Origin of the sequence: Kitasatospora sp. NPDC056181, assembly GCF_042266225.1 — a bacterium.
Lineage (GTDB): Bacteria > Actinomycetota > Actinomycetes > Streptomycetales > Streptomycetaceae > Kitasatospora.
In genome coordinates this window covers 1-51992 of sequence record NZ_JBHJUK010000056.1, presented here as the reverse complement: position 1 = coordinate 51992, position 51992 = coordinate 1, and the positions used below count along the sequence as shown (strand labels likewise).

63 protein-coding genes and 6 pseudogenes are annotated in these 51992 nt (G+C 71.5%); 31 read left to right on the top strand and 38 right to left on the bottom strand.

Going from position 1 to position 51992, the window contains the following annotated elements; translation table 11 throughout:
- From ACFC1F_RS21865 to ACFC1F_RS21840, 6 genes are all read right to left on the bottom strand, one after another.
- Window positions 1–1178 (bottom strand): trypsin-like serine protease (locus tag ACFC1F_RS21865; RefSeq protein ID WP_376160496.1); only part of this gene is annotated, 1178 nt, incomplete at its 3' end.
- A gap of 624 nt (window positions 1179–1802) precedes the next feature.
- Window positions 1803–2087 (bottom strand): hypothetical protein, encoded by a 285-nt coding sequence (locus ACFC1F_RS21860; RefSeq protein ID WP_376160494.1) that lies wholly within the window; start codon window positions 2085–2087, stop codon window positions 1803–1805.
- Between the two features lie 84 nt (window positions 2088–2171).
- Complete coding sequence (locus ACFC1F_RS21855; RefSeq protein ID WP_376160492.1) at window positions 2172–2309, bottom strand: hypothetical protein; 138 nt, start codon at window positions 2307–2309, stop codon at window positions 2172–2174.
- Between the two features lie 780 nt (window positions 2310–3089).
- Window positions 3090–3551, bottom strand: coding sequence for a hypothetical protein (locus tag ACFC1F_RS21850; RefSeq protein ID WP_376160490.1), 462 nt, complete (start codon window positions 3549–3551; stop codon window positions 3090–3092).
- Window positions 3552–3835: 284 nt separating this feature from the next.
- On the bottom strand, window positions 3836–3967 hold the full coding sequence (locus ACFC1F_RS21845; protein WP_376160488.1) for a hypothetical protein: 132 nt from the start codon (window positions 3965–3967) through the stop codon (window positions 3836–3838).
- Entirely contained in the window at window positions 3946–4386 is a 441-nt protein-coding gene (locus ACFC1F_RS21840; RefSeq protein WP_376160498.1) for a hypothetical protein, read from the bottom strand. The genes ACFC1F_RS21845 and ACFC1F_RS21840 overlap by 22 nt, the downstream gene beginning before the upstream one ends.
- A gap of 189 nt (window positions 4387–4575) precedes the next feature.
- On the opposite strand from ACFC1F_RS21840, the gene ACFC1F_RS21835 reads away from it, so the two are divergent.
- Window positions 4576–4782, top strand: coding sequence for a hypothetical protein (locus ACFC1F_RS21835; RefSeq protein WP_376160486.1), 207 nt, complete (start codon window positions 4576–4578; stop codon window positions 4780–4782).
- Between the two features lie 32 nt (window positions 4783–4814).
- Here the strand turns inward: ACFC1F_RS21835 and ACFC1F_RS21830 are convergent, their stop codons facing one another.
- Entirely contained in the window at window positions 4815–5021 is a 207-nt protein-coding gene (locus ACFC1F_RS21830; protein ID WP_376160484.1) for a hypothetical protein, read from the bottom strand.
- Between the two features lie 191 nt (window positions 5022–5212).
- Here ACFC1F_RS21830 and ACFC1F_RS21825 point away from each other — a divergent pair, with 191 nt between their 5' ends.
- On the top strand, window positions 5213–5698 hold the full coding sequence (locus ACFC1F_RS21825) for a ricin-type beta-trefoil lectin domain protein (RefSeq protein WP_376160482.1): 486 nt from the start codon (window positions 5213–5215) through the stop codon (window positions 5696–5698).
- A 464-nt stretch (window positions 5699–6162) separates the two neighbouring features.
- Here ACFC1F_RS21825 and ACFC1F_RS21820 read toward each other — a convergent pair whose 3' ends face one another.
- Together ACFC1F_RS21820 and ACFC1F_RS21815 are read right to left on the bottom strand one after the other, a co-directional pair.
- Window positions 6163–7116 carry a transposase family protein gene (locus ACFC1F_RS21820; protein ID WP_376160480.1) on the bottom strand — a complete coding sequence of 318 codons (954 nt, stop codon included), beginning with the start codon at window positions 7114–7116 and terminating at the stop codon, window positions 6163–6165.
- Between the two features lie 164 nt (window positions 7117–7280).
- Window positions 7281–7628 carry a VOC family protein gene (locus ACFC1F_RS21815; RefSeq protein ID WP_376160478.1) on the bottom strand — a complete coding sequence of 116 codons (348 nt, stop codon included), beginning with the start codon at window positions 7626–7628 and terminating at the stop codon, window positions 7281–7283.
- Window positions 7629–7964: 336 nt separating this feature from the next.
- On the opposite strand from ACFC1F_RS21815, the gene ACFC1F_RS21810 reads away from it, so the two are divergent.
- Together ACFC1F_RS21810 and ACFC1F_RS21805 are read left to right on the top strand one after the other, a co-directional pair.
- Window positions 7965–8108, top strand: a complete 144-nt coding sequence (locus tag ACFC1F_RS21810) for a hypothetical protein (protein ID WP_376160476.1) — start codon at window positions 7965–7967, stop codon at window positions 8106–8108.
- A 115-nt stretch (window positions 8109–8223) separates the two neighbouring features.
- Window positions 8224–8415: a hypothetical protein gene (locus tag ACFC1F_RS21805; RefSeq protein WP_376160474.1), complete on the top strand. Its 192-nt coding sequence runs from the start codon at window positions 8224–8226 to the stop codon at window positions 8413–8415.
- A gap of 115 nt (window positions 8416–8530) precedes the next feature.
- Here ACFC1F_RS21805 and ACFC1F_RS21800 read toward each other — a convergent pair whose 3' ends face one another.
- The 6 genes from ACFC1F_RS21800 to ACFC1F_RS21775 all read right to left on the bottom strand — a co-directional run bounded on the left by ACFC1F_RS21800 (window position 8531) and on the right by ACFC1F_RS21775 (window position 11082).
- Entirely contained in the window at window positions 8531–8764 is a 234-nt protein-coding gene (locus ACFC1F_RS21800; RefSeq protein WP_376160472.1) for a DUF6296 family protein, read from the bottom strand.
- Window positions 8765–8770: 6 nt separating this feature from the next.
- Window positions 8771–9166 (bottom strand): STAS domain-containing protein, encoded by a 396-nt coding sequence (locus ACFC1F_RS21795; RefSeq protein ID WP_376160470.1) that lies wholly within the window; start codon window positions 9164–9166, stop codon window positions 8771–8773.
- Between the two features lie 152 nt (window positions 9167–9318).
- On the bottom strand, window positions 9319–9717 hold the full coding sequence (locus ACFC1F_RS21790; protein ID WP_376160468.1) for a DUF2267 domain-containing protein: 399 nt from the start codon (window positions 9715–9717) through the stop codon (window positions 9319–9321).
- Window positions 9718–9770: 53 nt separating this feature from the next.
- Window positions 9771–10175, bottom strand: a complete 405-nt coding sequence (locus ACFC1F_RS21785) for a DUF2267 domain-containing protein (protein ID WP_376160466.1) — start codon at window positions 10173–10175, stop codon at window positions 9771–9773.
- Window positions 10176–10219: 44 nt separating this feature from the next.
- Entirely contained in the window at window positions 10220–10513 is a 294-nt protein-coding gene (locus tag ACFC1F_RS21780) for an STAS domain-containing protein (RefSeq protein WP_376160465.1), read from the bottom strand.
- Window positions 10514–10647: 134 nt separating this feature from the next.
- Window positions 10648–11082 carry an Hsp20/alpha crystallin family protein gene (locus tag ACFC1F_RS21775; protein ID WP_376160463.1) on the bottom strand — a complete coding sequence of 145 codons (435 nt, stop codon included), beginning with the start codon at window positions 11080–11082 and terminating at the stop codon, window positions 10648–10650.
- A gap of 110 nt (window positions 11083–11192) precedes the next feature.
- Here ACFC1F_RS21775 and ACFC1F_RS21770 point away from each other — a divergent pair, with 110 nt between their 5' ends.
- Entirely contained in the window at window positions 11193–11876 is a 684-nt protein-coding gene (locus tag ACFC1F_RS21770; RefSeq protein WP_376160461.1) for a type III effector protein, read from the top strand.
- On the top strand, window positions 11851–12135 hold the full coding sequence (locus tag ACFC1F_RS21765; protein WP_376160459.1) for a hypothetical protein: 285 nt from the start codon (window positions 11851–11853) through the stop codon (window positions 12133–12135). Before ACFC1F_RS21770 ends, ACFC1F_RS21765 begins: the two co-directional genes overlap by 26 nt.
- 10 nt (window positions 12136–12145) lie before the next feature.
- Here the strand turns inward: ACFC1F_RS21765 and ACFC1F_RS21760 are convergent, their stop codons facing one another.
- Complete coding sequence (locus tag ACFC1F_RS21760) at window positions 12146–12565, bottom strand: hypothetical protein (RefSeq protein ID WP_376160457.1); 420 nt, start codon at window positions 12563–12565, stop codon at window positions 12146–12148.
- Between the two features lie 207 nt (window positions 12566–12772).
- Between ACFC1F_RS21760 and ACFC1F_RS21755 the strand changes: the two genes are divergently transcribed.
- From ACFC1F_RS21755 to ACFC1F_RS21745, 3 genes are all read left to right on the top strand, one after another.
- The gene (locus ACFC1F_RS21755; RefSeq protein WP_376160455.1) at window positions 12773–13192 is read left to right on the top strand and encodes a hypothetical protein; all 420 of its coding nucleotides are present in this window, start codon (window positions 12773–12775) and stop codon (window positions 13190–13192) included.
- A 767-nt stretch (window positions 13193–13959) separates the two neighbouring features.
- The gene (locus ACFC1F_RS21750) at window positions 13960–14118 is read left to right on the top strand and encodes a hypothetical protein (protein ID WP_376160453.1); all 159 of its coding nucleotides are present in this window, start codon (window positions 13960–13962) and stop codon (window positions 14116–14118) included.
- A gap of 187 nt (window positions 14119–14305) precedes the next feature.
- Window positions 14306–14704 carry a hypothetical protein gene (locus ACFC1F_RS21745; RefSeq protein ID WP_376160452.1) on the top strand — a complete coding sequence of 133 codons (399 nt, stop codon included), beginning with the start codon at window positions 14306–14308 and terminating at the stop codon, window positions 14702–14704.
- 471 nt (window positions 14705–15175) lie between these two features.
- Here ACFC1F_RS21745 and ACFC1F_RS21740 read toward each other — a convergent pair whose 3' ends face one another.
- The 3 genes from ACFC1F_RS21740 to ACFC1F_RS21730 form a co-directional block, all read right to left on the bottom strand.
- On the bottom strand, window positions 15176–15676 hold the full coding sequence (locus ACFC1F_RS21740; protein ID WP_376160450.1) for a hemerythrin domain-containing protein: 501 nt from the start codon (window positions 15674–15676) through the stop codon (window positions 15176–15178).
- A gap of 84 nt (window positions 15677–15760) precedes the next feature.
- The gene (locus ACFC1F_RS21735; protein ID WP_376160448.1) at window positions 15761–16912 is read right to left on the bottom strand and encodes an SRPBCC family protein; all 1152 of its coding nucleotides are present in this window, start codon (window positions 16910–16912) and stop codon (window positions 15761–15763) included.
- Between the two features lie 209 nt (window positions 16913–17121).
- Window positions 17122–17913 (bottom strand): histone protein, encoded by a 792-nt coding sequence (locus ACFC1F_RS21730; protein ID WP_376160446.1) that lies wholly within the window; start codon window positions 17911–17913, stop codon window positions 17122–17124.
- 840 nt (window positions 17914–18753) lie between these two features.
- Between ACFC1F_RS21730 and gvpJ the strand changes: the two are divergent.
- From gvpJ to ACFC1F_RS21690, 8 genes and pseudogenes are all read left to right on the top strand, one after another.
- Window positions 18754–19224, top strand: a pseudogene (gene gvpJ / locus ACFC1F_RS21725) (gas vesicle protein GvpJ).
- A gap of 84 nt (window positions 19225–19308) precedes the next feature.
- Window positions 19309–19563 carry a GvpL/GvpF family gas vesicle protein gene (locus ACFC1F_RS21720; protein ID WP_346766444.1) on the top strand — a complete coding sequence of 85 codons (255 nt, stop codon included), beginning with the start codon at window positions 19309–19311 and terminating at the stop codon, window positions 19561–19563.
- A pseudogene (locus ACFC1F_RS21715) lies at window positions 19560–19688 on the top strand (gas vesicle protein); the annotation flags it as partial. The gene ACFC1F_RS21720 and the pseudogene ACFC1F_RS21715, both read left to right, overlap by 4 nt.
- 109 nt (window positions 19689–19797) lie before the next feature.
- Window positions 19798–19914 (top strand): GvpL/GvpF family gas vesicle protein, encoded by a 117-nt coding sequence (locus tag ACFC1F_RS21710; protein ID WP_376160444.1) that lies wholly within the window; start codon window positions 19798–19800, stop codon window positions 19912–19914.
- Between the two features lie 18 nt (window positions 19915–19932).
- Complete coding sequence (locus ACFC1F_RS21705) at window positions 19933–20184, top strand: gas vesicle protein GvpG (RefSeq protein ID WP_376160442.1); 252 nt, start codon at window positions 19933–19935, stop codon at window positions 20182–20184.
- 64 nt (window positions 20185–20248) lie between these two features.
- A pseudogene (locus ACFC1F_RS21700) lies at window positions 20249–20633 on the top strand (gas vesicle protein); the annotation flags it as partial.
- Window positions 20634–21189: 556 nt separating this feature from the next.
- Window positions 21190–21345 carry a hypothetical protein gene (locus tag ACFC1F_RS21695; RefSeq protein WP_174315813.1) on the top strand — a complete coding sequence of 52 codons (156 nt, stop codon included), beginning with the start codon at window positions 21190–21192 and terminating at the stop codon, window positions 21343–21345.
- A 690-nt stretch (window positions 21346–22035) separates the two neighbouring features.
- Entirely contained in the window at window positions 22036–22371 is a 336-nt protein-coding gene (locus ACFC1F_RS21690; protein WP_376160440.1) for a hypothetical protein, read from the top strand.
- A gap of 367 nt (window positions 22372–22738) precedes the next feature.
- On the opposite strand, the gene ACFC1F_RS21685 is transcribed toward ACFC1F_RS21690, so the two are convergent.
- Both ACFC1F_RS21685 and ACFC1F_RS21680 read right to left on the bottom strand, forming a co-directional pair.
- Entirely contained in the window at window positions 22739–22981 is a 243-nt protein-coding gene (locus ACFC1F_RS21685) for a DUF4235 domain-containing protein (protein ID WP_376160438.1), read from the bottom strand.
- 84 nt (window positions 22982–23065) lie between these two features.
- Window positions 23066–23449: a hypothetical protein gene (locus ACFC1F_RS21680; protein ID WP_241003045.1), complete on the bottom strand. Its 384-nt coding sequence runs from the start codon at window positions 23447–23449 to the stop codon at window positions 23066–23068.
- 410 nt (window positions 23450–23859) lie between these two features.
- Here ACFC1F_RS21680 and ACFC1F_RS21675 point away from each other — a divergent pair, with 410 nt between their 5' ends.
- On the top strand, window positions 23860–24015 hold the full coding sequence (locus ACFC1F_RS21675) for a DUF6131 family protein (protein WP_376160436.1): 156 nt from the start codon (window positions 23860–23862) through the stop codon (window positions 24013–24015).
- 223 nt (window positions 24016–24238) lie between these two features.
- A complete protein-coding gene (locus ACFC1F_RS21670) occupies window positions 24239–25132 on the top strand; it encodes an SDR family oxidoreductase (protein ID WP_376160434.1) in 894 nt (297 codons plus the stop codon).
- Between the two features lie 310 nt (window positions 25133–25442).
- On the opposite strand, the gene ACFC1F_RS21665 is transcribed toward ACFC1F_RS21670, so the two are convergent.
- Together ACFC1F_RS21665 and ACFC1F_RS21660 are read right to left on the bottom strand one after the other, a co-directional pair.
- Window positions 25443–25676, bottom strand: a complete 234-nt coding sequence (locus tag ACFC1F_RS21665; protein ID WP_376160432.1) for a DUF6296 family protein — start codon at window positions 25674–25676, stop codon at window positions 25443–25445.
- A 5-nt stretch (window positions 25677–25681) separates the two neighbouring features.
- Window positions 25682–26020: a hypothetical protein gene (locus tag ACFC1F_RS21660; RefSeq protein ID WP_376160430.1), complete on the bottom strand. Its 339-nt coding sequence runs from the start codon at window positions 26018–26020 to the stop codon at window positions 25682–25684.
- A 434-nt stretch (window positions 26021–26454) separates the two neighbouring features.
- Between ACFC1F_RS21660 and ACFC1F_RS21655 the strand changes: the two genes are divergently transcribed.
- The 7 genes and pseudogenes from ACFC1F_RS21655 (at window position 26455) to ACFC1F_RS21625 (ending at window position 32302) form a co-directional block, all read left to right on the top strand.
- On the top strand, window positions 26455–26799 hold the full coding sequence (locus ACFC1F_RS21655) for a hypothetical protein (protein ID WP_376160428.1): 345 nt from the start codon (window positions 26455–26457) through the stop codon (window positions 26797–26799).
- Window positions 26800–26945: 146 nt separating this feature from the next.
- On the top strand, window positions 26946–27524 hold the full coding sequence (locus ACFC1F_RS21650; RefSeq protein WP_376160426.1) for a diguanylate cyclase: 579 nt from the start codon (window positions 26946–26948) through the stop codon (window positions 27522–27524).
- Window positions 27521–28066, top strand: a complete 546-nt coding sequence (locus ACFC1F_RS21645) for a DUF6328 family protein (RefSeq protein WP_376160424.1) — start codon at window positions 27521–27523, stop codon at window positions 28064–28066. Before ACFC1F_RS21650 ends, ACFC1F_RS21645 begins: the two co-directional genes overlap by 4 nt.
- 469 nt (window positions 28067–28535) lie before the next feature.
- Window positions 28536–29976, top strand: a pseudogene (locus ACFC1F_RS21640) (catalase); the annotation flags it as partial.
- Between the two features lie 143 nt (window positions 29977–30119).
- Complete coding sequence (locus tag ACFC1F_RS21635; RefSeq protein ID WP_376160422.1) at window positions 30120–31304, top strand: zinc-dependent alcohol dehydrogenase; 1185 nt, start codon at window positions 30120–30122, stop codon at window positions 31302–31304.
- Between the two features lie 142 nt (window positions 31305–31446).
- A pseudogene (locus ACFC1F_RS21630) lies at window positions 31447–31740 on the top strand (SDR family NAD(P)-dependent oxidoreductase); the annotation flags it as partial.
- A gap of 64 nt (window positions 31741–31804) precedes the next feature.
- Window positions 31805–32302: an SDR family NAD(P)-dependent oxidoreductase gene (locus ACFC1F_RS21625; protein WP_376160420.1), complete on the top strand. Its 498-nt coding sequence runs from the start codon at window positions 31805–31807 to the stop codon at window positions 32300–32302.
- 242 nt (window positions 32303–32544) lie between these two features.
- On the opposite strand, the gene ACFC1F_RS21620 is transcribed toward ACFC1F_RS21625, so the two are convergent.
- On the bottom strand, window positions 32545–32778 hold the full coding sequence (locus tag ACFC1F_RS21620) for a hypothetical protein (protein ID WP_376160418.1): 234 nt from the start codon (window positions 32776–32778) through the stop codon (window positions 32545–32547).
- 144 nt (window positions 32779–32922) lie between these two features.
- Here ACFC1F_RS21620 and ACFC1F_RS21615 point away from each other — a divergent pair, with 144 nt between their 5' ends.
- The gene (locus ACFC1F_RS21615; protein WP_376160416.1) at window positions 32923–33177 is read left to right on the top strand and encodes a hypothetical protein; all 255 of its coding nucleotides are present in this window, start codon (window positions 32923–32925) and stop codon (window positions 33175–33177) included.
- A gap of 62 nt (window positions 33178–33239) precedes the next feature.
- Here ACFC1F_RS21615 and ACFC1F_RS21610 read toward each other — a convergent pair whose 3' ends face one another.
- Entirely contained in the window at window positions 33240–34421 is a 1182-nt protein-coding gene (locus ACFC1F_RS21610; RefSeq protein ID WP_376160414.1) for a YbdK family carboxylate-amine ligase, read from the bottom strand.
- A gap of 285 nt (window positions 34422–34706) precedes the next feature.
- Here ACFC1F_RS21610 and ACFC1F_RS21605 point away from each other — a divergent pair, with 285 nt between their 5' ends.
- Window positions 34707–35675 carry an LLM class F420-dependent oxidoreductase gene (locus ACFC1F_RS21605; RefSeq protein WP_376160412.1) on the top strand — a complete coding sequence of 323 codons (969 nt, stop codon included), beginning with the start codon at window positions 34707–34709 and terminating at the stop codon, window positions 35673–35675.
- 321 nt (window positions 35676–35996) lie between these two features.
- Here the strand turns inward: ACFC1F_RS21605 and ACFC1F_RS21600 are convergent, their stop codons facing one another.
- On the bottom strand, window positions 35997–36506 hold the full coding sequence (locus ACFC1F_RS21600) for a hypothetical protein (RefSeq protein WP_376160410.1): 510 nt from the start codon (window positions 36504–36506) through the stop codon (window positions 35997–35999).
- 225 nt (window positions 36507–36731) lie between these two features.
- Complete coding sequence (locus tag ACFC1F_RS21595) at window positions 36732–37283, bottom strand: hemerythrin domain-containing protein (RefSeq protein WP_376160408.1); 552 nt, start codon at window positions 37281–37283, stop codon at window positions 36732–36734.
- 311 nt (window positions 37284–37594) lie between these two features.
- On the opposite strand from ACFC1F_RS21595, the gene ACFC1F_RS21590 reads away from it, so the two are divergent.
- The gene (locus ACFC1F_RS21590; protein ID WP_376160406.1) at window positions 37595–37918 is read left to right on the top strand and encodes a plasmid stabilization protein; all 324 of its coding nucleotides are present in this window, start codon (window positions 37595–37597) and stop codon (window positions 37916–37918) included.
- Window positions 37919–38031: 113 nt separating this feature from the next.
- Entirely contained in the window at window positions 38032–38226 is a 195-nt protein-coding gene (locus ACFC1F_RS21585; protein WP_376160404.1) for a hypothetical protein, read from the top strand.
- 491 nt (window positions 38227–38717) lie between these two features.
- Here the strand turns inward: ACFC1F_RS21585 and ACFC1F_RS21580 are convergent, their stop codons facing one another.
- The 5 genes from ACFC1F_RS21580 to ACFC1F_RS21560 all read right to left on the bottom strand — a co-directional run bounded on the left by ACFC1F_RS21580 (window position 38718) and on the right by ACFC1F_RS21560 (window position 44813).
- Window positions 38718–41060 (bottom strand): Helicase associated domain protein, encoded by a 2343-nt coding sequence (locus ACFC1F_RS21580; protein WP_376160402.1) that lies wholly within the window; start codon window positions 41058–41060, stop codon window positions 38718–38720.
- A 61-nt stretch (window positions 41061–41121) separates the two neighbouring features.
- On the bottom strand, window positions 41122–41553 hold the full coding sequence (locus ACFC1F_RS21575) for a hypothetical protein (protein WP_376160400.1): 432 nt from the start codon (window positions 41551–41553) through the stop codon (window positions 41122–41124).
- Window positions 41550–42257, bottom strand: a complete 708-nt coding sequence (locus ACFC1F_RS21570) for a helix-turn-helix domain containing protein (RefSeq protein ID WP_376160398.1) — start codon at window positions 42255–42257, stop codon at window positions 41550–41552. The genes ACFC1F_RS21575 and ACFC1F_RS21570 overlap by 4 nt, the downstream gene beginning before the upstream one ends.
- A complete protein-coding gene (locus ACFC1F_RS21565) occupies window positions 42254–44470 on the bottom strand; it encodes a hypothetical protein (protein ID WP_376160396.1) in 2217 nt (738 codons plus the stop codon). The genes ACFC1F_RS21570 and ACFC1F_RS21565 overlap by 4 nt, the downstream gene beginning before the upstream one ends.
- A 7-nt stretch (window positions 44471–44477) precedes the next feature.
- Window positions 44478–44813 (bottom strand): helix-turn-helix domain-containing protein, encoded by a 336-nt coding sequence (locus ACFC1F_RS21560; protein ID WP_376160394.1) that lies wholly within the window; start codon window positions 44811–44813, stop codon window positions 44478–44480.
- Window positions 44814–45200: 387 nt separating this feature from the next.
- On the opposite strand from ACFC1F_RS21560, the gene ACFC1F_RS21555 reads away from it, so the two are divergent.
- A complete protein-coding gene (locus ACFC1F_RS21555; RefSeq protein ID WP_376160393.1) occupies window positions 45201–45923 on the top strand; it encodes an HNH endonuclease family protein in 723 nt (240 codons plus the stop codon).
- A 557-nt stretch (window positions 45924–46480) separates the two neighbouring features.
- Here the strand turns inward: ACFC1F_RS21555 and ACFC1F_RS21550 are convergent.
- From ACFC1F_RS21550 to ACFC1F_RS21525, 6 genes and pseudogenes are all read right to left on the bottom strand, one after another.
- The gene (locus ACFC1F_RS21550; protein ID WP_376160391.1) at window positions 46481–48616 is read right to left on the bottom strand and encodes an LGFP repeat-containing protein; all 2136 of its coding nucleotides are present in this window, start codon (window positions 48614–48616) and stop codon (window positions 46481–46483) included.
- A gap of 350 nt (window positions 48617–48966) precedes the next feature.
- Complete coding sequence (locus ACFC1F_RS21545; protein ID WP_376160389.1) at window positions 48967–49398, bottom strand: hypothetical protein; 432 nt, start codon at window positions 49396–49398, stop codon at window positions 48967–48969.
- An 87-nt stretch (window positions 49399–49485) separates the two neighbouring features.
- Window positions 49486–50667, bottom strand: a complete 1182-nt coding sequence (locus ACFC1F_RS21540; protein ID WP_376160387.1) for a hypothetical protein — start codon at window positions 50665–50667, stop codon at window positions 49486–49488.
- A 171-nt stretch (window positions 50668–50838) separates the two neighbouring features.
- On the bottom strand, window positions 50839–51012 hold the full coding sequence (locus tag ACFC1F_RS21535; protein ID WP_376160385.1) for a hypothetical protein: 174 nt from the start codon (window positions 51010–51012) through the stop codon (window positions 50839–50841).
- Between the two features lie 552 nt (window positions 51013–51564).
- Complete coding sequence (locus ACFC1F_RS21530; protein WP_376160383.1) at window positions 51565–51765, bottom strand: hypothetical protein; 201 nt, start codon at window positions 51763–51765, stop codon at window positions 51565–51567.
- Window positions 51762–51992, bottom strand: a pseudogene (locus ACFC1F_RS21525) (hypothetical protein); the annotation flags it as partial. The gene ACFC1F_RS21530 and the pseudogene ACFC1F_RS21525, both read right to left, overlap by 4 nt.

Here is a 51992-nt window from a genome sequence, read left to right as displayed (position 1 = left end):
GTGTAGGAACCCTCGTTGGCCCAGATCTTGCTGTCACCACCGACGGCGAAGAGCTGGCTGCCGGGGCGGGAGGCCTTCACCTGCGCCACCCAGCTGGCCAGGCCGTCGACACGGGCGCTGGTCGCGCCGGTGCGGGTCTCGGTGGCGGGGGTGCCCAGGCAGCCGCCCTGCCAGGAGCGGGAGGCCACCGCGACGACCTCGCTCGTGCCGTTGGCGTCGCGCAGCAGCGGCGCCCCGGCGTCGCCCTGGCAGACCGCCGCGTTCCCGGCGGCTGGCGTGGTGTCGACGGTCGTGGCGGCGACGGCGGCGGCGGTGTGGGTGGTCGCGTGGGGCTTCAGCGGCGCCCACTCGGTAGCGGTGCGCCCGAAGCCGGCCACCCGCAGGCTCTCCCCGCCCGTGGGCGCGGCAGTGGCCAGGGCCGCCGGGGTGACACCGTCGATCGGGGTGGCCAGACGGGCCAGCACCAGGTCACGGTCGGAGCGGGTCACCAGCTCGGCGACGGTGGCGGTGTGGCCGCTGACGGTGGCGGTGGTACCAGCCGCCGGGGCGCCCGAAGCGTCGGCGATGCAGCCGGCCACGGTGAGCACCCAGTAGCGGTCGACGAGCGTGGCCGTGCAGGACCGCGCATCGGCGTGCCCGGCCTGTCCGGCCGTCACCGTGCCGACGGCCGGGAAGTCGGTGTTGGCCGGCGCGGCCGGCCCGCCGGTGGCGTTGAGCTCCAGCAGCGTCGTCTCGGTGCCTGCGGTGCCGCCCTCGCCGACCGGCGTCCAGACGTTCTTGGCCAGGTCGATCGTGCTGGTGGTGCCGTCGGTGCTGACCGTCGCCTTGACCGTGTGGTCGTCGCCCTTGATGTTGTAGATCTTCGGGATCTCCAACGCGAGGTACCCGGCCGGACCGTTGATCTTGAAGCAGACCTCGCTCGGGTTCGCCGCCCGGCTGTAGAGCTGCACCTGACCCGGCCCCGCGGTGCAGTCCGCGAGCACGATGTGCCCGTCCCCCGACTTCAGGGTGATGTTCCGCTCCGCCAGGACCTTCGCGGCGTCCGGGTAGGTGAAGTTCTCCACCGCCACCGGCGCGGGGGCCTCTGCGGCCGTCGCCGCGACCGGCATCGAACCGGCCACCACCGGTATCGCCAGCGCCACGCCCAGAGGCAGAGCAAGCCTTCTAACAGTACGCATTCAGAACTCCCGGTAAAACGCCGGCCGGGAGACGCCAGCCGCCCCCCGCGCCAGCAAAGAGAAAAACAAGCGGACGCTATCGACCGGGATCCGGCGCGTCAAAGCCTCTCCTCGATCGCCATCAGCCCTGTGACCTGCACTCAAGTCCCCATATCACCAGGCTGAAACGACCGAGACGGCCCATCAGATCTGACGGACAATTCGAACCAAAACAGGTCACCGAAACACCATCAGCCGACCATCACAGTTCGATGACGCTTCCTCCGCTCCACAGGCATCCCAGCACGACCCAGTACGCCCTCCAACCTCAGAGCAATGAAGACGCAGGCCGTGCTTCACCACAACCTCGGCCGTGGCAGCCAGCTGCAGCGGCCATCGGGGCCAGGACCGCGGGTCCGGCAGGTTCACCGGCCACCCAGCCGGATTCCGACACGACGGCACCCGGCCCGGCAGGCAGCGCCAGCAGTTGGCGGAATCCGCGGCCCCGGCCCCGCACCTCGGCGGGAGGAATGCCCGCCGGCCCGGCCGCCTCGAGACGCAGCACGGCCACCGGGCCACCAGCCGTCGGAGGAACTGTGTACCAGGCGCGGCCCGACACACCTGTGGCAGACAACATCCGGTGGTTCACCGCCTGGCGCAGCCTGCGGCCGACGGGCCAGCGGGAGCCCCGGGCGTGACGCCGTACGGCTCTGGGAGGCACTTCAGGAGGGCCGCGAGCAGGCGGATCGCCCGCTGGGCGGTCTCGTCCGGACTGAACCGGTAGCTGATGCTCAGCGGGCCGTCGGCATACCGCTCCAGCAGCGCCAGGAGCCGTGTCTGGACGGTGCGCAGCTCTGCCACCGGGCAGTTGCCCCAGCTGTCGGCGGCATGGGCCCGGCAGGGCGCCGTGGTCTTCTTCGTCGTCACCATGGCGGCCACCCTGGCCGAGGTTGGCTGTGGACAGCGGCGCTGACGACGGATGCAGCGCGCCCCCCGGGGGGCCTGCGCGGTCGGTCAGAACTGGCGGCGGCGCACCCTCGGACGGGTGGGCGGGGCCTGCTCGGTGCCACGCAACGCGAAGGCCGCGGTGCGGGTGCGCTCCAGCCAGCTCATGACCCGGCGCAGCGTGGCAAGGCAGGTGGTGTCGGTCATCGCGCGGTACCCACGGACCCGGGTACAAGGGTGGCGGGTGGGGGGTGGTGCGCAGGGTCGTGATGGCCTCGTTCAGCGCGGCGTCGCCCAGATCTTCCAGGATGGGGTTCCTGCTGCCGCGTGCTGCTTCCGGTTAGTTTCGGCGGCTCGCTTGTGGTCAGCCAGGATGGCCTCACGCCGGACCCGAGCTGCCTCCGCACGAGCGGACTCGGCTGCTGCCCTCCGGGTCGCCTCAACCTGGGCAGCTTTCGCAGCGGCAGCGCGGGCGGCCTGCAACGCATCGACCGCCGCGCAGTCCTTGCAGTTGGCGGCTGTGTCCGGGCGCCGATGGTGGACGCCGCACGTGCCGTAGTAGACCGTTCCGGTACCGCCAGCTCTGCGGGCGGCTGTTCTCCCACTGCTGTCACGTACGGCGTGCACGATGCCGTTTTCGATGCCACGTTCCATCATGCTGACCGGATGCGCGGCATGTCGGGCTTGCCGGACTGGCTTCGGCGTAACGGCACGCTTGACGTTGCGTACCGGGTGCGCAGCGTGTCGGATCTTCTTGACTGGTTTCGGGGCCAGCAGGCGAAAAAGTATGCCCATGATCGTTCGCCCTCTCAGGCTCGCTGCGATGCCCCGCGGTTGCACACGATCGCCCCGGGCGGTCGACACCGCCAGCGGTACCAACGCTACGCGCCATGTTCGACTGGTGACAGACCCCTCGCCCGCAGCCACGTCGGACGCACCTGTGTTGCCATCGGCGAAGCCCCGCCGCCCTGATCCGGCCTGGTCAGATCACACCCCGCGGTCCTTCACCGGGTAGAGCTTGGCGTGCAGCACCCGCGCTTCCCACCACGGATCGCCCGGGGCGGAGGGCAGGGCGGCCATCTGCTCGCGCTTGGTCGGGGCGGGCAGCAGCAGCGGGCCCAGTTCGTCCGTCTCCCGGCCGCTGACGCACTGCGGGCACTCCAGCCGGTCCGGGCCAGCCTTCTCGGTCAGCTCCAGCTCCGAGCCCGCCTTCCCACCGATAGCGCCCCGGCACGTCCAGCACAGGCGCAGCAAGGCGTTCGCCGCCCGAGCCTTCTCCAGAACGCCTACGGGCCTCGGCGGCGGCCTTCTCCTGGCGATCCTCGTGTTGTGGCGGCAGGGGAAGCCGCGGCCCCCAGGGCGGCGGGTCCACCGGCCGTGGAGCCCGTACTCGTAGGTGCTCTCCTGCTTGGGGACCTGGTTGCAGTCGGCGCAGGCCAGGGTCTGCATGAAGCTCGCGGTGGGCCTGGTCGTTGTCGCGAACCTTCACGCGAAACAGCTCGCGCTAGGCGGTGAACTTCGCCGCCACCCGCTCCGGCGACATGGTGGAGCGGTCCACCTCGACCATCAGCACCGGCACCCCGATCGCCGGAGCCTGCCACACGCCGTCCGGGCGCACCTTGCGCTGCGCAGCGCCCTGGCCGCGGCCTTGCGCTTGCGCATCCCCAGGGCCCCGCCAGCCGCACGGCGAGCAGCAGGTCACCGTCGGGGCTGTCGATCCCCTGGTCCGGGGCTCAGGCGAGGTTCTTCTCGAACGCGGCCAGGTAGTTGCGCATGTGGTGGTCCTTGATGCCGTCGGTCTCCGGGGCGAACATGTCCTGGCGGTAGCCCTGGACCCGGTCCTTCAGCCCCGCGACGAGCGGCATGGTCTCGTGGAGCTTTCCGTCGGCGTCGAAGTAGCGCAGGGTGTCGACGTGCGTGAAGAACGGCTCGGGCGGGAGGTGGGGACGATGTCGTTGCTGTTGACGAAGCGGTAGCAGCGGTTCTTGAAGGCCGTGTTGTGTAGGCCGGCGAGCAGACGCTCACCGGTGCGGGGCTGGCCGTAGGTGTAGATCCCGTCGGGCAGTCGGCGCGGTTCCTCGAAGTAGAAGTGGACACCGGCGAGCATGGCCAGGGCGCCGCCGAGGCTGTGGCCGGTGAACCAGACGCTCTGCCCGTTCGTGCGCAGCTCCTGGATGGTGTCGCGGATCTGGGGATAGACGGACCGCAGCGCCTGGTTGAAGCCGTAGTGGACGAAGCCCTTGTCGTCCGGGCCGGGAACGGGCGGGGTGTCGACGTCGGTCAGCCAGTCGTAGATCGGTCGCCGAGTGGTCCAGGGCCGGGATGGTCATCAATATCCTCCAGAAGCCGGTGCGGGTCGCTCAGCAACATAGCCACGCACACGAACGAATATGGCCCTCGGCACCAGACCATCACCCGTCTGGAAGCGGTGGCACCGGGAGCGTCGTCGTTGCCACAGACGGCCGGTCGGACCGTGAGGTCGTTCCTCACCGGCCAGTGGCGCCAGGGTGCCCTGCTGGGGCACAAGTCGGACGAAGCCTTCTACGTCATCTGCGACCAGACGGACACCATCGACGACGGCAAGGTCATCTGCGACATCGGCATCGCCCCTGTCCGGCCTGCCGAGTTCGTGCAATTTACGATCACGCAGATCGCAGGACAGCCCGACCAGAGCAGCTGACCCGTCCTGCGATCGCCTGACCCTCTGATGTTTCAGGCTGCTCGGACCTCACCGAGGTAGCGGTATCCGGAGCGGACCGGGCAGCCGAGGCGCACGGCCCCCGGCAGCACCAGCGGGCCCAAGTCCTTCGCCGCGCGGGCCTCCACGTACCCCTGACACTCCAGACGGTCCGGGCCGGCCTCCTCCCGCAGCTCCAGCACCGAGCCCACATCCCCGCCGAGCCCCGGCAGGTCCAGCACGGGCGCAGCACGGCGTTCGCCGCCCGGGCCGCCGGCAGCCGCCGCTCGGCACGTTCTTCGGCCTCCCGGCCACGCCTACGTCCGGGTGACGGTACGTCAACCTCCAGGCGGTCCCCTGTTGGATGGGACCTGCTGCTCGGCTACCAGCCCGGCAGGAATCAGAGAGTCCTTCTCCTTGAAAGGGTCGCTGCATGCGACGAAGCTCGTGGGCGCGGCGCGGGACCGCTGTCGTTGCCTCCCTGGCCATCACCCTGCTCGCCGGTACTGCCACGACGGCGCACGCTGACAGCCCGAACGGGCGGATCATCAACCACGGAACCGGCCGGTGCCTGGCGACTGACGGCGGCCAGCAGGCATTGGCGGCTGTCTGCGACGAGACCGACAGCTACCAGCAATTCTGGACGGTGGATCGTCGCGATGACGGCACCGTGAGAATCCAGACGGTGATGGATGGCAAGTGTCTGTCCTCCTACATCGAGGGGGGCGTGTCAGTGGACGACTGCGCGGAGGGCACGACAGCGCCGGTCTGGGTCATGCGAGATGGAGGCAAGTTCGCGAACATCGGCGGCGACGAGTGGTGTCTGACCGTCAGCGGTGGTGATCTCGTCACCGCCGCTTGTGACAGCGGGTACAACCGCTATCAGGACTGGGTCCTGCCCGTCGACAGCAGGTCTTGAGCCGTAGTGGCAGAAGCGGCGCCGACCTGGGCGGTCAGCAGGTCTTGCCCGCCGGGTCCGCGCCGCTGAGCGGAGGCGGCTTGGCGGCCTTCTGAGGCCGCCCGCGCGCCGCGCCATCTCACGCCCTCCGGCCCGATCAGGTCACACCCGCCGGTCCTTCGCCGGCGTACGCGAGTCCGGAGAGATGATCTACACCAGCCCTCGGCCTGGGGTGAGAGCGCGGACTCGAACCTGGTGGGCTTCTACGGCCCCGGTCGCGGTGCCGCCGAGGACGAAGGCGAGCACGGTCTCGTTGACCGCCATCGCGTGCGGGGCACCCGAGCCGCCGGCGCGGCGCCGCTTCGGGTCGCTACCGGACAGGAGCCGGTCGTGGCGACCCCGATGCAGCCGAACGGACAGAGCTAACGACCTTGGGAGCGATTGAGTTCGGGGCGTGCTCACCTGGCGGGTCGGCTGGGGGGTGATCAGCAGGCGGTCTGTCGGGCGAGCACCAGTTCGGTGCTGGGCTTGCGGCGGGTCGCCCGCTGGGCGGAGCGGTCGGAGACCAGTCCGGCGATGGCGAGGTGGGTCTCTGCGTAGGTCTCGCGGCGTCCGGTGAACCTCTGGAGCGGCCGCCACTGCTTGTACTCGGCGTTGGTGTGTTCCACGCAGATCCGTGCCGAGGACTGGCGGCGCCTCCGTTCGCGCCAGGCGTGGTGCTCACCCAGCGGGGCGTCGTCCTTCGGCTTCTTCGGCGGGGCGCTGACCTGGTCGGGGAACTCGTTGGCCAGGCCCCGGTAGCCCTCGTCGACCTTCGCCCTCACGCCAGGGTGCTGTCGGAACTGCTCGGCAATGCCCTCGGAGCGCACAGCGGTCTGATCGTGCATGCGGCCGGGCCGGATCACCCCGCTGAACAGCGTGCGACCCTGGCCGTCACTGAACGTCGTCGTCTTGATCGTGTTCTGCTTCTTCTTACCGGACACGAAGGCCTTGCGGCCGGGGCGGCCCGCGCGCGGGCGGCGGACCTGGACCTCGGTGCCGTCGATCCGCAGTTCAACGCCCTCGGCGTCGGCGTAGGCGAACAGGTCCTCCAGAGTGCGGATCCGCAGCCCAGGGCGGTCGGGGACGGCGAAGCCGCGGGACGCCAGCAGCGGGCGGACCTCGCGGATCGCGCCGGAGATCTCGGCGAGCGCCGCGTGCGGCAGCCCGAGGCGCAAATGCACCAGGGTAACCAACAGCCGGTCCACAAACACCAGCCGCCGCCTCGGGCCGGCACCCGCCGCCCGCCGCCGGTCACCACCGCGCCGCTCACGCAACGCCGAGTCCCGCGAAGCCTCCCAACGCGGCGCGAGTTCTTCGAGCAACTCGCCGAAGTGTGCACGCGAGACCCCGGACAGGGCAGGATGGGAGCAGGCCGCACGGGCCCAGGCAAGCGTCACAACTGGCCCAACCCGCGCGGCCGCTATCACGTCACGCGCCAGCTGCTGCCAACCCTCACGACGTTGCTCTCTGCCCCAATGGCAACGCTGCAGGCAGGGCCGCTGCCAGAGCGGCATCTGCTCACTGACGTCGACAACAGGACTGGCTCAGGCATAGCGGGGCATCACCCCTGGCGCGTCGGAACCCAGACGGCCAGTTCGTTCCCGCCGGGCTCACGGAAGTGAAAGCGCCGCCCGCCAGGAAAGTCGAACGCCTCGACCGTGACCGTGCCGCCCGCCTCGATCACGGCTTGCCGTGTCGCATCGAGGTCGTCGACCTGGATCACAGCCAACGGCGCGGCTGGGGCCTCGGAACGGTCCTGTTGAAAGCCGAGGCTGACGCCGCTGCCGCAGTCCACGTCCAGGTACTCGGGACCATACGCAGTCGCGGCCCATCCGAAGACCGATTGGAGGAACTGAGCGGACTGTACGGCCGAGGACGTCGGAAACTCGACCATCGTGAAACTGTTCATGCGGGACACCATAGTTCTGCGACCACAGGCCGCCGCCACGTCGCGGGCGAAGACCTGCCGCTACCGGTCCCCAAGTCGTAACACCGAAGGCCTCGCGGGCCCGCTGCGCCAGGACGAACGCGGATGCCTGAACGAGGTGGGTGCCCAGATGCGGCGTCCCGTTGATTTGCACGCCGATGACCAGCTCGACCCTCTCCGGCGGGGACGCATGGACATGGGGTCGGATGACGTCGATGACGCGCGTGAGGCGCTTGGAGAGCGGTGTCGCCGCCTGGGACATGGACCTCATCGTGAGCATGACCTACATCATGCAAGGGACTACGAATGCCCGCTTCGGTGCGCGTGCATGTCCTGGATCATGCGGTCCACGAGCGGCTGCGCGACAAGGCTACTGGCTGCGTCTACCAGCGCAGCTGCTTCCACGCGCTGGGCCGGGACGGTGTGGCCGAACGGATTGAGGAGTTCTACCGGCCGCTGTGAACTGATCGCATTGCATTCATCACTTCGCTCAAGCCAGCTGCGCCTCATACGCCTTACACGTTCTGAGCACCCCAGATAAGCCTTGCGGTCCATGCCGAGCAGCCGTCTCTGATGCGTGCTCGCCCGCCGCTTCGGGGAGCCACCGCCGCTGCTGCAGGCGGCCGAGGCTCTGGGCCTGCACCCGGTCCTGATGCGCTCCCTCGCCCCCGAGCTGGCACTCACGGCCGCTCCCGCCAACACCGGCAACGTCGTCCAGCTGCGACCGGGCCGCCTGGCGGCGAGCGTCCCCCGGCTGGAAGTGCTGTAGCAGAGGAGTCAGGCACCTGAGGGTGCCGGCCGCACTGCGCTGCGGTCGGCACCCTCGCCCGTTTCGGCCCCCGTCCTGCCCGGGGCCATGGCGGTCGTGCAGGCCACGGCTCGGTTCACGGCAGTGGTACGGCGTGCAGGCAGGTGTGCCGACCGGCACCCGGCGCGGTGGACAGCGGGCGGGCCACGTCGCCGGCGATCGCGACCTGGAAGGCGCCGGCCTCGTCCTGGTAGACCGGTGTGCCGTCGGCCGTCACCCCGCCGGTGGCGTGGACGACGACGACCTCGGGCGGGCCGTGCCGGCCGGGCGGCCCGGGCATGGTCACCGCGTAGCGTGGAGGCCTGTCCATGGCCGCTCACCCGCCCGTGCCGGCTACGGCGGCGCCGACGCTGCCGTACAGGGCGAAGACCTCGTCGACGCTGGTGATCTCCAGCAGTCGCCTGGCCTGTGCGGGTGGCGCGGCCAGGACCAGCTCGATCCCGGCCGCCGTGGCGCTGCCACGGATCCCGAGCAGCGCGTTCACGATGGTGGAATCGCAGAAGGCCAGGGCCGACATGTCGACGACCAGCCGTGTGGGGCGATCGGCCACCGCGCGTGCGAGTGCGTGTTCCAGCGCCCGGCGCCGGTCCTGGTCGACCTCGCCGGCGAGGTGGACGACCCGGGCGCCCCTGCCGGATCTCGTGGTCGTGATCCGCAGTGGCAATCCGCCGGCGGCGGTGTTCTCGGCTCGCAAGCCGTGTCGGGCGGACATGGGCGGGGCCCCCTTCCGACGGGAAAGTCTTCTCTGCCGGTGAGCCTGCTCCGGCCAGGGGCGCCATCCAGGGCACCGCATCACCGGAACGGACACCCAGCTGGTGGGAGGTGGAAGGCCCCAGTGCTCGGGGGCTCCCCCCTTCCGTCCGTTCAGGCGGCGACTGTCAAGTCGGCGCGGCCGAACAGCAGGGCGTAGCCGCGGGGCAGGCGGGTGAGGATGCGGTCGGTGAGGTGGTCGTCGGCGAGGTCGGTGACGGCGGCCAGGACGGAGGAGGTGTCCCAGCGGGCTGCGGTGAGGCTGGTGCCCAGGATGTCGGCGACGGCTTCGACGAAGGCGGGGGCGGCGACCGGCTCCGGGAGGGGGATCTGGTTGGCAAGGACGGCGCGGGCCTGTTCGGGCAGGACGACGGCGAGGTCGCAGCGTTCCTCGCCGGTGAGCTGGGAGCCGAGGACGGCCAGGACCGCGTGGAGGGCGCGTTCGGCTTCGGCGTCGCTGGGGTAGCGGCCGAGGGTGCGGACCTGCCGGAGAAGGTGGCGGTAGCGGGTCATGGCGGTGGCCTTCCAGGGGCTGGCTGCCGGCGGGCCGGCGGGGTGAGGGGTGGTCAGGGTCGTGTCCCTGCGGTCGGGCGACCGAACAGCAGGTCGTAGCCGGGCGGCAGCTGGAGCAGGATGCGCCCGGTGAGGTCGTCGCCGGCGGCGTCGGCCACCGTGGACAGGACGGCGCCGATGTCCCACAGGGCCGTGGTCTCGGTGGCGCCCTCGATCCAGGCCGCGGTCGCGCGCACGAAGCGTTCCTGGCTGAGGGGCTCGGCGGCCTGCAAGGGGTTGAGCAGGATCAGGGCCATGGTCTCCGGCAGGCGGGCGGCCAGCTCGGCGCGCACGTCGCCGACCAGGTGGGCGCCGAGCAGGGCCAGGACGACCCTGGCGGCCCGCTCGGCCTCCTGCGGGGTGTCGTACTCACCGCGTTCCCGGACCTCCTCCAGGAACGCCTCCCATCGAAGCGTCATCGCGGTTCCCTTCCGTCTCAAGGGCTGGCGCGAACGGCGCCCGGTCAGGGCTCGACGGCCAGGCGCCGGTGCAGACCGGTGAGCTTGAGCAGCCGCACCACGCGGCGGCCGGCCCCGTGCAGGACCAGACGCCTGCCGCTGCGGTCGGCCTGGTTGCGGGCCCGGACCAGGGCGCCCAGGCCCGCGCAGTCCATGAACGTCACCTCCGACAGGTCGAGCACCACCTCCCGATGCGACTCGAGCGCGGCGACCAGAGCACGGCGCAGCGAGGGGGCGGTGTCGAGGTCGATCTCGCCGTTCGCCCGCACCACGAAAGGTTCGTTCCCCTGGTCGCGCATGGTTTTCTCGCTGTCGTCCCGGCCCGGAACCGTGGCGTGGCAGGGATCGCGAGGCCGGGCGGGTCGTCCGGCCGGGGGTGGCCGTCCCGCAGGGCCCGGGGGTTGGCGGTGCGGGACGGCGGTCCGGGGGCCGGTCAGGCCTGGATCTGCTTGCGGTCGCCGCTGTGGCTGATGGCGATCTTGCGGGGCTTGGCCTTCTCGGCGACCGGGATGCGCAGGGTCAGCACGCCGGCGTCGTAGTCGGCGCTGATCCCCTCGGGATCGAGGGTGTCGGAGAGCATGACCTGGCGGGAGAACACGCCGAGCGGGCGCTCGGACAGCTCCCACTTGATGCCCTCGCCCTCCTGGCGCGGGCGGCGTTCGGCCTTGACGGTCACCATGTTCCGCTCGACGTCGATGTCGATCGCGTCCGGGGCCACGCCGGGCAGGTCGAAGCAGATCACGTACTCGTCGCCGGCCCGGTAGGCGTCCAACGGCATCGGGGTCGGACGCGACCAGGTGCCGGCCGTGTTGAGGAACTGCTGGGTCAGCCGGTCCAGCTCGCGGAACGGGTCAGTGCGCAGCAGCATCGCGAAACACCTCCACTGATCGAATGGGTGCCAGTGCGCTTCACCTGACACCGTTCTAGCACGTCATCCATTCGATGACAAACCCTGGTTGTCGTCCATAGAATGACAGCATGAGCAAGAAGCCGACCAAGCCCGCCACCGGCCCGGCCCCGCCGCCCGGCCCGGTCTCCTTCCTCGCCGCCGCCGCGGCGCTCACCGCCATCGACGACGCCGTCCGCACCGCCCAGATCCCCGTCGCCACGGACCGGCATCCGCAGGCAGACGGCCCCGAGCAGGCCATGGCCGCCCTGGTGTTGCTGCGGGAGCTGCGCGCCCAGCTCGCCGGATGGGAGGCGGGCCTGGTCGATGCCGCCCGTGACGCGGGTGCCACCTGGGCCGACCTCGCGCAGCCCATGGGCGTCGCCAGCCGCCAGGCCGCCGAGAACCGCTACCTGCGCCTGCGCCCCGACCGCACCTCAGCCGGCACGGAGACCGGCGCGGAGCGGGTCAAAGCAGTGCGCGACCGGCGGGCCGCCGAGCGCGCGGTCACTTCCTGGGCCCGGGACAACGCCGCCGACCTGCGCGTGCTGGCCGCCCAGGTCACCGCCGCGCCCGGCCTGGCCCCCCGGGCCCGGCCCGCGCTGACCGCGCTCACCACCGCCCTCGGCGCCCCCGACCCGGCCGGCCTGATAGCACCCCTCGCCGCCATGCGGCCCCACCTCGGCGCCGCCCATCCGGTCCTCGCCGCCCGCCTCGACGACCTCACCCACCGCACCGAACGCCTGCGCCATGACAGCGACCAACGACGCACCTGACACCCGCACCACCGCCGAGGAGCGCTGGCAGCACATCGAAGACCGGCTCGCCGCCATCGAACGCCGCGTCCGCGAACACAGCACCGCCGCCCTCGCCACCCTCGACACCTGCCTGGCCAGACTCGACGCCCTGCGCCACGACCTCGCCCACCGGCCCTGGCCCCCGCACGCCATCCCCACACCCGCGGACCCCCCGACCGTCCCGCCTCAACCGACGCGAGCCCCAACCGAGAGTCCGGCGGCTCACGCGCGGGGGTGACCCGGGCCGCTCAGCGGCGCGAGCCGCCGTGGTGGGTCTGGCCGGTGTGCCCGCCGGTGTCGTCCGGGAACGAGACGGTCAGCGTCACGCTGAACTCCCAGACGTCCTCGCGGTGGCCGGGCACCCGGGCCAGAGCAAGGGTGTGGACCTCGGCCCGCTGGGCCTGGCGGCACCAGTCGGCGGCCTGCTGGAGGGCACCGGCCGCCGTGGCGGCGGTGCACACCACCGCGGTGTGGGCGGCGACCGTCACGTCCGCCCCGCCGACACTCGGCATCGCCCGCACCGCCTCTGCCGCACCACTCAGGTCCCGGGCGAGGTCCTCGACCACCCGGGGCGCGGCAGGCAGCACCGGCCCCCGGTCGGGGACGGCAGCGGGAACGGGCAGGGGCAGGCCGTCACCGGCCAGACGGTGGTCGTCGATCGTGGTCACGGCGACCAGCATGCCCGCCCGCACTACTTGGCATGGCCCGGTTCACTCTTTCGGTACCGCCCCTTGACAGCCCAACGCGAACCAGACCACCCGTACCTCGTGCGGACGCGGCAACGCGCATCTCCGGTCCAGTGGTTACGGCCGCCGCCCCCGCTTGCCAGGGCGACGCCCTGTCTCCTCGGACAGCACCGCCTATAGGCTCCTGCCATGGGCATGCGCGAGGCGGTCGATCAGGTTGTCCACGAGGCTGAACTCCAACTCACCGACGGCACTTGGGAGCTCGCCGTCACCGACTCGGACCTCGCCCGGCAGGCCGCCGCAGCCCTCACGGACGCCGTCGGCCCCGTCGACGCCCACCAGGCGCTGCCGAGAATCGAGCGGCTCGCCGCACTGCGCGAGGCCCTCGCCGCCCTCGCCCTGACCGTCGCCCGCACCCACGGCCACCTCGCCTGGTTCCTCGCCGACGCCAGCAGCCACCTCACCCCGGTCCTCCACTGGCGCGCCCTCGACGCCCCCGACGACCGCACCTTCGGCGCCGTCCTCCCCGCCGACGACGAACTCGCCGACGCCGAAGCCGCCATCCGCCTCCTCGCCGCCATACTCGCCCGGATCAGCCAGGACGCCTGACCCGCGGCACACGACCGCCCGCACCGGCAGAGCAAGATCGCGGTGCGGGCGATGTCCGGATGAATGGCCCCGACTGGCACACCGGGCGGCGGTGCCACCCGGTCTCTCCAGCGTACGACCGGGCCGGGCCGGCGGCGGGCGCGCCCGTCAGGGCCGGTCGTCGTGGTGGCCGCACAGCCAGGCCAGCCCCGTATAGAGACCCAGCATCCGCTCCGCGTCCGCCACCCGCGCCGTTCCCGTCCGGGCCGCTCCCGCGCGGATCGCCACAGCCGCGGCCTGGCACTCGGCCAGCATCTGCGCCCGGCAGGGCCCCCACCGGCCCGCCGAACGGCGGCCGTCACCGGCGCAGCGGTCCGCGCACCGACCGCCCACCGGTACGCCTCCAGCAACCCCTGCTCGTACTCGGTCAACGGCCGGCACCGCGCATCCAGCCCCTCCAGAGCGGCGAACACCTCCTGCGCCGACCGAACCCCCACCACCGCCGTGTTCTCCGTCGTCATACCCCGACGCTAGGAGCCGCCGCAGTCCCGTGCTCCCGCGTAGCCGCCGTCCGAAGGAAGCCGTGGGCGTCAGGCCTCGGACGTGGGACCGGCAGAGCAGCGCGGGAAGCGGGAAGGCCAGGCAGCGGTGGCCAGGTCCGGCGATCGGTCGGGAAGCCATCCCCGCAGGCGCAGCCCCGGGGCCCGGCGACCGCACCAGTCGGTGCAGTAACGGCGGGCCCGGCCCGGGGAGGCGGGCGGCGGCACCGTCTGGGCGCAGACCGGGCAGTGGCCCGGCGGGATGGAGGTGGCCAGGCGTTCCAGCAGGCGCTGGACGCGGTACTGCTCGTCGAGTTCGAGGGGTTCCTGGTCGGCGGTGCATTCGGTGAGGAGCCCGGCGAAGGTGGAGCGCAGTTGGGTGAGGTCGCGGCAGCGGGCGCCGAGTAGGGCGAGGTAGTCCTCGACGGGCCAGGTGACCAGGGTGGCGGTGCGGGTGAGGTAGAGGCCGAACGATGTCGATGACCGAGCTCTTGGGGTCCGCGAAGCAGATGGCGTCCACGGCTCGGACGTCGATTCCTTCCGTCAGGAGCCGGGCGTTGCAGAGGATTCCGCACTCTTCGCCGTCGTCGCCGGTGTGGGCCTTGAAGTCGGTGAACGCGGCACGGCGGTCCTTGAGCCGGTCGGTGCCGGCCACCGCCTTCGCCCAGATCCGCTCCGGGCGGTCCTTGTCCTCCAGCAGCTCGGAGGCGTCCAGCAGGCTGCCGGCGAATTCCCGTGCCGCGGACACCCGGGAGTAGAACGTGATGACGCGGCGCAGGCCGAGGTCGGCGACCGCGCGCAGCACCGCGATCTGCAGGGCCAGGCGCAGCAGTTCCTCGTTGCTGCGCTGGGAGCGCAGGTCGGCGACGGCCGGGAGATTGAGGAGCTCGCGCAGGTCCTCGTCGGTGACGACCTGGACCAGGACGTGGTAGTCGGCGAGGTAGCCGTGCTCGATGCCCTGGCCGAGGTCCAGGTGAAGACGGTTTTGCCGTAGCTCTCCTCCGAGTCCATGGAGCAGAGCGCGGGCAGCTTCTCGGGCCCGGAGGCCGCCGGCCCGGGGGATGACCAAGGAGCGGCCGAGAGTCGCCCAACGGGGCGTCTGGACGCTACCCCCATCGCAAAAAACGTCTTCCCGTGGCACGGTCGACAGAGGACCAGCCCGTCGCATCAGCAACCTCCAGCAGCGTGCTGCCTGCCCAGAAAACCGGGACCGCTGGAGCATGTGCCGAGATCTTCCTCCGCAGCCGGGCCTACACGGGCACGGCGCCCGGGCCATGTCCACGGGCGCCGCACCCGGCCAACGTCGAGGTCCAGGGCGTCCCCCAGAGCAACGCCGCAGCGGGCTCGCCCGCCCCGCAACGTTCGCCTCCATCGGAGGGTCCGTGCTCGCGCGGGTACCCGGCATTGGCATTCGGCGCCGACGGCTGGCGAGGATGGCAGTGCACCAGAAACGGCCGCCGCTGCGTCACCCGAGGATGGCGTCGGCTGCCTTCTTGAGCGAGCCGGGCTGTTCGGGCCGGTGCGGTGCCGTCGCGCGGACCTCCAGCATCCGGGCTCCGATCTCCTGGAGTTCCTTGCGGCCCAAGGCATCGCGCACCTTGGGGAACCAGTCGTTCTCCTCCTCCTGGATGTGGTGCCCGACCGTCTCGATGAGCACGGTGGTCTTCGCGTCGAACCGCTCGTCGGCGGGCGTCATCGCATCGAGCTCGGCACACAGGAGGTCGGCGACGTGATGCTCCTCGTAGGACTCCAGGATGTCCCGCTCCAGGGCGGGTACGCGTTCGCGGACCTCCGGGTACATGACCTCGTTCTCGATGTAAGTGTGGACCGTCAGCGCTTCCACGATCCTGCTCACCACGTCGGCCTTGACCTCGGCCGCGTCCGCATCGGCGCCCTCGAACTCCCGGAAGAGACGGCGCACCTCCTTGTGGTCCTCCTTGAGCAACACGATGGCGTCAGTGGACATGTTCGTTCCTCCAATCCACAGCCGACGAGGTCGCACCCCGACCGAATTGACCTGTCCGCCGATCCGAGTCAGGGCCGTCGACGGTCAACCGCGGCCCCGGTCATCGTCGTTCTCCTCGTCCGGCTCCTCGTCCTCGTACTCGTCGTCCTCGTACTCGTCATCGTCCTCGGGGGCAGCCTCGTACTCCTCGTCGTCGTACTCGTCCTCTCCGTCCTGCTCGCTGTCGTCGCCTTCCTCGGGCTCCTCGTCCTCGTCTTCGTCCTGCTCGCCGTCGTTTTCGTACTCCCCGTCCTCGGCGTCGTCGTACTCGCCTTCGCTCTCGCCCTCGGTGTCCTCGTACTCCTCGCCCTCGCCTTCCTGGTCCTCCTGCTCCTGGGCGGCCTCCTCCTCTTCCATCGCCTCGTCGTGGGTCTTGACGACCTCGCCGTCGCGGATCTCGCCGCGCCAGCCCTCGGCCTCGTCGTTGGTGAGGGAGACGTAGCGCTGGAAGTTCTTGAAGTCCAGCCGCAGCCGGCGGCCCTGCGCGCGCCAGATGTTGCCGGTCTTCTCGAAGAAGCCCGCGGGGTAGTACTCGACGACGAGAACGATGCGGGTCAGCGTCGGGGTGATCTCGTGGAAGCTCACGGCGCCGCGAGTGCTGCCCTTGGCGCCCTGCGAGGTCCACACGATGCGCTCGTCCGGCACCTGCTCCTGGACGGTGGCCTTGAAACTCCGCTTGGACGGCCCGACCTTGACCTTCCAGTCGGTGGTGACCTCGTCCCCCTGCGAGACGCTCTGCACACCCTTGGCGAAGCCGCTGAAATCCTCGTACTTCGTCCAGTGGTCGTACGCGGTACGCAGGGGCACGCCGACATCGAGGGTCTCGATGATGTTCATCGGTTTCTTGCCGGACTTCCGCCCCGGCTTGCCGCTGCCCTTGCCGCCGAACGCGCCCTTGACCTTGTCGACGACGTTGTCCTTGACGCTCTTGGCCTTCTCACCGAGGAACGCCTTCGCCGGCGAGTCGCCCTGCAGGACGCCGACCTTCGGCAGCACGCCCCCGTTCTCGGCGACCTCGCCGAGCTGGCCCGTGAGGTCGGAGACCTTGTCCCCGGCCTTCTCGACCAGGTGCTCCATCTGGGCTCCGAGGAAGTGCACGGCCTCCTCACGCAGCTTGTCGAAACCCGACTTTTCGGACGACTCTTCGGGGGACTTCTCGGGTGCCTTTTCGGGTGACCCACGGTCCGTCGTGGCCATGCCTACCTCCTACGGGTGGAGCGCGTGGAGGACGTACCGGACGCGGTCTTCTTGGCCGCACTCTTCTTGGCCACGGTCTTCTTCGCCGGGGCAGCCGCTTTCCGGCCCGCGGTCTTCTTGGCCGGGGCCTTGGCCGATCCGGTCCGTGCTGCCGAACGCTTTGCGGGCGGAGCACTCTTCGCCGGCGCCTTCTTCGCAGCCGGGGCCGACTACCTGGCCGGGGCCTTCTTGGCCGCCGGCTTGGCCGCCGCACGACCCGTTGAACGTTCGGCGGGCGGAGCGCTCTTCGCCGACGCCTTCTCGGCAGCCGGAGCCGACTTCCTGGCCGGAGCCTTCCTCACGGGCTTGCGTTCGGTCGAGGGCTCGGGCTCACCCTTGGGGGCCGACCGCGAGGCCCGCCCGGCACGATCGCCGCTCGACACGGCACGGCGCCGCGCGGCACGCTTCCGCGGCGGCTCCTTCTGGTCCTCGTCCTCCGGCTCTTCCTCGTCCTCGGGCTCCTCCGGCTCCTCGTTCTCAGGAGGCGCTTCCTCCCACCGGTCCTCGCCCTCAGACTCCTGCGGCTCCTCGTCCTCCTCATCTTCGTCTTCCGCTTCTGGCTCCTGGCCCTCTTCTTCCTTGGGCTCCTCCTCGTCCTCCGGCTCCTCGCCCTCCTCGGACCCATGCTCGTCCTCGTCTGCGGGCTTCGGCTTGCCGATGTTGAGGGTGCGCTCGCGCAGGGAGTCCGCGAGCTCTCCGACCCCCCGGTTGGCCGCGGCGGCCAGTGCCTTCTTGCCCGTCTCCAGGAGCTCCCCCTTGACCTGCTCGCTGAGCTCCGCGACCTGGGGAACCTCACCCAGCTTCTTGAGCCCCTCGGTGGCGAGCTGCCGCGGATCGAGCCCAAACCGCCGACCGGCAATGTAGGTCGCGGCGGCGAAGGCAAGCCGCCCCTTCTTCGCACGCCCAAGAACGTATCCGCCGGCGACCGCGGCGCCCAGAGCGACCTTGGTGGTGGTGTCCATGAAGGCATCCCTTCAGCCAGTGCCCCCTCCCGATCGGGCACCGCGCCCAGGGGCACACAGCGGTGCGAGGGCCCGCGGTCCACGGCGGGAGCATTGCCCGGTCTCGCTGCCAACCTCCCGGAGTACCCCCACACGCAAGGCGGTCGGGGGCCTGAGCCATCTCGGCATACAGGCACGGCATGATGTCCCGTCACTCACCCGCACCTGGTTGGCCGGGGTGCAGCTCCGCGAGGACGGGCACTCTCGGGCGCTGCGAGCCGTATCTCCAGTCTGGCCAGTCGGCCGGGTGAGCGCACGCGGGCACGGGATTCTGCGAGGCGATGCCGCGACGGTGAGCCCGTCGCGGGAGCCGCCGTCACCGGTCGTCGCGTGTAATCGCACGTGCACGGCCGCACCACCGTTTCGGGGGGATGATGGGAAGACGCTGTACGTCAGTTGCGCACGAGTGGAACCGACACGCCTCCGATTCCGGAGCACGCAGATGGCCACTGGCAACGAGGACAGCGCCGGGGCCCGTAGGCCTGCCCGCGAAAGCCCGGACGAGCCGCGGAAATCTTCTCGTCCACCTCCTCGCCGCCGGGTGGCCGAAGCAGCGGCGTCCAAGCCCGCACGGCGGGTGTCGGCCCCTCGCGCCAGCGCTACGCAGCCGAACAAACTCGCTGAACTGCTCGGCCGGACGCCGGAGTCCGTGTCGGCGCTCAGGAGAACGAACTGCTCGCCTACCAGCGGATCCGCCGCTACAGCAGGGGGCAGATCGACCGGCCGACGTGACACGCACCCGGCTGCGGTGGGGGCACACACCCGCCGGGCACACCGGCGGCCGGCGAAAGGAGAGCACCCGTGACCGTGGTACCGCAAGGCCAAGCCGGCGTCTCCCGCGGCGGGAGCACCGGCAGTCTCTACGACATTCTCGAGTTGATCCTGGACCGCGGGCTGGTGATCGACATCTTCATCCGGGTCTCCCTGGTCGGTATCGAGATCCTGAAGATCGACATCCGGATCGTCGTCGCCAGCGTCGACACCTACCTGCGGTTCGCCGAGGCCTGCAACCGCCTCGACCTGGAAGCCGGGCACAAGGCGCCCACCCAGCTCACCGACATCGTCGGCAATGTCGCCTAAGGCAGCACGCAAGGCAAGAGCAGCAGCGGTGCACGCGGCAAGAGCAAGGGCGCGCTGTCCGGCGCGATCGAGGCCGTGACCGACATGCTCCCCCTCGGCGGCGACAGCGAGGACGAGGAGGAAAAGGAGAAGCGGCCCGCGCCCAAACGCGAGCGGCCGGCCCGCAGGCCCACCCGACGCCGGGAGGAATGACGTGTCCGTCTACGTGTACTCCATCACCGCCCCCGACCACCCCCGGAAGCTGGACGGCCTGGCCGGCGTAGGCGAGCCCCCTCGATTCTCCGCAGCGTTTGCGAGGGGCCGCTCTGTGCGATCGCGAGCGACGCGCCGGACGGCCTACGGCCCAAACGCCGTGATCTCACCGCACACCAGAGCGTGCAGGAACGACTCATGTCCGACGGCACCGTTCTGCCGCTGCAGTTCGGCCTCACCGCCCCGGACGACGACGCCGTCCAGGCGGCGCTCACTGAACGCCGCGACGAGTACCTGAGCCGGCTCACCGCCCGGAGGGCTGCGCCGAGTACCACCTGAAGGCGGCCATCGACGAGAACGCCCTGCTGCAGCAGATCCTGCTGGAGTCGCCCCAGGCCCGGCGGCTCAACGAGGAGATCGTCGGCGATGACACCAGCCCGGAGCTGCCGCTGGCCCTCGGTGCACTGGTCGCCCAGGAGATCCGGGCCCGCCACTACGCGCTGACCACCGGCATCACCGAGGCCTCCGAACTCCGAGTCGACGGGAGAGGACTTCCTGAACGTCTCCTTCCTGATGGACCGGGAGCACGAGCAGGTGTTCCTCGCGGCCGAGAAGCGCCTCACCGCCGAACTCGGCGACGACTTCGACTTCCGGCTGCACGGCCCCCTGCCCGCCTACAGCTTCGTCTGAGGCAAGGAGAACGTCGCCATGGGCCTGCCCACCCAGATCCTCACCCTCCCGCTCGCACCGCTGCGCGGCCCCGTCTGGGTGCTGGAACGCTTGGTGGAGACCGCCGGGGACGAGTACTACGACCCCGCCCCCGTCCAACGGGAGCTCGCCGATCTGGAGAGGGCACTCCTCGCCGGTGAGATCGACGACGAGACCTTCGACCGGCGCGAGGACGAACTCCTCGACCGGCTGGACGAGATCAGGGCCCACCGGCAGCAGACCGGCACCTGACCGCACACCGCGCAGCCCCGGCCGGGGAAGGAGGCGACACGACCGTGACCGACCCCGTCGCCCGACGCCTCGGCTCCTTCCCCTCCCGGGCGGAACCGCCCGGGAGGCAGTCCTCGGCCAGCCCGCCGACATCGTGGAACGCGTGCTCGACAAGGGCATCGTCATCGCCGGGGACATCCAAATCAATCCTCGACATCGAACGGCTCACCATCAAGCTGCGCCTGCTGATCGCCTCCGTCGCCAAGGCCACGGAGATTGGCATCGACTGGTGGGAGCACGACCCTTCGCTGTCCTCCCGCGCCGGAACGCGGGAACCGCTGGAGGAGGAGAACCGGCGCCTGCGCGAACAACTGGAGGCCCTGCGGGTCGAGGCGGCCCTGCCTCCTGCCGCGGCCACCGATGAGAAGCGGGCGCGGGACGGAGCGGCTGGGTCGCACAGAGCCGGCTGACCCCGTCGTCCTGCATGACCGGGCGGACAGTTCCCTTCTGCCCGCGGCTCACCACCACGGCTGCCCGAAACCAAGGGCATCCAGCAGCAGCTCCAAGTCCTCGGCATCACGCGCATACGCCACCACCACACGCCGGGCCCGCGTCGCAGTCTCCTCATCCACACGCGGGTCCCAGGTCAACGATCACGGTCAGATTCCGCTGTCCTGAAGCCATGCAATGAACCCCTCTCCAGCCGGTAGACCCTGCCTGCCGATCACCTCCCCCGCCACAGCACGGCAACACCCCAGGCGCCGTTCGGGTCACACCCACGGCGTCGACCGCCGACAGATCGATTTCGATTTCGACTCCACGACCGCCGCCACCCACTGCTCATCGCTCGCCACCGCTGGCCCCAGCCGGCAAGGGCTGCACCGGCCGTGTGGATTCGGGCCCAGCGGGCAGAGGCTCCCCACGAGCCGTGCTCACACGCTTCGCGACTGTCCGCCGCCGAGACGGTGCCGGAAGGAGCGACGTCCCCCGTCCACGGCTGAACCACCCTCTGTGAGGCGGCGCATCGTGGCCCTCTTCCTCCTGATCGTCATCATCGCCATCGTGCTGGGCCTGGTCGGCGTCGCCGTGCACGGCCTGCTCTGGCTCCTCGCCATCGGCATCGTGGTCCTCATCGCCGATGTGGTCTACCTCGCCGCTCGGCGTCGACGCACCGCACGCTGAACCCGCCACCACCCTGGACCGCCCTGCCCCGCCCCCCGGGGGTCCCGGCTCGCCCAGCCACGCCTGAAATCCGAACCGCGATCCGCCGATCTCGCCTGCAGACGACCGCAATCTGGCGCCCGGAGCAGCCCGGGCAGTGCCACTCACGGCAGCGGTCAGGTGTGCTGGGGCCGCTGACCGGAGTGGCAGGACCTGTCTGGCAGACGGAGCTCGAACACAGGCCGTCGAAGGCCGACCTCGCATTCTGCAGGGAGCTGGACGAGCAGAGTGCGGTAGGCGATCTCGGCGTTCGGCGGCAGGGGCGCGGCCGCGGGTCGCGAGGTGCCGCAACCGGTCGGGGCCTTCCGGGGAATGGCCGGCCGCGGGCCCGGGTGGAACGGGGCGTTGTTGCGCCGGATTCGGGTGGCCGGTGTTACGGGCGGGGTCGGGTAGAGGAGAGCTGAGATCATGACCGCCGTTTCCACGGCAACCAAGCCGCTGCCACCGGCGCCACCCCTCCCAGGGCGACCGCCTCACCGGCCGACACCGCTTCTGCCGGACCTGCCGCCTCTCCTGGGCTGCGAGGCCCCACCAATCAGGATCGGCCGTCAAGGCGCAGGCATGTCCTGACGGCCCGTTTCCGGGACCTGACGGGCAGGCCGTGCCGTGCGCTGTACGGATCGCCGGAGACTGCGCGGCTACGGTGGGCGCTTGTCCAGCGAGGAGCCGGCCCCGGCCGGTGTTCGGGACATGGTCGAGGTAGCGGCCGCGATCGCGAGGCTGGCGGGCGGACCGCAGCCGCTGACTCCCGCTGTGCAGGGCGTGGCCGCGTACGAGTGGGCAGCTGGCCGACGGCCTGTGGCTCCGGTCAGCGGGGCTCTGCTGGTGGGTGATCTGCCGAGCGACGACCAGTTGCAGGGCGAGGAACGTGCGGCTCTGCGGCGGGTGCACAAACAGGCGGATATCGGCCCGCCGGACCGCGACTTCGGGCTCGGAGTGGTCCGCGCACTGGCCTGGCTGATCGGATACAGCGGCAACCAACCCTGATGCTGAGCGGTGTGGGGCCGGGCGGCGACCCGGCCGGCTACCCCTGCGGATCCCGCGGCTTCGAACACCTGCGTGCCGGGCCCTGAACCCGGGCCGAACAGGGGGCACCGCCTACCCGTCCCACACTGCCTCGACGTGCCATCGCAGCGTGGGACGCGTGGGAACTCACGCGCGATGGCCAGGGCTGGCAGACGGCCGGGAAACCATCCTCGCAGCCCCGGGCCCGGGCCCGGCGACCACGCCAGTCGGCGCAACGGCCCCGCGATGCGCGGCAGGCCGGTTCGGTAGTCGGTGAACAGTTCTCGGGGGGCGTGCCGTGTCGGCAGGCGTCGGTCACCGGATCCGGCAGGAGGACGTCGTCGGGGGGCTACTGGCGGGACGGATCTTTCCGATGCCTGCGCCCCCGGCCCAGTGCCGCCTTCAGCAGAGCGAAGACGACACCCCGGAGGGCGGCGGCGAGCAGGCCCCTGCGCCAGGTGTGGCGCTCCTTGGCGGTCTCCTCGTGTCCGACGATCCTCCAGGCTCGTCGGACCACCGCGACGGCCGGGCCACCGCCCAGCGCCCCGACGAGGAGAGCGGCAGGCCTGTGCGTGATCGTGGCGATGTGCACCGCTCCTCCTTCCATGGTTCGGCCGGAACCCGCTCTCGCACCCCGGCTGGCGCGCGGGCAGGATCCGACTCGGGTGACGGCGTTTCAGTGGCCGGACGCGGGAGCGTCGGGTCCCTCGGGGTCGACTCCGGAACGCGTGCCCGCGGTGTAGCGGCCGCTGGGGCGGCCGGACGGGCCCCGGGGGCCCAGGTCACGGTGGTGCTTCGGGGGTCCTTGGTCCTCGCCGCGCCGACCGGCGCTCTCCACGGTGTCGCCGGGGACGCCGTCGTGCTCCTCTTCGGACGGTTCCCGGCCCGGCCCGGGTTCGGGTGCGTGGGTTTCGGGGTCGAAGGAGCGGCGTGCGCTGTCGTTCGGCTCCTGGTCCTCCGCGTCGATGTCGCCTGACCAGCCGTGCTGGTCGGCGCCCTCGAAGCGGCTGGTCTCGCCCTCGTCCATCGTGTGGTGACGGGTTGCCTTGTTCGCAGTCATGTCCTCAGCCTTCCGCGACAGGACCGTCATGTGGTCCGTACCGGCGCGTCTGTCCGACCGGGCGACGCGCACACCCCGCCCGCGCGGTTCGTCCCCCGGCCGTTACCCGGCAACGGAGCGGTCGATCACCCCCGCGTGCCCCTGTCGGCATCCACCGCCCTCTCCGAGAGCACCCCTTGCACGACTCCCTGCGGCCGGCGGCGGCACGGCCTGGTGAGTGCCCCGTCACGAACTCCGCGTACGACGGCACCGGCCACCTGCGGTGCGGCTGCCAGCCGGTTTGCCTCAACCGGCTGGCGGTATACGTGCAGATGGCCGCCGGCCCGCCGAGCCGCCCGGCCGCGGCCCTGTCCGCGAGCGCTACGGCTCTGGCACCTCTGCCCACCGGGCACGCAATTCGGGAAGAACCAATGATCATCCTCGGCGTCATACTGCTCATCATCGGCTTTGTCACCGGGATCTCAATCCTGTGGACCATCGGCATCGTTCTGGCCGTCATCGGCCTCATCCTGTGGGTTGCCAGCCTCCTCGGCCACGCCGTCGGCGGGCGCCGCCACTACTACTGATTCGCTGGTCGCAGCACGGCGGCCGCGGGGGCGACATGGGTCTCGGGCGCCACGGGCGGTCCGAGCCCGGCCGACGGTCGAAGCGCGCGGTGCGCACTCACGATCCGTCGGCCCACAGCTCCTGGCGGCCACTCGCCTGCCGCAGCCCAACGCGCGAACGCGCACACGCTCGAACGCGCACTGCCCCACAGCCCCGCCGCCCCGAGGAGCACCGTCCGCCGTGATGAGCGACCAGCACACCCCGCAGGACCCGACTGACCAGCATCCGAAGCCGCCATTCCCCGAGCAGTCCCAGTCCCACCCCGGCAGCGGCGAGCAGATGCGGCCGAGCCCCGACCACGGCGAGACCAGCTACCGCGGCACCGGCCGCCTGACCGGACGCGTCGCCCTGATCACCGGCGCAGACTCCGGCATCGGACGCGCCGTCGCCCTCGCCTTCGCCCGCGAAGGGGCAGACATCGCCTTCTGCCACCTGTCCGAGGAACAGGTCGACGCCGAAGAGACCACCCGCCTGATCGTCGACGCCGGATGCCGCGCTCTGGCTGTCGTCGGGGACCTGCGCGACGAAGCGTTCTGCTCCGACCTGGTGGGCCGCTGCACCGACATGTTCGGCCGCCTCGACATCCTGGTTAACAACGCCGCCTACCAGATGTCCCAACCCGAGGGCCTGGCCGCGATCAGCACCGAACAGTTCGACCGCGTCATGAAGACCAACCTGTATGGCATGTTCTGGACCACCCGCGCCGCGCTGTCCCACCTGCGCCCCGGTGCCTCGGTCATCAACACCGCCTCCGTCCAGGCGTACAAGCCCAGCCCCCATCTTCTCGACTACGCGATGACGAAGGCCGCGATCGTCGCCTTCACCCAGGCACTCGCACTGCAGCTCGCCCCCGACGGCATCCGCGTCAACGCGGTCGCCCCCGGACCGGTGTGGACACCGCTGATCCCCGCCACCATGGACGAGGAGAAGGTCGCCCACTTCGGCGAGCAGTCACCCCTCGGCCGCGCCGCCCAACCCGCCGAAATGGCCCCCGCCTACGTCTTCCTCGCCTCCCAGGAGTCCTCCTACATCACCGCCGAAATCATCAACGCCACCGGCGGCACACCCCTGCCCTGACCTTGGCGGACACCCAGGCGCGCCGTGCTGGCGTCTCCGCCCGCCAGCTGCCCATCACCGAAGTGGCACAATTCCGAAACTCCCGGGCAGACGGTTCGCCGACCGCAACGAGAAGGCGAGCAACGGGTCTGGACCTGATCTCAGCTCGGACGGGGATCCAGCTCTGACCGGTGCGCTGCCACCGGCTCTGCCACGCGACGGACCAACCGGAGGCGATCGTAGGAGGAAGCGGGGGCCGGCTCAGGGCCTCGGTGCCGAGCCGGGTGAGGATGGTGTTGATCGATGCGCGGGAGCGCGGCGGACCGGGCGGTCAGCGGCCCGGCGCGGCGGCCAGTACCCGCGTGTGCGCGGGGCGGGTGATCACACGATGGCTGCCCTCGGGGGTGATCTCCACCTGCAGGAGGCCGTCGCAGCCGGTGAAGACCGGGTAGCCGGCAGGGCCGAAGCGGCCGGTGGCGGCGACCGGGCAGGCGCCCACCAGACCGGCGGTATCCCGCAGCCACAGCACATACCCGCCCGAGCACAACGACGGCGCGGTGGCCACCCTGCTCAGCCGCTCACTGGGGCGAAGCCGAGGATCCAGCCCGGCGCCCGGGCCGCACCCACCGCACGTGCCCGCTCGTCGAGGGGCCTGGCGCGGTCACGTGCCGCCTTGATGGCGGCGCGCTCTTCCACCGCGAGATCCAGGTCGGTCGGCACGGCGTCCAGGACACGGCCGGTCACCGGCGCCGGACCTGCCGGGTCCAGCGCCCAGCGGTACGCGGCGAGGGCACCGGCCTCCTCCGCAGGCAGCCCACCCGCGAAACGCCGGACGAGTTCATCCGCACCACCGCCGACCTCCTCACGCGCACGCACCGCAATGAACGCCTCCCCGGACTCCTCGGGCACCACGCCACCTCACACCAGCGGAACCGGCGCCGCCTCGTGCCCCGCCGGCAAACAGTCGATCGCCCCACCCTGCTGGCTGTCCCGCCACTTCGCACGGCGGCACAGGGCACGACTGCCCCATCCGGGTGACACCTGCAGCGGCCTCGCGTCCCTGCCAAAGGCTCTCCTGTACTCCGGGGTTGGTCCCGCCAGGCAGGCCTGCTGGTCCTGTTGCGTGGCCGGCCGTTCAGGCCCGGACACGCCAGCCGACAGCACCCGGTCGAGCGTCTACCTCCGCAGCCGCAGACCTCGTCCGGACGGAGCCAGCCGGTTCGGACGCCTCTGCGCCCGCGCGCCCACCACGCATCCCCGCTCCGGACTCCCCCGGCCGGCCCATGCAGCGGCCTCGCACCCGCCCGGCGGCGGGTAGCGGCGACTCGTCGTAGGTTGCGGACATGACCAGTGACGAGACGACGATCCCGGCCGTGGGGGTTCGCCCGCTGGACGAGGTGTTCGACGCGATCGAGTCCGCCCACCGGCGCCCGCAGCCCTGGACCGGTTTCGACCACGGGGTCCTCGGGGCCTACCGGTGGGCCGCCGAAGCCCAGGGCGAGGCACCGATCACCACCGCCGCCGCGCTCGGGGCCATGGGGCCGTGCCGGGCGCAGCTGCTGGCCGAGTGCCAGGCCGCCGCGGTCCGTCTGCGCGACGCCCTGAACGAGCGCACGGACCCCGCGTACGCCCTGGGCGCCTACCAGGCGTTGGCCTGGCTGTGCGGCCACCACGAGGACCGGCCCTGACCAGCGGCCCCGAGGAAACAGTGCCCGCCCTGACCGCTGTCCCGCCGGAGGCCGACCCCGTGCCCACGCCCAGTCCAAACACCCGGCTCCGGCGAAGGAGTGGGCGCTGCCGCCCTGACTTGCCGGGGGGCTTTGCCTCCGGCGACGTGGAGAACGCCAGTAGGCGTTTCCTCCTCTACGGGGTCCTGCCCTTGTGGTTCACCCCCGCCGTCGCGGACTGGGCGATGCACTGGCGGACCCGGATCGAGGACACCCGTGGCCTGCGCGAGTCCCTGATCCAGGCATTGATGATGGCCAAGGCCGGCGCTCCGGTCGTTCTCGGCCTGACCTCCGGGATCAACCCGGTCCCGGCCACCGTGGCGGGCGCGGATCTGGTGCACGGGGCCACCGCCGTGTGGGACGTATCCCCGGCCACGGGAGAACGGGAGATCACCCCGATCGAGCAGCACGTCCACAGCTTCCTCGAGGTCCTCCCGCTCACTGCCGTGGCCTTCAGCGCCTGCCTGCACCGGGACCAGGTCCGGTCCCTCCTGCACGGCGAAGACTCCCGCCCGCAGTTGGCGCCTGCACCCCAACTCCCGCCCGCTGCCCTCCGGCTACCTGGCCGGCTTCGCCGCTGCCGTCACCGCGTTCATCGCCCTGCCCTACGGCGAGGAACTGGTGCGCTGCGCCCGTGCTCAGGCGGCCCGCTCCGGGCACTGCCCGTAGGCCGGGGGATCCGTTGACCAAGAACGACGGCGACGGCGCACCGGGCCGGGACGAGACGCCCCAGGAGCGGGCCGACCGGCTCTGGAACGAGATGCTCCAGGAGGTCCGTGTGTGCCAGACCGGCGCGCAGATCCTCTTCGGCTTCCTCATCGGCGTGACCTTCACCCCGCGCTTCGCCGCCCTGCCCGACTTCGACAAGAACCTCTACGTCGCCACCGTCGTCCTCGGCGCTATCGCCACCGGCGCCCTCATCGCACCCGTGGCCTTCCACCGCTTCCTGGCCGGCCACGGCATGAAACCCGAGCTCATCCACGTCGCCGGCCGCCTCATCGCCATCGGGCTCACCACCCTGGCCCTGACCATCTCCGCCGCCCTGCTGCTCCTGCTGCGCACCGCGACCGGCAGCCCGGCCGCCGCGTGGACGCTGAGTGCCGTCGTGCTGTTGTGGTTCACCACCACCTGGCTCGTCCTGCCCCAGGTCGTGCTCCGGCGCACGGCCGCACGCCAGGCGGCCTTGCGCGAGCACGGCGGCACCGGCGGCGACCAGCCCACGCGATGACAGCCCCTTTTGCCGTCCAGCCGAGGTGGCACCGTACCCGCGTCGCCGCATCGCCGAGGATGGAACGGAGGTCGATCTCCCTTCTTGCACTGTCCGCGGCAGCCGGCGCAGCGGGAGGCCAGGCCCGCAAGGCCTCCGTGAACCCGGCTCGACCAGCGCAACCCGCACCATGTCGAGCTGGCGATCCGCTCGCACACGCCCGGCCGGGCTGTCGGTCCCGTCCCGGGTTCTTGCCCAGCGGGTGGTATCACGCCACTTCGGCCCCCCACGCTCAACCGTTCCACCAGGTGGGCCCGGTGGAGGGCGGCGACGGGTTCGAGGAGTTCAGGATGGCGCAGCAGGGCGGCGGCTACACGGCCGCCCAAGAAGCTGCTGGCGAGACATCATGAGCACCACCGCAGCCCCGACCGTCGAGAACCTGCACGTGCAGGTCCTGAAGTTCCCGACCGACTCGCCGGAGGCGGACGGCCGCCTGGTCAACGCCGAGGGCGCCGGCACGCTGGTCAAGTGGCACTGGACGCCGAAGGCCGGCGTGCACTCCCTGGTCTGGGAGGAGGCGCAGCTGCTGGCCGGCATGGACCCTGACTTCCACCGCCGCGATCTCGCGGACGCGATCGAGGCCGGCAGCTTCCCCGAGTGGGAGCTCGGCATCCAGACCTTCCCCGACACGCCGGAGCAGACGTTCGCGGGCATCGACCTGCTGGACCCGACGAAGATCGTCCCGGAGGAGCTCGCCCCGGTTCAGCCGGTCGGCCTGCTCACCCTGAACGCCAACCCGACGAACTTCTTCGCCGAGACCGAACAGGTCGCCTTCCACCCGGGGCACCTGGTGCCGGGCATCGACATCACCGACGACGCGCTGCTGGCCGGCCGCCTCTTCTCCTACCTGGACACCCAGATCACCCGGCTTGGCGGCCCGAACTTCGCGCAGATCCCGGTCAACCGCCCGCACGCGCCCGTCAACGACATGCTCCGCGACGGGTTCCACCAGGACGCTGTGCACTCCGGCGTTGCCCCGTACAAGCCGAACTCGCTGGACGGCGGCTGCCCGTTCTTCGCCGGGCCCGGCGAGCACGCCTTCATCGAAACACCCCGTCCCGGTCGCCGCCGCGGCCAAGGTCCGCGAGGCGCCTGCGTCGTTCGCCGACCACTTCAGCCAGCCGCGCCTGTTCTGGCTCAGCCTCAGCCCCGTCGAACGCGAACACGTCATCGCCGCCTACACCTTCGAACTCTCCAAGGTCTACGAGCAGGCCATCAAGGAGCGGGCCCTGACTGTCCTGGCACGGGTCGACGAGGTGCTCTGCCGCGAGGTCGCCCAAGGACTCGGCCTGCCCGCTCCCCAGGCGCCGGCCGGCGCCCTGGTCGAGGTCGCGCCGAGCCCGGCCCTGTCCCAGGTCGGGCAGCGGTGGCCGGCCACCGGCCGGGTGCTCGGCATCCTCACCGCCACCACCAGCGACGTGGGCACGGTGCGGCAGCTGCGGGAAGCCGCACGCGATGCCGGACTGCTGCCGCTGATCATCGCACCCACCGGGGCGCCGCTGGCGGACGACCTCGCCGTGCAGCGGACCTACGCCGCAGCCTGGTCCGTCGAGTTCGACGCGCTCCTAGTGGCCGGCACTCCCGCGCGCGGCGCCGACGACCACGGCGCCCGGGACGCCAAGTCCGGCGCCGTCGCCGGCGGCCAACCAGCCCTCGACTCCCGCGCCGTCCTCCTGGTCAACGAGGCCTACCGGCACGCCAAACCTCTCGCCGGCTCTGCGGATGCCCGCGGCCTGTGGGCGGCGGCCGGGGTGGATCCGCAGGCACCCGGCGTGTTCACCGAGACCGAGGCAGCGCAGGCCGTCTCGGCCGTCGTGTCGCAGCTCGGCACGCACCGGGTCTGGGAGCGCTTCCCGGCACCGACCCTGTGAGCGCTCCGACTGCTCAAGACCGACCTCGGGGCCGAGGGCCCGGGGCCCTCTGCCGCCACAGCGGCAGAGGGCCCCGTTTCGCGGGCGGGGACGTGGACAGACGCGGGAGAGCGAGTCTTGGTTCGGCCCCGTGAGGAGTAACCATGAAGGCCTTGACCTGGCACGGCAGGCGGGATGTCCGCGTCGACACCGTTCCCGATCCGGCCATCAAGGATCCGACCGATGTGATCATCAGGGTGACCAGCAGCGGACTGTGCGGCTCCGACCTCCACCTCTACGAGGTCCTCGGTCCCTTCCTCGACGTCGGAGACATCCTCGGCCACGAACCGATGGGGATCGTCCAGGAAGTCGGGCCCGAGGTCACCACCGTGCGTGTGGGCGACCGGGTGGTGATCCCGTTCAACGTCTCCTGCGGGACCTGCCACACCTGCAGGCAGGGCCTGCACTCGCAGTGCGAGACCACCCAGGTGCGGGAGTACGGCAGCGGGGCCTCGCTGTTCGGCTACACCAAGCTCTACGGGCAGGTCCCCGGCGGGCAGGCCGAACTGCTACGCGTCCCGTTCGGGAACAACCTGCCGATCACGGTGCCGCACGGGCCCGAGGACGACCGCTTCGTCTTCCTCTCCGACGTACTGCCCACCGCATGGCAAGCCGTCGAGTACGCGGCCGTGCCCGAGGGCGGCAGCCTCGTTGTCCTGGGCCTGGGGCCGATCGGCGACATGAGCTGCCGGGTCGCCCTGCACCGCGGCGCCGGTCAGGTGATCGGCGTCGACCTCGTCGGCGAACGCCTCACCCGGGCCAGGCACCGCGGCGTGCACGTCCTGAACCTGACCGAGCACGGCAAACACCTCGCCGACGTCATCCGCGACCTCACCGACGGCCGCGGCCCGGACGCCGTCATCGACGCGGTCGGCATGGAAGCCCACGGCTCACCCGCAGCGAAACTCGCCGCCCAGGCCACCAACCTGCTGCCGAGCGCCCTCGCCGCCAAGATGATGGAACACGTCGGCATCGACCGCCTCCACGCCCTGTACCTCGCCATCGACATCGTGCGACGCGGCGGCACCATCTCCCTCTCCGGCGTCTACGGCGGCCAGACCGACCCGCTACCGCTGCTCACCATGTTCGACAAACAGATCCAGCTCCGCATGGGCCAGGCCAACGTGCACCGCTGGGCCGGCGACATCCTCCCCCTGCTCACCGACGACGACCCGCTGGGCGTCGACACCTTCGCCACCCACCACGTCCCCCTCGACGACGCCCCCTCGGCGTACGAGATGTTCCAGAAGAAACAGGACGGCGCCGTGAAGGTGCTCTTCAATCCCTGACCTCCCACCAGCCCCGAGTCCGGGAGCCACCATGACCGAACGACCGCACCGCTTCGCCGCCCTAACCGCCCTGGTCACCGGGTCCTCCTGAGGGCTCGGCCTGCTCGTGGCCCGGGAACTGGCCCGCCACGGCGCCCGGGTCATGCTCTGCGCCCGCGACGCGAACGCCCTCGGCCGGGCCGAGCGCCAGCTGCGAGCCGACGGAGCCGACACCGCCTCCCTCAGCTGCGACCTCACCGACCCCGACACCCCCCGCCGACTCCTCGACGCAGTACACGCACACTTCGGCCCCCTCGACATCCTCGTCAACAGCGCCGGAACCATCCAGATCGGACCCCTGGACGCCATGCGCGAGGAGGACTTCCGCCAGGCCATGGAGACCATGTACTTCGCACCGCTGCGCCTCACCCTGACCGCCCTTCCCGATCTGCGAGCCAGCACCGCCGGCACGGTGGTGACGGTCTCGTCAGTCGGCGGCCGGATCCCCGCCCCCACACCTGATGCCGTACGCGGCCGCCAAATTCGCCGCCGCGGGCTTCTCCCAGGGCCTGCGCGCAGAACTCGCGGGGACGGGTGTCAGCGTCACCACCGTCCTGCCGGGCCTGGTGCGCACCGGATCGCACACCGCCGCACGCTTCCACGGCCGCCCCGGAGCCGAGTACGCCTGGTTCGCCGCCGCGGCCTCCACACCGCTGCTCTCGATGAACGCCGAACGCGCCGCCCGCGCGATCGTCCGGGCCGCCGAGCGTCGCCGCCCCGAACTGGTCCTCACCCCCGCGGCCAAGGTCGGCGTCCGCCTGCAGGGGCTCGCGCCCGCCACCACCGCGCGGCTGCTCGGCTTGGTCGCCCGGGCCCTGCCCGCCGCCGGAAACCGGCCCCGCCACGACGTTCAGGGGTCCCGCGCGGCGGAGCAGTCCAGCCTGCCGACGTGGACAACCGCCCTCGGGGACCGGGCCGGCGCGCGGTTCGCGGAACCCCGCCCGCGCAGCGGACCCTGAGCGCACCGCTGACACACCCGCCCCAGCCAGTCGGTGCGCCACGCGGGCGTACGGGTCGTCGAGGACGAGTGGATCGAGCACTACCCCACGGACACCGCAGTCGGCGAGCAGGCGGCCAGCCCGGTGCTGCGGGCGGGGGCAGCGGGTAGGAAGTTCGGCCGGGAGGATGGCCGCCCCCGCGCCGGGGCCGGCAGGTCGGGGTGCCTTGAGGTGTCAGTGTCGGTATGCCTATGTCCTGGTGTTCAGGAGGAGAGAGGCCCGCCGAGGACCGGTCCATGGATGCCTTGATGCTGTCGGCGCTGGACCGAGGCGTCCACGCCGAGGATGCCCGAAGCGGCAATGTGGGCGGCGAGGGCGAGCCGCTCGGCCGCGGTGGTCTCGCGCACGATCTTGTCGTCGAGGCACTGCGGGCAGGCCAGGTTGCAGCGCACGATCGGGGACCAGCACATGTGAGTGAGTGCCTGGGGGCAGGTCATCCGGCAGCTGCTCGTCACGGGGATCGCGTCCGCTGGTGCCGGTGGCATGCTCGGGGGATCGCACCTCGTCTACCAGAGGGAGTCCGCTGATGCTCGTGCCGTCCGCGCTGGAGCGGCGTCCGGACGGATGCGGTGAGAGGCTGGGTGATCGGGGCGTTCGGCGAACCGGGCGAGCCGGAGCGGTTTCTGGTGGTGCTCGTCGACGGTCGGCGGCTGGTGACCGGGGAGCTTTCCGAGCAGCAACGGGCCCAGCTCGGATCGCTCGTTGCCGGGCGGATTCGCGCGCCGCATCCTGGCACGCGGTCGATGCTGCGCTGGCTCCATCCTGTGCTGGCTGTCGACGTCGAGCTGAAGGATGGTCGGGTGCGCCGACTCGCGCTGCCGGCCGCGGGCGGCTGAGCGGTCCGCCAACGGCAGGCCTGGCGCGTGCTCTGTCATGTCGGCTCGCTGCCAAGCGTCGGTCAGAACAAGGCCGCGACGCTGTCGAGCCGGCGAGGTCCCGGGGCGGGCAGCGAGGACCAGAGTTTCAGTCCGGTGTCGGCCGTGCGGCGGGCGAGATCGTCGACGACGTCGCTCAGTGAGCCGCAACGGCCGAAGACGTTCCGTTGCCGGTCGCTGCCCGTACCGCAGGTCAGCCGATGATGGGCAAGCAGCCGTGCGACTTCCAGGTCGCCTGTTCCGGCCAGAGCGGGAGTCGCCAGCTTGAGCAGGTCGGCGACGAGCCGTGACATCGGCAGCCGGTGTCCGGCGGACGGGTCCGTGCCAGTGCTGGTCAAGCCGCCGAGCACAGCCTGCCGATGGGCTTCCTGCAGAACCGCCGAGGCCATGCGCGGCGGCGGGATGCCGCTGCGATGGGCGGCCAGGAAGGTGTGGGCGAGCCCGCGCAGAAGGACGGCCAGCAGGAGCGGAATGTCGACGTCCGCATTGCTGTCGGCGATCCTCACCTCCAGGGTGGGCAGGTGCGCGGACGGCCGGGCGTACCAGTACAGCATCTTCCGATCGAGGATCACGTGATGGGCGATCAGCCGCTCCAGCGTCCGCTCGTACCCGCTCGGGTCCAGAACCGGGGCGGGCCCGCAGGTGGGCCACGCCAGGTAGCGGCCGGCGCGGGTGCTCGCGGCGCCGCGATCCCGGCCCTCGCAGAACGGCGAGTTCACGCACAGCGCCTGCAGGACCGGCAGCCAAGGCCGCATGTGCATGCTGATCGCCAGGGCTTCGGCCCGGTCAAGGTCTCCGAGGTGGACGTGGCAGCCGCAGATCTCGCCGCCCATCTGGTGGGCGGCGCCGCCCACGTGCGCGGCGATGCGCCGGTAACGGCCGGTGGGCGTGAGCGGCAGTGGGTGCTTGCTGGGCAGGACCGCAGTGCCGGAGGCCACCAGAAGGCACCCGGCGTTCTCGGCCGCGGCGGCCATGGCCTGGCGCGCGGCCGCCAGCTCCGAGTGCAGGGCAGCAGCGGTCGTGACCGGGCGCGTGCATGTCTCGACCTGAGTGGCCAGGAACTCGTGCTGAGCCCGGACGCCAAGCCTCCGGGCGGCGTGCGGCACCACGAGGTGGGCACGGGGGACGGTGAACCGTGTGGCCGGATCGACCAGCAGGAACTCCTCCTCGACGCCGAACTTGAGGGCGTCGTCCCGGCCGCTCACCGCGGTGCTCCGGCCCCGGCAGCCGGCACCCGGCCGAGGCGTCGACGCGTTCGGCCGCGCGCTGGGCCGCACCGTGTGCGGACAGGACTCTTTGTCATGGCGTTGTGCTCCCGACTCAGGGGGTCATCCGGGCGTGTTTCCCTCACGCTTGGCCGGAAACAACGGCGCTGCTCCTCGTCGGGGCGCCTGTGGCGGCGGGCCGGACGACCAGTACCGTGTCGGGTCAGTCGTATGGGGATGCGCCGCTCGGTGTGAGGGATGCTGTGATCGGGGCAGGCGTGGGTCATGGTGCAGATCGGATACACGATGATGACCGAGCAGCGTGATCCACGCGGGCTGGTTGCGGACGTGGTGCGCGCCGAGCAGGCCGGTTTCGACTTCTCGGTGATCTCGGACCACTCCTTCCCCTGGCTGGACGAGCAGGGTCACGCCCCGTATGCGTGGTCGGTGCTAGGCGCCGCCGCGCAGGCCACCTCCCGGATCCCGCTCATGACCTACGTGACCTGCCCGACTTTCCGCTACCACCCAGCCGTGGTGGCGCAGAAGGCCGCCACGGTGCAGTTGCTGTCCGATGGCCGCTTCCGGCTCGGTCTGGGCAGCGGGGAGAACCTCAACGAGCACGTGATCGGCCGGGGCTGGCCCGCGGTGCCGGTGCGACAGGCGATGCTCGCCGAGGCGGTCCAGATCGTCCGGGCGCTGTTCGACGGCGGGTACGTGACCCGCCGGGGCCGGTACTTCGACGTCGAGGGCGCCCGGCTGTGGGATCTTCCCGACCGGCCGCCGCCGATCGGGATGGCGGTGTCCGGGCCGGACTCCTGCGAACTTGCCGGCCGACTGGCCGACCTGGTGATCGCCGTCGAGCCGGACCCGGCGCTGATCACCGGCTTCGCCGAGCACCGCGGAGCCGGGAAACCGGCGGTGGGCCAGCTGCCGGTGTGCTGGGACGGCGACCGGGGCACCGCCGTACGACGGGCCCACGAGCAGTTCCGCTGGTTCGGCGGTGGCTGGAAGGTCAATGCCGAGCTGCCCGGGACGGCGGGATTCGCCGCTGCGAGCCGCTTCGTCCGCCCGGAGGACGTCGCCGAGGCCGTTCCTTGCGGCGACCGGATCGAGGACTTCGTCGAAGCGGTCCGGCCGTTCGTCGACGCGGGCTTCGGCGAGGTCGCTCTGGTCCAGGTCGGCGGCGACAGCCAGCCCGCGTACCTTGAGTGGGCCGAGAGCACCCTGCTGCCGGCGTTGCGCGCGGCGTTCTGAATCTGACCCGGGCCGCATCTGCTCCCCACGCCGGGATGCGGCTGGCTCTGTTCGGGCAGTGGCGGGCGGTGGTAGCGCTCGGCCGGGTTCTGTGGTGCGTCCTGGTCGCTCATCGTCACCACCGTCATGGGTGGACGCGTCTCGTGGCAGCTCTCGGCCGTGCCGGTCACGCCCGTCGTGTCTGTCCGCACAGGCACACCGCCGTCGTGCGCACCGTAGGGCCCCGGCTCCGTTCACCCCGCTGGTGACAGCGACCGGCTCGTCTGCCCTCAGCCGGTCCGGGCTGCCTCTCCCGTCTCAGCGGGGAGCCCAGCCGCAGCCTCATGCCATGCCGGCGCCCGCAATGTTCAGGCGTTCCACGAGGCGTACCCGGTGCAGGCGGGCGACGGGTTCGAGGAGGTCGGGATGGCGCAGCAGGGCGGCGGCATTGGTGTCGTAGGTACCGGGGCCGGTGAGGCGTTCCAGGGCGCCGGCTGCGGCGTGGTGCTCGGTTGCGGCGAGCGCCCGGTGGGCGTGCGCGGCGAGGACGGGGTCAGCGAGCAGGCAGGCGGCCCAGCTGACCACGGTCTCGTCGACCCAGGTACGCCAGGCGTCGTCGTCGGGGTGGGGGGCGAAGCCGGTGAGCCAGTCGAGCCCCTCGGCTCCGCCGGGGCCCAGCAGGTCCAGGAGTCGGACGTCCATGGCGGTGGGGTAGCGAAGGGCGGCGGCGAGGGTGGTGGCCTGCCGGGCCTGAGCTTCGACGAGGGCGCGGCTGAAGGCACCTTCGGGTGGTGAGTAGGCGGTCAGGAGCCACCGTGCGCAGGCGGCAATGACGGGTGTCAGGTCGGGCACGGCGATCGATCCCTCGGGACTGTGCTCGTCCGTGTCCGGTGGTTCGGGGAAGCGAGCTGTCAGGTGCGGAGCCGCGCTGCCCCGCTCGTGGCCGACCAGTCTAGGCGGCTTCTCGCCGCCGGGGCATGACCCGCATCACGCCTGCCCGACCGGGCTCCGGGGCCGAGCCGTCCGTGTGCGGTCCGGCCCCGGGTCCCGCAGTCGCCCGTCCGTGGCGGGGGTGGTTCAGGACTTGCCGCGGCCGGTGACGAAGTCGCGGGCCCGGTCGACCAGACCGACACCCGGCGCGAGCAGTTTGCTCGCCGTGGGGGCGGCGGGGTGCGGGCGGGTGGGTGCCATGGTCTTGGCCCTGCGGATCTTGTCCCCGAGGTCGTCCAGCTGCTCGGCGGTACAGGCCCGGCGCAACATGGGGAACAGGTTGTTCTCCTCGTCCTGGACGTGGGCGGCAACCTCGTCCATGAGCTGCTGCAGCAGTGGGCTCATCTGCGGATCATCGGTCCTCGTCCTTTCCAGCTGCTTCAGGATGTCCTCGACCCGGCCGTGGTCGGCGATCTCCTTGTCCGCGAGCCGGTCGCCGCCCTGGACGTGCTGGCGCACCGCCGGGTAGAGGTACTGCTCCTCGGCGACGGAGTGGCGGACCAGCTCGATGGTGACCTCGTCCACTACGCCGCGCAGCTGCTGGCCCTGTCCGGTCATCGCCTGGATCCGGGCGAACATCTCCTCCACCTCCCGGTGGTCCGTCATGAGTTCCTCGATCACGTTTCCGCCGTGTCCCATGACACGTCCGCCTCTCGCTGGCTTTCGTTTCCGGCCGGGTTCGTCCCGCCCATCGGGCAGTGGTTCCCCGGACAGGTGGGCGGTACGAGCACCGGTGAAGGCGCCTCACCCGATCGGAGGCCGATCGCGGTCACGTCCGCGGCGGCTGTCCCGAGGCCGGGAAGCGCCTGTCCCGCAAGTGATCGGACGCGCCGTGCGCCGGATCGGGCCGGGGCCGGCAGCACCTGCCGACGCATCTGTGGGGGCATGCGCACGAGTCGCGTCCTACGTTCCGGGTAGACGATGCGGCGCACCCGCGAGAAGGAGGAGCCATGCCTGCCGGTTCGAGCAAGAAGCGTGAGCGACAGTACGAGCACATCAAGGACAGCGCGCTGGAGCGCGGGGAGAGCGAGGAGCGGGCCAAGGAGATCGCGGCCCGAACGGTGAACAAGGAACGGGCCCGGCACGGCGAGTCGAAGACCGCCTCCCGCTCCTCCACCCACGACATGTCCTCCTCCCGGCGAGGCGGACAGCGCTCGCACTCCGGCTCCGAGGGGCCGACGTTCGACCAGCTGTACAACGAGGCCAAGCAACGCAACATCCACGGCCGCTCGAAGATGAACAAGAAGCAGCTCGCCAGCGCCCTCGGCCACTGACAGCCCCGGCCCCCGAGCGCTCTGACGCGGGCCTCTGCACCCACCAGGCACCCGCGCGGGAACGCCGGAGTGCACCGGATCCGCCACCCGACCAGACGAGAAAGGACGATGCCATGAGCACGGATGACACACGCACTCCCGAGGCGAGCGACGCCTCGCGGGACGACAACAGCACGGCACGGGAGCGGTCGGCGGAGGAGCGCGGCGTCACGGCGCCCACCCCGAAGGACGTCCGGGCCAAGGCCGACGACGTCGGCGGGGAAGACGAGGAACCCGAGCCGCCCGCGGCCGATACCAAGGCCCCGTGACCTGCGGCACACCTGTTGCCCGCCTGACTGTGCACTGGTTCCCCCGGGCGCGCGAGGCCATGGGACGCAACCGCCTGGTGGGACTCGGCGGCCGGCTCGAAGAGGCCGGGAAGCCTGTGCCAGTGACCTGCTGAAGGTTCCCAGCGCCACCGGGCGGGGACATGTCCCGACCTGCGGGGTGACGGAAGGAAGCGCAGCCGTGGACCGGACCACCGGCCTCTGGGGTGCCAGGAACCCGTACGCGCCGGGCGCACTCTGGCCCGCCCGCGTCGACCTCCAGCTGGCCGCCGGCCTGCGCGAGGCTGACGTGCACCGACCAAGGGTTCGGCCAGGCCTCGCTCGCGCAGCTGCCGGCCCCGCATCTTCTCGATCCGCCAAGGTGTGCGGGGTGCAGTTCGGCGACGACCGTTCGACCTGGTCCCGGAGACTTCCCGCCGGGCCGGTCCGGGGCAGGCCAGCTCGCAGTGGATGGCCGTGCAGTCGTGGTCGGGTCAGCCGGTGACGGTCTCGGCGTGCCGGTGGAGCGCGTCCAGGAGCGCGGCCTGGTGGTCGGTCAGCTTCCCGCCGGTGCGGGCCGTCGCCTGCTTGCGCAGCCAGGTACCGGGCCGGAACGCCAAGTCGTCGCCCAGGCCGGTGCGGTTTGCCGGGCCGTCCAGGGTGCCGCCGGCTGCGAGGTAGACGAGCAGGCGGCGGTAGGAGCGGTTCCAGTCCGGCTCCAGGCGCCACAGCTCGTCCAGCGCGTCGAGCTTGGTGACCTGGTACTTGGTGAGGTTGTCGGCCTTGCGCTGGCGGCGCATCCACGCGCCGACCGCGTAGTCGTCGAGCTTCGCGGTCGCCGGGATCGCGAGGTGGCCGTGCTGGTGGTGGAAGGCGGCGGCGTAGGCGTGGCCGCGTTCCCAGGCGTTGGCGTTCTTCGACCAGATCATGCCGAGCGCGTCCAGCTCGCTGACCCGGGCGGGGTCGAGCAGGCCCTGGCCGTGGAGGTGGCGCTGGCGGGTGAGCCAGGAGATCAGCTCGGCGTGCTTCGTCTTGTCGGTGGGGTCGAGGTGGCCGTGCTCGATGTGGAACCTGGCTGCGACGGCGTGCATCCGCTGCCACTCGACTGCACGCGGGTTGAACGCCCGCAGCTTCACGGTTTGGAGGATCCGCGCCGCATGCTGCCTCGCGTTGATCCGCAGCCACTCGACCGGCGACTCCACCGGGACCGGCCGCTGCTCGCCCTCCCCGGCCTCGGCGGCCTCGCCCTCGGCCGGCTTGGCCGCGATGGTGTGCGCGGTGCCCTGCGAGCGGCCAGCGCGCAGCTCGGTGATCCGGCCGACCACCCGGGCGTCGTGCGCCGCCAGGGCGCGCAGGACCCGCCAGATGGTGCGGAAGGAGGAGGCCTCGATCTCGGCGTCGGCCTCGGCCTTCACCGCCTCACCGGCGTCGTGGACCTCAGCCGGATCGGCGGCCGCGGTGTCGTCGCCGACCTCCGGTGTCGGCAGGTAGACCGGGATGATGACCCAGGACACCTTGCCCTGCTGGTAAGACTGGCGCAGCGCCCGGCCGACGGCCTGGACGATGTCGATGACCGACGACTTCGGGTCCGCGAAGCACACCGCGTCCACGGCACGGACGTCGATTCCTTCCGACAGGAGGCGGGCGTTGGCGAGGATGCCGCACTCCTCGCCGTCCTCGCCGGTGTGGGCCTTGAACTCGGCGAACGCGGCCCGGCGGTCCTTGAGCCGGTCGGTGCCGGCCACCGCCTTCGCCCAGATCCGCTCCGGACGGTCCGCATCGGGCAGCAGCTCAGAGGCGTCCAGCAGGGTGTTCGCGAACTCCCGTGCCGCGGACACCCGGGAGTGGAAGGTGATGACCCTCCTGAGCCCGAGGTCGGCGACCGCGCGCAGCACCGCGATCTGCAGGGCCAGGCGCAGCAGCTCCTCGTTGGAGCGCTGGGATCGCAGGTCCGCGATGGCCGGGAGGTTGAGAAGTTCGCGCAGGTCCTCGTCGGTGACGACCGGCACGAGGACGCGGTAGTCGGCGAGGTAGCCGTGCTCGATGCCCTGGCCGAGCGTCCACTCGTACGCGATCTTGCCGTAGACGCTGGTGTCCGTCATGGAGACCAGCACGGGCAGGGTCTCTCCGGTGAGGTCGTCCAGGCCGGCTTCGGCCGTGGAGTCGTCGGCGACGCGCGGGGTGGCGGTGAAGTAGGCCCGGCGTTTCGCGGGGATCTTCGCGTCGTCGTGGACGGCGCCCCACGCCTTGCCCTCGGCGCCAGCGGTGCGGTGGGCCTCGTCGATGACCACCAGCTCCCAGGCGGGCAGGCCGTACAGCTGGTGGGCCTGGGTGATGCGCTCCATGCTGGCGTAGGTGGCGTAGACGGTGACCGGCTCGCCGGGCTTCACCGAGGTGACCAGGTCGGCGATGCGTGCGGCCTGGGTGGTCACGGCCGCGTCGATCCGGCCGCCGGCCTCCGCGCTCTCCAGTGCCTCCTCGCGCGAGCACGCCGCCACCGCAAGGCCCCGACGCCCGCCCCGCAGCGACCACGACTCCGCGGTCTGCTCCAACAGCTCGATCGTCGGCACCAGCACCAACACCCGGCCCTTGGCCGCCAAGCGCCGGGCGCACCCGGCGGCGATCAGTGTCTTGCCCGAGCCGGTCGCGGCCACGATCGTGACCCGGCCGCCGTCCTTGACCTCACGCACCCCCGCCGCGACGGCTTCCTTCTGGAACCAGTGCAGCGGCAACGGGTTCACGACGGTGCCGGAAGGCTGCATCGGGAGTGGCGTCTGGGCCCGGGTGCGCAGCCTGGCCGGCACCTTCTGCTCGGCGGTGGCGGTGGTGGTCTCCACGGCGGTGTTTCTCCTTCGGATGCTGAGACGGTACCGAGCAGCGAGCTGTCCAGGGGCAGGCTCAGTCGGGGTAGGCGTAGCGGTTGAGGGCGTCGATCAGGCTCTCGACCAGATCGCCGAACGGCGTGATCTCCCAGTCGGCGTCGAAGCAGTCCTCGGCCAGGAGGATGTCGGCGAGCTCGTCGGTCAGCTCCTCGGCGTCCTCCTGGCCCGGCGGTGTGGCCGGGTTGAGGACCACGCCGCGTTCCTCGGCGGCACGGCGCAGCAGGGCGAGTTGCTCGTCCGAGCCGGTGAACCAGGCCAGACGGTCGGGGTCCGGCGCGTGGGGTTCTCGGGTGGGGATGGCGAGGAGGCGGCGGGCGGTGCCGGGTGAGACATGAAGGTTCCAGGCGATCTGGCTGATCGTGTGGCCGGTGTCCGTCAGCTCGACGGCTTGGCGGCGCAGTGCCTCTCGCTCCGCGGCGCTGCGGTGGCGGGTGCGTCTGGTGCTCACCGGTTCTCCTCAGGGATCCAGCCGCGGACTTCGAGGTAGGCGATGTCGGCGTCCTCGACGGCGCGGCCGGTGTCCACCAGCCATGCCTTCATGGCCTCGGTGACGTCGCCGTGGTGGTCGGCGACGCGCTGGGACCATTCGGCGGCGTCGAACCCGCCGCTGGAGGCGGAGCCGTAGGTGCGCTCCTCGGTGCCGTCGGAGCGGGGGATGAACCCGCGCCGGATGCCGCCGGAGTCCTTCTCCGAGCCGGCCGAGTAGATGTACTGGTCGGCCTTCATCCGGACGGTGAAGGCGAGGCGGCCGCCGGCCTGGCCGGTCTCGTGCACCACAGGGGCAAGGTGGGAGGCGCCGGACTTGATGGCCTGCTTCCCGGCCCGGCCGGCCATGCTGCCGCCCGCCTCACCCACGACGTCCTTGCCCCGCACCCGGGCCTTCTGCCCGGTCTTCGTGCGGCGCCGCTCCACGTTCTCCTGGGCGACGGCGCCGAGCGCCTCGGTGTCGCGTTCGCCGCCGCGCACCGCGCGGACGACCTGGCGCAGCGCGCCGACGAACGCCTTTCCCTTGCCCTTGGTGAAGAACTGGGAGACGAGCGAGGCGTCGCGGCCGAGCATCCTGGCGACCTGGCGCTTGGTGTAGCCCTGGTCGATCAGCTCCTGGGTGAGCCTCGCGGCCTCGTTCGGCTGGTTCGGGTCGGCCGGGCTCACTGGTCGGTTCCCTTAGCGGCGAGTTCGGCGCGGCCCAGGCCGCGCAGCTTGAGGTACTGCTCCTGGCTGGTCGGGTGCTCGACGGGGCCGGTGAGGTGGCCCTTGAGCAGGTAGTCGCCCACCTCGCCCCGGTAGGGCCAGGGCTGGCGCTCGGTCAGGGCGATGCCGTCGGTGCCGAAGTAGACGACCGTGCCGGGCTTGGCGTGCAGGGCACCGGCGTACCCGATGACGTCCTTGCCCTGGCGGTACTTCATGTCCAGCAGCGCCGCCCGCGCCCCCGACCACACGTAGGCGGCCCACTCGGGGTGCGCGTACGGGTCGCGGGAGAACCCGGCCTGCCGCTGCCAGGTGACCACCTGGTCGTCCTGGCCGAGGATCTCTACCCCGGCCGGGAGCGCCTCGCCCAGCGGGGTGGTGCCGGAGACCAGGCGCGGGCGCTGGGCGAAGCCGCCCAGGCCGAACAGCAGCACCGACCGGACGGCGCGGCTGGCGAGGTAGGCGGCGGTGCGCTGCCGCTCGTCGCCGTGCAGCTTCGAGAGGTTGGTCAGGTCCGCCCAGGCGGACTTCAGCCGCTTGCCCCAGTCGTCGAGCGGTTTGCCGTCCTCGAAGAGCAGGCCGCCGAGGATCTCGATCCGCCACGGCATCAGGTGGTTGGACAGCGCGAGGTGGACCTCCGCGCCGCCCGCCCACGTCGTGAAGGTGGCGCCGGGCTCGGCCGGGTAGACCCAGGCGCGGTCCCCGGTGACCGGGGCGGGCAGCAGGCCGACGTGGTTCCACCCGGCCGGGACGGTGACGCGCACGTTCCAGTGCGAGCAGGACATCAGGGCCTTGGTCTGCTCCTGCTCGGTCATGGCGGCGAACGCGGCCGCGGTGATCCGGCGCGAAGTCCCGACCGGTGACTTCCACAGGTGCTTCGCGTAGGCGAACGTGCGGTCGTACTCCACCAGCGCGGGCAGCTGCTCCGGCACCCGCGGCGGCAAGATTAGCTCGGTGCGGCCCTGACCACCGGTCGCGTGCAGCAGACCCCGCAGCTCCTCGGACAGGACCGGGAAGCCGCCCGCCCACTTGCCGGTGGTCGGGATGGTGCGCGACCACAGGTCCCGGCCGGTCTGCGACGGCGAGCCCATCAACACCGCGTCGTCCCAGTGCCGGCGCAGCGCCTGCCACAGCAGCCGGAACGCGTCCCGGCAGGTGACGACGTCGGCGCCGTCCGCGTCGAACCACTCCCCCATGCTGCGGATCTCGGTGGTGCCGCTGTCGGGCGCGGCGGCCGGGGCGTAGCGGCCGACCGGCTGGCGCTGGTGGACGAAGTGCCCGGCCAGCCTGTCCCGGCCCGTGCCGACGGCGGTGGTCCACCGCTCGCTCGGGGTGTTCAGCCACGCGGCGACCGCGTCCTTGAGCGTGCTGTAGCGCTCGGCACCGTCGTGCCACGGGGCGCCGGCGGTGATGTAGATCCGCTCGGTACCGGGCGCAGCGTGCAGGACGGCGTCCAGGATCTCGCCCGGGGTGCGGGCGCCGAGGTCGACCCGGACGACCTGGTCGCGGACCGCAAGCATCCCGGCCGCGGCGTCCAGGAACACCGTGGAGCGGGCCTGCTGGACGAAGTTCGGGCGCTTCGAGGCCAGGCCGCTGGTGACGGCCTCGAACCGGGCACCGGCCGGGCCCTCCGGGAGAGACGGCAGCTCGCGCGGACCGGCCTCGACCACCGGAGGCACCGGGGCAGCGACCGGAGCGACCGAGGCTGCCGGGACGACCGGCACGGCAATAGCTGGCGCGGCTGGGGCTGGCTGCTCGGCGACGGCCTGGTCCTCGACCTCGGCGGGGGCCGGCTGCTCGACGACGGGGGCCGGGCGAGTCAGGACCGGGGCCACCGCGGCGGGCTCGGCGACCGGCTCCGCCTTCGGCACCACGACGGGCGCGGGCACAGCAGTGGCGGCCTGGTCCTCGACCTTCGCGGTCCGGACGGCGGCCGGAGTCGGGTCCAGCAGCGGGGCGATCCGCACGACGTCGCCGACCGACAGCCCGGAGGCCTTCGCGATGGCCGGCGCCTGGGCGCCCTCGTACCCCGCGAGTTCGCTGATCCGGCGGGCGCGCTGCTGGTTGAGCTTGTCGAGCGCGGCCTGCGCGGCCACGACCGTCTTCTCGGCCTTGCCGATCTCCTCGCGCAGCGGGCGCAGCTCGGCGACCTTCGCGGTGTACGTCTTGCGGTCCATCAGACTCTCACTCTCCTTCCGTGGTGTCGGTGCTGGTGTCGATGCCGAGGGGGCGGGCCTGGCGGGCGAGGGTGAGCCAGCCGTCCGGACCCCGGGTGCCGTGGATGTCGGCCAGGCCCGCGAGCAGGAAGGCGTACGCGCCGCGCCTCGGGGCCCGGGGCTGGGCGGTACCGGCCTCCCACTTGGCGAAGGTCTCCCGCCGGGTGTCCAGGGCCGCCGCCACCTCGACCTGGGTCAGGCCGGCCGCCTTGCGCAGCCGCTCCCGCTCGACGGGTTCCGGCAGATCCCCGCCGTCCCTCGCCTTGGCCAGCAATGCGTCGACCGCCGCAAAGATCTCACTCATCACATACCTCCACGCAAGAAAGATAGCATAGAACATCTCATGTAGCGCAGCAGTATTAATCGCACATGCATAGCAGGATGACCGCATTAGGTGCGCATACATCGTGGGTGGGTCTGCTGCCGCCGCTCGGGCCCGGCCACCGCGTGATAGTCGGGCCGACCGGCCTACTCGGTCGCGGCCTTCGGTCGGGCCCGGCAGCAGCCGCAGCCGGGCGGCGGCGCAGCAGGCGGATTGCGGCGACCACGTTCGCTCCGCCCGGAACGGCGAAACGGGGAGTCCAAGCGACGGGCAGGCGAACCGGTTCTGCAGTGAAAGCCGTCCCCCAGCCGGGTGAGAGCGCGGACAACGCTGCCGTGCGCCGCGGGCCGGGCCTGGTAGACCCGATGCGTGATCAAGCACCTGCTGCGGGCCGCGCCCGTGCTCGCCCTGGCCGTTGTCAGCCTCGCCGCCCCTGCCTCCGCCGCTCCCGCGCCCGCGTGGGCGGCCCAAGCCCGTTCGACCGCGGCCACCCCTCGCATTGCCCCCTCCTCCGCGGCGAACGTGCCACTGTTCCAGGCACTGTCCTGGATCGAGGAGGCTCCGGAAGGCACACGGGACGGCTACAGCCGAGAGCAGTTCAAGCACTGGAACAAGGGCCTCAACCCCACGGACGGCTGCGACACCCGCAAGGAGGTCATCCTGTCCGAGGCGCTGGAGGCACCCGAGATCGGGCCGAAGTGCGTGCTGACGGGCGGACGGTGGTGGTCGGAGTACGACCAGAAGTGGATCACTTCGGCGAAGGACCTGGACGTCGACCACATGGTCCCGCTCGCCGAGGCATGGGACTCGGGGGCGGCCACCTGGACGGCGGCGCGCCGTGAAGCGTACGCCAACGACCAGGGCGCGCCGAACAGCCTGATCGCGGTCTCCGGGAGCTCCAACCGCTCCAAGGCGGACAAGGATCCGGCGGACTGGCTTCCCGTGCCGGACGACCGGTGCAAGTACACCGTCGACTGGGTGGCCGACAAGCTCCGCTGGCGGCTGACTGCCGACGCCGGCGAGCACGAGGCACTCTCCCGGCTTGCCGAATCCTGCCCGACCGCCACCGTCAGCTACGACCAGGTTCCCTGACTGCCAGGGCTTCCCAGCCTCACTCGCCACCATCCATCAGGTCACGCGGAGGGTGGCCGGTTGTACCGGTCGGCTTGGCCGCCCTCCGCACCGGCCACCACCGAGATCCTCCGCGCCTGCCCGGTCCGCGCCACCCGCCGGTTGATGACCCTCCTGAGCCCGAGGTCCGTGTCCACGAAAGCTGCTGCGCTTCATCCAACGGATCCGCCAGACCGCTCACAGTCGCCGCCGCGGAAAGGATGGGACTGGCGAGCGCAGTGTGCCCCACTGTCAGATCGTTCCCGGTTTCCAGCCGTCGCCAGTCCCTCTGCCTTTCCCTACGCTCCCCCAGCACCGTCGGCCAGAGCTCCACGACCGTGTCCGCACCGAGACCAAGCAGGGCCCGGGGTCCGAGAAGCGGCTGCGGCAAATCGGCACCAGACTCAAGGGGCAGGTCGCCGAGCCGATGGGTGAGAACGCCGGCTTGGAGGACCGGGTCACCGGGGCCGGCCTCAAGGCTGAACTGCGCGCACGGCACGTCACGACCGTGGGTGCGGCCGCCAGGCCGGCGCTGTCGATCAGGGCTTGGGTGGTGGCGTGCCGCCGGAGGCGCTGACGGTGAAGGCGTCCTGATCGATGATCCGCTGGTTGCCGTAGAGGAGGCCGAGCAGATTGCCGCCTGCGGAGTTCTGCTTTCCGTCGATCATGCAGACGCTGTATCCGGTCGGTGCGGTGATGATCGTCAGGTCCGGGATGTGGCAGTTCTCGTGGACGGTCCGGCCGGGGCCGTTCGTGAGGGCTGCGCCCTCGTAGGTGGAGGCGAAGGGGTACTCGTCGCATTCCCTGTCCGGAAGACGCCGGCCGTCGCGCACCTTGCCCTTCCCGGGGCAGGACGTTTGGCGGTTGAAGTCCCGCCTCCTCTTTTCGGCCAGGCGGTGCAGCGGACGCCCGACGGCGCCGGGCAGTCCGGACCGGATGGCCTCCTGGACATGTCCGGTTTGCTCCGGGATCGATCCGGTCAGTTCGAGTTGGGGGGTGACGTAGGGGACCACACAGCCTTGCCGGTATCCGGCCCTGCTGGCCTTCAGGGTGGAATCGCAGCGGAACCCCGTATACCGCACGGTGGCCTCGGTGGTGGGCGTGACGTCCGGTGAGAGGTTTCCGAGACTCCAGACGATCTTCAAGTCGGTGTTCCACACGGCTTGGTCCGCCGCGGACTGCTCCTTCCACTTGAGGATGACCACCTTGGTCTCCTTGGGCTTGAGCACCTTCCCGCTGGCCGGGCCGTCGATGCTGTAGGCGTCGGTGCCGTGGCCGGCGTAGTCCGGCTGGTACTGAAAGGTCGGGGTACCGACGGTGCCGGTGAACTCGCCGAACTCCACTCGCAGTTCCTGGTTCATCTCCCCGGACCTGTGCGAACTCAGGATGCCCGTCTTCACGACGAAGGGGATCGCTCCCACCTGAGAACCCTTGGTGTCGTAGACGACGACTGTGCCGCGCTCCACCGAACAGGCGTTCTTCCTGGTGGCCCGCCACACTCCGTCCCAGGGGGCGTAGGTGCACCAGCCGGGAACGAAGGAGGCCTGGTCGTCCGGCCCGTCGATGACCGGATCGTCGTCCTCTGCGGCGCGCGGCGCGGAGGCGGCCGTCTCCTGGATGCAGGACCTTCCGCTCGTGCACGGGGCCAGGCTGATCGCCTTGTCCTGTGTGATCGGCGCGCCCTCGCCGAGCCGGGCGTCCGCGGCGAATTCCGGCCAGGTCACCGGCCTGGTGTCGTCGACGGTGGGTTCCGCATCCCCGCCCTCGGGATCCGACGCGGCCGCCGGGTCGGTGGGAAAGCCCATGGTGCCAAACTGGAAGTCCTGGTCCCAGGAGGAACCACGGGGCCGCTGGTCGGCGACGGGATAGCCGTACGGGCCGCGTTCGTAGCCGGACAGGGACCACTTGTCGAGCAGCCCCCCGCTGACCGGGTGCGCGCCGTAGGCGCCGGTCCAGTAGATCATCCCGTGCTCGAAGCGGGTGGCCCGTCCGATGCCGTCCGGGGTGCCGAACTCGTCGCTGACCGGGTAGCCGAGGTAACCGCCCTCCCAGCCCGCCTCGCCCCACTTGTCGCGGATGGCGCCGAGCACCGCGTAGGCCTCGTTGAGCTTCCAGTAGACGGTGCCGTGCTCGAAGTACTGGCGCCGGCCGATGCCGTCCGGGTTCACGGCCTCGTCGGAGGTGGGGTAGCCGAGCGGGCCGGCCTCGTAGCCGTTGCGGGCCCAGGCCGCGAAGAAGTGGTTCACCACCGGGTGGGCGCCGCCTTGCGGGGACCAGTAGATGGGGCCGTTGACGAACTCGGTGCGCTTGCCGGACCCGTCCGGGTTGGTGAGCTCGTCGGACTTCGGGAAGGACAGGAAGCTGTTCGGGCCGCCGAGTTCGTTGTACTTGTCGCGGATCGCCCCGCACACCTCGTACGGCGCCGGCCAGTACACCTGGCAGCCGGGAGCGGCGTCCCGCCGGGCCTCCAGGGTTTCGGCCCGGTCGGCGTCGGCCTTGCTGAAGCCGCGCGGCACGGCCTCGTGGTCCGAACGCATCTGCCCGGGCGTCACCTGGCTTTTCGGGGCCCGGGTCGCCCGCCAGCCGGACGGGGCAGGAGCAGCGTTGGCGACGGTGATCCCACCGATCATCGTGACCGCCATGACCACAGGTAGCAGCAGGCGCCGTACGAACACCAGTGATCCCCTCCCCCGATTCCGCGGCGGACCGGCTCCGCCGCCCGAGGACAGTAGATCGCTCGTACACTGTCCATGACAGTCCCTCACACGGGTGAACCTCCGCGTATCAGGCACGTTTCGCCTGACACACCACACAGCCGGCGACGCGTAGACCCAGGTTTCCCAGCGGGCCGCCGGTCCCCGTCACCCGTACGTCCGGCCCTGTCCCGGGCCGTCCGAAGCCCGACCATCTCCAAGTCCGTGCCGCCGCGCTCGGCCTTGTATTACCGCTGCGCCTCGACGCCCCCGGGACTCAACAAGCGGAGCCGATCCAGGCGATCAGCACAGCACCGTTCACGAGCCGGCCGTCAGTCGCCACTGGGCTGGGCGATCGCGAGGATCTCGGCGCGCACGGCGGCCGCCTCGGTGCCGGTCAGGGCTGCGATCTCTTCTGCGGGGACGGAGAGGGCGAAGTGCAGGAGCACGATGTCCTGCTGGCGGGAACCGAGGTGTGCCACGGGGCGTAGCGAGCCGGGGCTGGCCAGGAGGCATACCCGGTGGCGGAAGGCCTGCCAGGCGTGTGCGGCCGGGTTTGCGGTGCCGAGGAGGTGGGGCCATTCGTCTGCGAGGTAGCCGTGGGCTGCGCGCAGTGCGAGTTGTGCGTCGGCGGGGGCGAGGAGGAGGTTGGCGTAGTCGAGGTAGCGGTGGCGGTGGATGTCGTAGAGGGCTTGCAGGCCGAGTGTGTGGTCGGGGCGCGGTTCGGTGGTGGAGGTGCTGGCGCGGGGAGGTGTGGCGGGCATGGTGTCCCTCCGGGGCGGGGCGGCTTTCGGGTGGGTTCGCTGGCCGGGCGGCAGCTGGGTGCGGCTACCGCCCGGCCGGCGCGGGGGTCAGCCGAAGACGGCCGGCACGGTGGAGTGGGAGGCGCCATGTTCGGGAGTCCAGTACGGGTCCCGGGCCACCTGGACGTGCTCCCACAGTGGGCGTACGACGTCGGCGTCGGCGTTGAGCGCGTCGACGACCTTGTCGATGACGGGCCAGTCGGGTACGGGTGCGATGGCGGTCTGCTCGTCGAGGAGGCCGGTGACGTCGCGTGGGGTGAGGGGTCCGTTGGCCCGTTCGCACATGAGGGTGGGGGGCGGGCTGAAGGCGGCCAGGTGCAGTCCGCGCAGCGCCGAGCGCAGGGTGGCCAGGGCCTCGGCGAGGAGCTGGGTGTCGTTGCGGCGGATGACGGGGGGTTGTGGGCGGGCGCCTCGGGCGGTCTCCCACAGGATGCGCAGGTCGTCGGGGTTGCCGCGGCAGGTCGTGGTCATGGCGCGGGTGACGGGCCAGGAGGGCATCTTGTGCCCGGACAGGACCCGGCAGATGTAGGAGGGGGACACGTCGGCGGCCTTCGACATCGTCTTGATGGTGGCGCCCGAGGTCCGGTGGAGGTGGGACAGGGCCCGGGAGAGCTGGGCAGTGTCGCGGCGTTCGGTTCCGCGGCCCGGTGGCGCGTCGTCCTCGGGTGCCGGGTCGTCGGTGTCGGGCTCGCCTGCGGCGCCTTCGTGGTCCTGGCTCTCGACGGCTGCGGGGTGGGCGAAGACCGCCGCGAGGCTGGCCTCGATCGCCAGGCGGAAGGCGGGCTGCTGGGAGCGTGTTCGCAGGATTCGCGCGGAGCGTCGGCGGCGCAGGTACTCCTCGGTGTAGCGGCGCCCGGCGGCCTTCGGGGTCATGTGGAGCGTGCCGCCGATCACCTCCCAGGAGTGCTTCTGGTGGCGGGCTTGGCGGACCGCGTGCGCTTTGAGGTCTTCCAGGTCCTGCTCGATCAGCGTGATCTGCGCGAGCACCCTCAGGGGCTGGCGCATGCGGGTCAGGCGGTCGATCTCCTCGCCTCGTTCGGCGACGGCGCGGGAGGCGCCTGCCGCTCCCGCGTCCCGGGTGAGCACCAGCTTGCCCAGCTTCTTGTCCCTGCGGCTGGTGCTGGTGCCCGCACGGCGGCATTCCTCGGTGCAGTACTGGGGGGTCCGGCCGCGGTTGCGGGGGCGCGGGAAGGTCGCGTTGCACCGTCGGCAGGTCAGGTTCATCGTCATCGTGGTGGGTCTCCTGGCCCGGCCGCGTCCCGGGACGGGGCGCGCGGCGCGCGGGCATCTGTGGGGTCGTAACGCCCCGCGGATGGTGCGGGGGAAACACTCCGGCGGGCAGCCGGCGGGCCGGGGTCGGGCCGCCGTATCGGAGGGGATCCGGTACGGCGGCCCGGCCGCTCACAGCCGGGCTGTGGTGCCCAGCCGCAGGTAGGAGCCGCTCAGCCAGGGCAGAAGACCAAGCAGGGCCAGGGCCGGGGGCACGCCGTCGACCGTGGGTGCAAGCAGCAGCGGCGCGGCCAGCGCCGCGTTGGCGCCGTTGAGCCGGATGTTCACCACCAGGTCAACGGTCAAGCGGCGGCCCGTGGTTTGGAGACCCGCCGAACGCGGGATGTTACGGTCGGTCCCACCGTCCGGCGGTACCGGTGTACTGGCGGACTTGCTGCGGAGCGCGGACATCTGTCCTCCTCAAACGACGTGGCGAGGGAAGGCGGTGCCCCGGCATGCAGTTTTGGACGACCGGCTGCCGGGGCCCGCAAACCGCGACAGTAGTGGGCAGGACACGGACAGTGGTAGCCGCGCAGGCCATAAATGCGATTCCCCGTCATATCCGTTAACCTGCGCCTATTTTCGACCGCGGCTCCCCGCCGATCCATACAGGATCAGCCGCCCCAGGGACGCAATCGGGCACCAATGCTCACCACCGATCGCCCGGGCGCTCTGCCTCCCTGGAGCCCCCGTGCCGCGCACCCGCGACTACACCGACGCGGCCACTGACACGCTCCCCGGAACTTCGGCCGTTCCGTCGGAATCGGCCACCGGGCTGAGCCCGCCACCCGAGTCCGGCAATCCACAACTCCGCGCTGCGCGCCCGGACTGCCGACCCCCGCCCGGTCACGGTCACAGTCACCCGCCCACCCGCCCACCCGCCCCCCACCCGTCCCCGCCTCCGTGCGGGAGCAGCGGGGCGAGCGGTTCCAGGACCGGCAGGACGGTGGCCCGGGCCTGCTGGGCGCGGGTCGCCGGGGAGGTGGCGTCCAGCAGGGCGGCGAGCCGTTCGATGCTGTCGACGTGTGCCTGGTTGCGGACGGCTTCGAGGCCGGTCACCGGGCCTCCCGATCGGGGGCGGCCGCGGCCGGTGCCGGGCCCTGCTCGCCGGGCCGGGCGGGCGTGGTGTCGGCCGGAACGGGCTGCAGCACTGCGGTGTCGGCGATCACCCAGGCGGCCTGTGCGTCCTCGCCCCAGCGCACGTGGGCGATCCACGGTCCGGGGCCGGGGCGGCGGCGGGCGGTGACGAGGCCGGAGTGCCACCGGCCCGCGGTGCGGACCCAGGC

Bases quoted from the DNA above. Each gene is read 5' to 3' on its own strand.
- ACFC1F_RS21860 (WP_376160494.1), bottom strand. From the start codon at position 2,087: ATGGTGACGACGAAGAAGACCACGGCGCCCTGCCGGGCCCATGCCGCC.
- ACFC1F_RS21855 (WP_376160492.1), bottom strand. From the start codon at position 2,309: ATGACCGACACCACCTGCCTTGCCACGCTGCGCCGGGTCATGAGCTGG.
- ACFC1F_RS21850 (WP_376160490.1), bottom strand. From the start codon at position 3,551: ATGCAGACCCTGGCCTGCGCCGACTGCAACCAGGTCCCCAAGCAGGAG.
- ACFC1F_RS21845 (WP_376160488.1), bottom strand. From the start codon at position 3,967: ATGCCGCTCGTCGCGGGGCTGAAGGACCGGGTCCAGGGCTACCGCCAG.
- ACFC1F_RS21825 (WP_376160482.1), top strand. From the start codon at position 5,213: ATGCGACGAAGCTCGTGGGCGCGGCGCGGGACCGCTGTCGTTGCCTCC.
- ACFC1F_RS21815 (WP_376160478.1), bottom strand. From the start codon at position 7,628: ATGAACAGTTTCACGATGGTCGAGTTTCCGACGTCCTCGGCCGTACAG.
- ACFC1F_RS21800 (WP_376160472.1), bottom strand. From the start codon at position 8,764: ATGGACAGGCCTCCACGCTACGCGGTGACCATGCCCGGGCCGCCCGGC.
- ACFC1F_RS21795 (WP_376160470.1), bottom strand. From the start codon at position 9,166: ATGTCCGCCCGACACGGCTTGCGAGCCGAGAACACCGCCGCCGGCGGA.
- ACFC1F_RS21790 (WP_376160468.1), bottom strand. From the start codon at position 9,717: ATGACCCGCTACCGCCACCTTCTCCGGCAGGTCCGCACCCTCGGCCGC.
- ACFC1F_RS21785 (WP_376160466.1), bottom strand. From the start codon at position 10,175: ATGACGCTTCGATGGGAGGCGTTCCTGGAGGAGGTCCGGGAACGCGGT.
- ACFC1F_RS21780 (WP_376160465.1), bottom strand. From the start codon at position 10,513: ATGCGCGACCAGGGGAACGAACCTTTCGTGGTGCGGGCGAACGGCGAG.
- ACFC1F_RS21775 (WP_376160463.1), bottom strand. From the start codon at position 11,082: ATGCTGCTGCGCACTGACCCGTTCCGCGAGCTGGACCGGCTGACCCAG.
- ACFC1F_RS21770 (WP_376160461.1), top strand. From the start codon at position 11,193: ATGAGCAAGAAGCCGACCAAGCCCGCCACCGGCCCGGCCCCGCCGCCC.
- ACFC1F_RS21765 (WP_376160459.1), top strand. From the start codon at position 11,851: ATGACAGCGACCAACGACGCACCTGACACCCGCACCACCGCCGAGGAG.
- ACFC1F_RS21755 (WP_376160455.1), top strand. From the start codon at position 12,773: ATGGGCATGCGCGAGGCGGTCGATCAGGTTGTCCACGAGGCTGAACTC.
- ACFC1F_RS21740 (WP_376160450.1), bottom strand. From the start codon at position 15,676: ATGTCCACTGACGCCATCGTGTTGCTCAAGGAGGACCACAAGGAGGTG.
- ACFC1F_RS21735 (WP_376160448.1), bottom strand. From the start codon at position 16,912: ATGGCCACGACGGACCGTGGGTCACCCGAAAAGGCACCCGAGAAGTCC.
- ACFC1F_RS21730 (WP_376160446.1), bottom strand. From the start codon at position 17,913: ATGGACACCACCACCAAGGTCGCTCTGGGCGCCGCGGTCGCCGGCGGA.
- ACFC1F_RS21710 (WP_376160444.1), top strand. From the start codon at position 19,798: ATGGACCGGGAGCACGAGCAGGTGTTCCTCGCGGCCGAGAAGCGCCTC.
- ACFC1F_RS21705 (WP_376160442.1), top strand. From the start codon at position 19,933: ATGGGCCTGCCCACCCAGATCCTCACCCTCCCGCTCGCACCGCTGCGC.
- ACFC1F_RS21680 (WP_241003045.1), bottom strand. From the start codon at position 23,449: ATGACTGCGAACAAGGCAACCCGTCACCACACGATGGACGAGGGCGAG.
- ACFC1F_RS21675 (WP_376160436.1), top strand. From the start codon at position 23,860: ATGATCATCCTCGGCGTCATACTGCTCATCATCGGCTTTGTCACCGGG.
- ACFC1F_RS21670 (WP_376160434.1), top strand. From the start codon at position 24,239: ATGAGCGACCAGCACACCCCGCAGGACCCGACTGACCAGCATCCGAAG.
- ACFC1F_RS21655 (WP_376160428.1), top strand. From the start codon at position 26,455: ATGACCAGTGACGAGACGACGATCCCGGCCGTGGGGGTTCGCCCGCTG.
- ACFC1F_RS21635 (WP_376160422.1), top strand. From the start codon at position 30,120: ATGAAGGCCTTGACCTGGCACGGCAGGCGGGATGTCCGCGTCGACACC.
- ACFC1F_RS21625 (WP_376160420.1), top strand. From the start codon at position 31,805: ATGCCGTACGCGGCCGCCAAATTCGCCGCCGCGGGCTTCTCCCAGGGC.
- ACFC1F_RS21620 (WP_376160418.1), bottom strand. From the start codon at position 32,778: ATGACCTGCCCCCAGGCACTCACTCACATGTGCTGGTCCCCGATCGTG.
- ACFC1F_RS21605 (WP_376160412.1), top strand. From the start codon at position 34,707: ATGGTGCAGATCGGATACACGATGATGACCGAGCAGCGTGATCCACGC.
- ACFC1F_RS21595 (WP_376160408.1), bottom strand. From the start codon at position 37,283: ATGGGACACGGCGGAAACGTGATCGAGGAACTCATGACGGACCACCGG.
- ACFC1F_RS21590 (WP_376160406.1), top strand. From the start codon at position 37,595: ATGCCTGCCGGTTCGAGCAAGAAGCGTGAGCGACAGTACGAGCACATC.
- ACFC1F_RS21585 (WP_376160404.1), top strand. From the start codon at position 38,032: ATGAGCACGGATGACACACGCACTCCCGAGGCGAGCGACGCCTCGCGG.
- ACFC1F_RS21565 (WP_376160396.1), bottom strand. From the start codon at position 44,470: ATGGACCGCAAGACGTACACCGCGAAGGTCGCCGAGCTGCGCCCGCTG.
- ACFC1F_RS21560 (WP_376160394.1), bottom strand. From the start codon at position 44,813: ATGAGTGAGATCTTTGCGGCGGTCGACGCATTGCTGGCCAAGGCGAGG.
- ACFC1F_RS21545 (WP_376160389.1), bottom strand. From the start codon at position 49,398: ATGCCCGCCACACCTCCCCGCGCCAGCACCTCCACCACCGAACCGCGC.
- ACFC1F_RS21540 (WP_376160387.1), bottom strand. From the start codon at position 50,667: ATGACGATGAACCTGACCTGCCGACGGTGCAACGCGACCTTCCCGCGC.